The following is a 57,671-nucleotide window of genomic DNA, read 5'->3' as shown; positions in this document are numbered from 1 at the left end:
GAACGCGACGAGGCGGTCGACGGCCACGACGGTCGCTGCCGCCTCGGGTGATGGCTGCGTGATAGGGTGCGCGCGTTGGATTCGAATCGTTCGCTGCCCCCGTTGAAGGATCTCGCCATGCATCGCTCCGCCCCCCTGACCGTCATCGCTTGCTTGTCCGCTACCTCCCTCGCCGCCTGCTCCACGGGTGAAGCCGACGACGGGGGCTCGACGACCTTCAGCTTGGAGACCAACGCCGACACGCAGATGGGCGACGACGAGGTCGGCTCGGAGAGCACCGACGGCCACGCCGACGAGACGGCGGGCACGGAGATGGCCGAGCCCGACCCGACCTGCGAGGACGGGGTCAAGAACCAGGACGAGACCGACATCGACTGCGGCGGCGGGACCTGCAGCCCCTGCGAAGACGGGCTGATCTGTTCGCAAAACAGCGACTGCATCAGCATGAGCTGCGTCGACGGGGTGTGCGTGTCTGCGACCTGCGAGGACGGGGTCCAAAACGGGTCCGAGACCGACGTGGACTGCGGCGGCGTGGTCTGTGATCCCTGCGCCGACGGCCTCGGCTGCGTCGAGGGCACGGACTGCGTCAGCCAGGTGTGCACCGACGGGACCTGCACCCCGCCCGGCTGCGGCGACGGGGTCCAAAACGGATCCGAGACCGACGTGGACTGCGGCGGCCCCGGCTGCGACGGCTGCGCCGAGGGCGAGATGTGCATCGAGGGCGCGGACTGCTTGTCGCAGTTTTGCGATGGGGGCCTGTGCGCGCCCGCGGACTGCCTGAGCGACGAGGACTGCAACGAGTTCGACAGCGACTGCACCGAGGGCACCTGTACGCCGGACAACACCTGCGTGGGCACGCCCGTCAACGAGGGCAGCGTGTGCGACGACGGCGACCTGTGCAGCACTGGCGAGGTGTGCAGCGCCGGGACCTGCGGCAGCGGGGCGCCGGTGGACTGCTCGGCGATGAGCGACGACTGCAACGTCGGGGTCTGCGACCCCATGGACGGCAGCTGCACGACGGAGGTCGCCAACGAGGGCAACCCCTGCGACGACGGCAACGCCTGCACCGTGGCCTCGACCTGCATGGCCGGGGCCTGCTCCGACCCCAACGAGCCCGGCTACGTCTTCCACGAGAACTTCGCCGACAACTCCCAGGGCTGGACCCTGGGCAACGAGTGGCAGATCGGCGCGGCCGCGGCCTCCAACTGCGCCCTGACCTGCCCGGGCGACGACCCGGCCACGGACCACAGCTCGACGGCGGACAACGGGGTCGCGGGCGTGCTCATCGGGGGGTGCACCAACAACACCGTGCACGCGGCCTACTGCCTGACCAGCCCCGCCGTCGACACCTCCGTGTTGCCCGACAGCGCGTGGCTGACCTTCTGGCGCCACCTGCACTCGGACTACCCGCCCTACATGACGAACACCATCGACGTGTTCAACGGCAGCAGCTGGGTCAACCTGTGGACCAGCAGCGGCAGCGTCTGCATCAACGACACCGAGTGGGCCGAGGTCACCTACGACGTCACCGCCCACAAGAACGCGAACTTCCAGGTCCGCTTTTGCCACACGGTCGGCTCGACCGGGGTGTTTACCAGCGGCAGCTGGTCCGTGGACGACGTCACCGTCGGTCCGGCCGTGTGTACGCCCTGATTCCGTCTCGATCTCGCGCAGGTCTGGGCCCGCTCGGGCCCATGGCGTAGCCTGGGGTCACCATGCTCCGTTCGATTCGTCGCCCAGCGCTAGCCGTGCTCTCGCTCGCGCTGGTGTTGGGCTGCAACGACCGGAGCCACGAGGAGAGGCCGAAGATGGACTTGAAGCGTCCCCGGGGTGCGGTGGTGGATCACGACGGGAAGATCGCGGCGCGGATCGCCGCGGCGGAGGCTGGCTCGCTGCCGTTGATCGTCGCGCACCGCGGCGCGTCGAAGGACGCCCCGGAGAACACCTTGGCGGCGTTTCGGCTGGGCTTCGAGCAGGGCGCGGACGCGATCGAGGGCGACTTTTGGCTGAGCGCGGACGGGGTCATCGTGGCCATGCACGACCGGAGCCTCGCGCGGACCACCGCGACGCCGAGCGGCGAGGGCGACGGGCGCGAGGTGACGGCGCTGACCTGGGAGGAGCTGGCCCACTTCGACGTGGGCTCGTGGGACGAGTGGGCGGCGAGGGGCTACGCCGGCGAGCCCATCCCGACCCTGGCGCAGGTGCTCGAGCTGGTCGCGGCCCAGGGCGAGGGGCACCGGGCGATCGTCGAGATCAAGGACGGGCCGCGGATCGTGCCCGCGCTGCTCGAGACCCTCGCGGCGAGCGGGCTCGCCCCGGAGCAGGTGGCGATCATCGCCTTCGACGCGGAGGTCATCGCGGCGCTGACGAAGGCGCGCAGCGAGGGCGGGGCGAACTGGCCGGCGTACTGGTTGTCCTCCTTCGAGGAAGGGAAAGGCGGCGCGCTGGAGCCCTCGGCGGCGCAGGTGGTCGCGGAGGCGCGGCGGGTCGGGGCGGACGGGGTCGACCTGTGGGCGAAGGCGCTGGTGCTGGATCCCGAGCTGGCGCCGGCCGTGCGCGCGGCCGGGCTCGAGCTGCACGTGTGGACGGTGGACGACGAGGCCCTGGCGCGGCAGCTGGTCGCGCTCGGCGTGGACTCGATCACCACCAACATCCCCGCGGCGCTGCGCGCCTCGCTGGCGCCGGGCTCAACCGCGAACTAGCAGGCTGCGCCCCGCGAGGCCGTCGCCGAAGCACTGGCGCAGGCCCAGCGAGTCGAGGTGCACGTAGCCGATGAAGCACCCGCAGCGGGCGGTGGGGCAGGCGGTCGAGCTCGGGGTCAGGAGGGCGTCGAGGTCGTCGGCGTAGAGGTTGCCGAGGACGGCGTCGACGAAGTGGCAGCGCCGGAGCTCGCCCTCGCCGGTCACGAACAGGGCCGTGCTCCCGGCGGCGCAGGCCTGGCCGCGGCTGGGGTGGCGGACGGCGTTGATCTCGAACAGCGGGTCGATGGCGGCGAGGCGCTCGCGCTCGCCGGCTTGGTAGTAGCCCGGGCCGCCGCTCTTGTAGGCGTTGATCCACAGGTAGACGCCGGGGGCGAGGCGTTCGCGGAGGGCATCGATGGCGTCGAAGTGCTCGCGCAGGCCGACCACGCCGACGCTGTAGCGCAGGCCCCGGGCGTCGAGGCCGGCGCAGCGCTCGAGGAAGCGGTCGAGCTCGACCTCGCCCGGGTGGTAGGTGGTCCACAGCTGGAAGCTGGCGCGGCGCGGGGCGGGGAGCTCGGCGAGGGCGTCGAGCCAGCCCTGGCGCCAGGCGAGGTTGGTCTGGGCCGCGACGGCGACCACGTGGTCCAGGCGGGCGAGGGCGACCATGGCCCGGTGGTAGTGGGGTCGAATCAGCGCCTCACCCCAGGGCGTGAACAGGATCGAGAGCCGCCGGTGGGCCTGGCCCGCGCACCAGGCCACGAAGCGCTCGAGGGCGGCCTCGTCGGCCTCGAGCTCGGCTCGGCTCGAGACGTGCTTGGCGAATGGACAATAGGGGCAGTCGTAGTTGCAGCTGGCCAGGGGGCCACGCCAGTTCAGGTGCAGGTCGAAAGCCATCGGAGCTCGTTGGCCAGGGGCGGGATGGGTGTAGCATGGCCCGCGGTGGCCAAGGCTGTCGCAATCGAGGGGCGCTGGTACGCCCCGCTCGTGCGCCCCGTGCTGCCCGCCCTCGCGCCGGCCATGGACCAGATGCGTCGGGCGGAGGTGGGCCTGAGTGACCCCTGGTCCGTGCCGCGTGCGGGGCTTGGCGGGGCGATGGTCGTCCACGTGAGCCGGGGCTTTGGGCGTCGAGCCGGGCGCCGGGCGGAGCGAGTCGCCGTGGCCGCGGTCGAGGTCTACAACCATCGCCTGCACGTCGGCGAGCGCTCGGCCCACGCCCGCGCGCGGTGGCTGGCGCGGGACCTCGAGTGGACCGAGCGGGCCTGGCGGGCGCTGCTCGAGCACGAGGGCCCGGCGCTGACTCGGGTGCTCGATCGCCTGTTCGGTCCCGAAGGTCGCGGGGGGGACTTCGCCATCCCCGAGGCCGTGCTCTTCCTGCGCGGGGCGATCGCGGCGGGGGTGGTGCTCGGCGACGTGGGGGCGCGGGTCCACGCGCAGCTCGACCGCCACGTGACCTGGCTGGGGCTGTCGTGGGAGGCGCAGCGCGGGACCCTGGACCCCGCGGGCTGGGAGGGCGCGCTGGCGGCCGTGGGGCTGGGCGAGGCGCTGCCCGACGCGCCCGAGCCCCTGGCCCGGACCCGCGCCAGCGAGGCCCTCGACGCGCTGCCCGAGTGCGCGGCCGTGGAGCTGCTGCGCGGGGTCCTGGCCCAGGCGCCGCGCGAGCGAGAGATGGAGCGGATCCCGAGGACCTGGGTGCCCATGCGCGTGTCGAGGCCGGGGCAGCCCGCTCGATCGTCGGGCAGCGCGGGCTCGGCCCCGGTGTTGGGCGCGCTCTCGCAGCGCTGGGGGCCGCCCCTCGAGCGCGCCCTCGCCGAGCTCACCGACACGCGCTGCGAGACCTTCGCCGAGGCCTCGAGCTACCTGCAGGCGCAGGGAGGCAAGCGCGCCCGGCCGCTGCTGACCCTGAGCGCGGCGGAGGCCTGCGGGGGCGCGGACGAGGCCCAGCGCGCGCTCGGCCTGGCCGCGGGGGTCGAGTGGCTGCACCAGGGCTCGCTGCTCCTCGACGACATCGTCGACGCCGCCGAGCTCCGCCGGGGTCGCCAGGCCCTGCACGCCGCGACCTCGCCGACCTTCGCCGCGGGCGTGGCGACCTTCGTGTTTGCCCGGGTGGTGCGGGCCAGCCAGGGCATGCACCCGGAGATCCGCAGCGCCCTGGTCAATTCCGCGGCGACCCTGGCCGAGGGCGAGCGCCTCGAGCTCCAGCGCACCGGCGAGGCCGAGCTCCCGCGCACGGACTACTACGCGATCATCGCGGCCAAGACGGCGAGCTTGTTCGCCTGCGCCGTCGAGGTGGGGGCCCGGGCCGTGGGCGCGCCCCGGGGGCAGGTCCGCGCGCTCATCCGCTACGGGCGGGAGCTGGGCCTGGCCTTTCAGATCATCGACGACGTCCTCGACTACGTCGGCGAGGCCCGGGTGTTCGGCAAGCGCCCGGGCACGGATCTGGCGGCGGGCAAGACCACGCTGCCCTTCATCGTGTTGCGCGAGGCCCTGGGCGGGGCCGAGCGCGAGCGCTTGCACCGGGCGCTCGGTCGCAGCGAAGATTTCCAGTGGGTGCTGGGGCAGATGGCGGTCCGCGAGGTCGCGGCGCGCTGTCGGGCGCAGGCCGACCAGCACACCGAGCGGGCCGTCGCGGCCCTCGGCCGGCTGCCGCCGAGCCCGGCGCGGGACGCCCTCGCGGGCGTGGCTCGAGAGCTCGGGGGTCGGCGGCGATGAGCGACGCGCCCGCGCGCGGCCGCTCGGTCGCCAGCGTGCTCCGGCGCCTGGGCCTGTGGGCGTTGACCATGACCCTGGTCCTGGCCCTCTACGTGGTCGGCAAGTTCGGCGGAGCGCTGCGCGAGCCGACCTCGCTGCCGCTGACCGTCATCGACACGGCCATCCCGCTGATCCCGTGGACGGTGTGGCCCTACAGCACCATCACCTGGGCCTGCCTGCTCGCGTGGCTGGCCGTGCCCTCGCGCCGGGACGCGGCCCGGCTGTTGTTCGCCGTGCTCGCGGCCGCGAGCGTGTGCGCGGCGGTGTTCCTGATCTTCCCCACGACCTATCCCCGCGCGGCCCACCCCCTCGCGCTGCTGCCCGACAGCCCGGCGGTGCGCGAGCTGTGGCGCCTGCGCCTGGCCGACAGCCCGACCAACTGCCTGCCCTCGCTGCACGTCGCCCTGGCGTGGACGCTGGCGCTGGTCGGCACCCAGCCCTATACGCGCGCGGAGTGGTCGAGGCGGTCGGGCGCCGTGCCGAGCTGGGCTCCTCCGCTGCTCCGCGGCGTGGCGCTGACCTGGGCCGCGGTCGTGGCCCTGACCACGCTGACCACCAAGCAGCACTACGTCGTCGACGTGCCGACGGGGGCGGCCGTGGGCGTGTTCGCCTGGTGGGCCGCCCGGCGGGCGCTGCCGGGGGAGGCGACGACCTTCGCGTGGGCGCGCAGCGGGGGCCTGGCGCTGACCTGGGACACCCACACCCGGGCCCTGGCCAAGCTCCGCGCCAAGGTCGAGGGCTACCAGTGGAGCCTCGACGAGGTCGAGTGGCCGACGCAGCCGGGCCCGCCCCTGGACCCGACCCTCGTCCGGCTGATCAACGAGCTCATCTACATCGAGGAGATCGCCGGGATGAACTTTGCGCTGCTCGCCGAGGCGGCGCGGGACCAGGCCGATCTGTCGCGGCTCTACGCGCTGTTCGCCGAGGAGGAGCGCCGCCACGCCGAGGGCCTGCGCCGGGTGCTGGCGATCCACGGCGCGCCCTTGCGCCCGCCGGGCCTGGGCAACTCGCTGGTGCTCCAGGAGTTCGACGCCCTCGACCCGCGCTCGGAGGCGGACGTGCTGCTCATCGCCACGGCCAACCCCGTGTTCGAGACCATGCTCGACGCCGGCACCGTGCCCTTCCTGCGCGCCCACCCGGCCCTGGCCAGCGCCTACTTCGACGACTTCATCGCGCGCATCACCCGGGACGAGTCGGCCCACCTCGCGGTCAACTGGATGGTCGTCCGCGAGGCGGGGGAGCGGCTTCGTACGGGGCGGCGCGGCTTTGGGCGCCTGGGCGTGCTGTTCAATCCCAGCATCGCTCGCGGGATGATCGCCGTGCCCTTCATGTCCCTCGACGTCTACTCCCTGGCTCACCGCCTGGGCTACCGCTTCGAGACCCTGCTGCCGGCTTTTGGCAAGCTGTGGCGGCTGCACCGGCGCTACGCCGAGCTGTCCGCGTACCCGCTGTGGTGGGTGTTCCGCGTGTTCACGGCCTGCGGCGCCCTGGCCACGGTGGTCGCGGCTGGGCTCGCGCGCACGGGGCTGATCTTCATTCGTTTTTGGACGGCGCTGACCCGGCTGACGGACGGGGTCGCGCGCTTGGTGTTTGGTCGGCGCTTGCTGGCCAAGCGGGGCTTGCCCGCGGCGCGCTGAGAGTCCCTGAAGGCTCTCTGGCGCCAGGAAACTCGGAGGGCGCTTGTCTGTCCCCCGGTGGCGTGGTTTCCTGAAGCCATGATCCCTTGCCCTGATTGCAAGCGCCACATCCATGAGAGCGACGCGAGCTGCCCCTTTTGCGGGCACTCCCAGAAGACGACCGCGAACCGCTGGGTCGCCTTCGTTGGCGCCATGTTGATGACCACGGCGCTGGGCTCGAGCGGGTGCGGCCGGGAGGAGCCCGCCGGAGACGAGGCCGGCGAGGGCGCCGACACGGAGACGGAGACGGAGACGGAGACGGAGACCAGCGCCGACTCGTCGACCACGGCGGACACGAGCACCGAGACCACGACCACCGCGGACACCGAGGCCGACACCGTCGACACGACCGTCGAAGAGGAGAGCGCGGACGAGTGGGACGACGGCGGGGGGAGCTTCTACGCTGGCCCCGAGGACGAGTGGGAGGACACGAGCGATTGGGACTGGTGCGACCCCTTCGAGCAGGACTGCCCCGAGGGCGAGAAGTGCGTGCCCTTCATCTCCTTTAGCGACACCTACGACGCGAACACCTGCGTGCCCATCCTCGGGGACAACGAGTCGGGGGCGCCCTGCGAGCTGTTCAGCCCCTTCGAGGGCACGGACGACTGCGACGGCAACAGCTTTTGCTGGTACGCGGACTTCGAGGACTCGGCCGGGGAGTGTCGCTCCTTTTGCACCGGCCAGCCGAGCGACCCGATGTGTCCCGTGGACGAGAGCTGCCTGATCACCAACGAGGGCACGGTCAACCTGTGCCTGCAACACTGCGACCCGCTCGTCGCGAGCTGCCCCGACGGGCAGGCCTGCGCGTGGTCGGGCACCGACTTGGTGTGCATGGACGCTGGCGAGACCGCGGTCGGCGACGGCTGCGGCGGGACCGGGATGTGCAGCCCCGGGCAGCTGTGCGTCGAGAACGAGCTGCTCCCGGTCTGCGAGGGCTCGAGCTGCTGCACGGAGTTTTGCAAGCTCGGCGACCCCGACGCGACCTGCACCCTCGAGGGGACGGCGTGTGAGCCCTTCTTCGAGGAGGGGGCGGCCCCCGAAGGCCTCGAAGAGGTGGGGCTGTGCGTGATCCCGCAGCCCTGAGCGGCGCCTCGACCCCGTAGCGCAGGCTCGGCGCGCGCGCTTGTGTGCGCCGCGTCAATGTGGTGTACCTGAAGCATGATCCCGTGCCCCAAGTGCAAGCGCCACATCCACGAGAGCGACGCTAGATGTCCCTTTTGCGGTCACTCCCACGAGACGACCGCGAACCGCTGGGTCGCCCTGGTGGGCGCCATGCTGATGACCACGGCGCTGGGCTCGAGCGGGTGTAGCCGCGACGAGCCCGCGGGCGACGAGGTCGGCGAGGGCTCCGTCGAGACGGATACGGAGACCAGCGCGGACACGACCGCGACGACGGACACGACGACCAGCGCGGACACGGACACGACCACGGACACGACCACGGCGGACACGGACACGGACACGACGACCGACACGGACACGACCACGACCACGGCGGACACGACCACCACGACCACCGAGTCGGAGTCCATCGGGGAGGAGGGGGTCGACGACTGGGGCGGCGAGGGCGAGGCGAGCTTCTACGCGGGCCCCGAGGACGACTGGGAGGACACGGGCGGCTGGGAGTGGTGCGACCCCTTCGCGCAGGACTGCCCCGAGGGGGAGAAGTGCGTGCCCTTCATCAGCTTCGGCGACAACTACGAGGCGAACACCTGCGTGCCCATCATCGGGGACAAGGAGCCGGGCCAGGCGTGCGAGCTGTTCAGCCCCTTCGAGGGGACGGACGACTGCGACGGCGCCAGCTTTTGCTGGTACGCGGACTCCGAGGACCCGGTCGGGGAGTGTCGCTCCTTTTGCACGGGGACCTTGGACGAGCCGGTGTGCCCGGCGGACGAGGGCTGCCTGATCACCAACGAGGGCGTGGTCAACCTGTGCCTGGAGCTCTGCGATCCCTTGGCCGTGGCGTGCCCCGATGACCAGGCCTGCGGGTGGTCGGGAGCGGACCTGGTGTGCATGAACGCCGGCGAGACGGGGATCGGCAGTGGCTGCAGCGAGACCGAGCTGTGCAGCCCGGGGTTGGCGTGCGTCGAGAACCAGCTGTCTCCCATTTGCGAGGGACCGAGCTGCTGCACGGAGTTTTGCAAGCACGACGACCCCGACCCGACCTGCTCCTTCGTGGGGACGGAGTGCGAGCCCTTCTTCGAGGAGGGGACGGCCCCCGCGGGCCTCGAGGACGTGGGGCTGTGCGTGGTCCCGCAGCCCTGAGCGGGCGCCTTCGCCCCAGTCCTCGCCACAAAAACCCGACGCGCGCTTGTTTGTGTCGCGTCGGCGTGGTGTACCCAAAGCATGATCCCGTGCCCTGATTGCAAGCGCCACATCCATGAAAGCGACGCGAGCTGCCCCTTTTGCGGGCGCGCTCAGGCGGCGACCTCGACCCCGTGGGCGGCCCTCCTGAGCGCGGCGCTGGTGACCGCGACCCTGGGCCTGAGCGCGTGCTCGACGGACTCCAATGGCGACGAGGCGGGCACGACGACGGTCGCGGACACGGAGTCCGACACGGACACCGAGACCACCAACACGACCCAGGAAGAGGACGGGCCCAACGATCTCGACAACGGCGGCGGGAGCTTCTACGCCGGCCCCGAGGACGAGACCACGACCGGCGGCGTGCCGCAGTGCGACCCCTTCTTGCAGGACTGCAACGAGGGGGAGAAGTGCGTGCCCTGGGCGAGCTCGGGGGGGAACTTCGACGCCAACAAGTGCGTCACGGTCGTCGGGGAGCAAGCCGCGGGCGAGGCCTGCAACTACGACGGGCCGGTGGCGTCGACGGACGACTGCGACGGGCAGAGCTTTTGCTGGTCGGCCGACGAAGACGGCGTGGGGGTCTGCCGCGCCTTTTGCGAGGGAACGGCCGACAACCCCGAGTGCGCCGCGGAGCACAGCTGCCTGATCGCCAACAACGGGAGCATCAACCTGTGCATCGACACCTGCGACCCGCTCGCGCCGGACTGCCCCGAGGACCAGGTGTGCGCGTGGGCGGGGTCGGGGTTCCTGTGTGTGGACAGCGAGAGCACCGGCTTGCTCGGCGAGCCCTGCGATCAGATCGCGGACTGTGGCCCGGGGCTCATCTGCCTCACGGAGGAGGTCCTGCCGGCGTGCGCGGGCACGGCTTGCTGCGTGGAGTTTTGCAACGTCGACGACCCGCAGCCCGTGTGCACCCTGGAGGGGACGGCGTGCGAGCCCTTCTATCCCCCAGGCGAGGCGCCCGAGGGCTACGAGAACGTCGGCGTCTGCATCTCGCCGTAGGTCACCCCAGAGACTGCGAATGCAGGGCTACTCACCCTGCTCGCGCTCGGCCTCGAAGCGCGCGAGCACCTCGGGGTCGATCTCGGGCGCGCGCGAGCGGTAGGGGAACATGGACATGGCGCCAGCGTAGAGCCCACCGGAGACCACGAAGAGCACGACGATCAAGTTCATGTCGACGTCGAGGTAGTCGGCGACGATGAACACGCCGCTCATCACGAACAGCGCGATGACGGCGACGACGCCGATGAGGATGCTGACGTGGCGCTGCTTGGCGCCGTCGTCCTGCTCCTCGAGGATCAGCCGGACCTCGGGGACGGCCAGATCCTGGAGGGGCTCGTCGCGGTGTGTGGGGCAGTTGCCCGGCTGCGAGTAGGCGGCGGCGCACTCGGGGCACCAGTAGCGCTGGGTCACGATGGGCACGGGCGGAGCCTAACAGTCGCGTGAACTCCGCACGAGCTCCGAGGCGTGGATCGGGGCCGCTTTTCAGCGCTTTCTTGGATTTTTTGAGGGACCAAGACTCAAACACCACGCCGTCGCTCGACGGCGAGTAGGGTGCCCAAGGTCAGCTCGATGATGGTCGAGGCGATCAGCGTCGCGTCGGGCAGCCCGTCGACGGCCATGCTCACGAGGCGCGAGAGGCCGTAGGACAGATAGAGCACGGCCCCGGCGAGGGCGGCGGGCAGGGTCAGGCTGACCCACCGCGCCCCGGCGAGGAGCAGGGCGCCGACGCCGATGAGGCTGCCGGCCATGGCCCGCATGTCGCTGAGCAGGGTCGCCTCGGCGGGGAGCTCGACGCCCATGTTGGCCTGGTAGGTCAGCGGCGCGAGGAAGATGGACAGGCCGACGCCGAGCAAGGCGAGGCCTCCGACGATCAGCGGCCAGGGGCGCGAGCGGGGGTGGCGGGAAGGGGTGTCGAACTGCACGGTGGTTTTCCTTCGAGCGGGCCTTGGCCCATCGAAGGAGAGAGTGAATGGGCTCAGAGGCTCAGAAAACGAGCGATTGGGCTCGGAGGCCGTGCAAGAATGCACGGGTGCAGTGGGATGACCTCCGCTTCGTCCTCGCCGTCGCTCGCACCGGCACGCTGACCGCCGCAGGGCGAGAGCTCGGCGTGGCGCGGACCACCGTGGGTCGTCGGCTCCGCGCGCTCGAGGAGCAGATGGAGGTGCGTTTGTTCGACGAGACCCCCGATGGCCTGGTGCCGACGGCGGCGGGGCAGGACCTCGCGGAGGTGGCCGAGGGGGTCGAGGCGGAGGTCCTCGGGGCGCGCTCGCGGCTCGCCGGTCGGGACCTCGCGCTCCGCGGCAAGCTGCGGGTCTCGACCGTCGACTTCATCTACGAGTGCTTCGCCGACGCCTTCGCGGGCTTCATCTCGACCTACCCCGGCGTCGAGCTGTCGGTGCTGAGCACCGACGAGGCCGTGTCCTTGCGTCGGCGCGAGGCGGACGTGGTCGTGCGCCTGCAGGACGCCCCGCCCGAGTCCCTGGTGGGTCGGCGCCTCGGGCAGCTGGAGTTTGGCATCTACGCCTCGCGGGAGCTGGTCGAGCGCGTTGGGCGGGGCGCCGATCCGGCGGCCTTCCCCTGGCTGCACTTCGACGCCCGCGACGATGGCCGCGGCCTCGAGCCCTGGTACGCCCGCTTCGCCGCGGACGCGCCGGTGGTCATGGGCTTCGACGCTTACGCGGTCATGCGCCACGCCGTGCGCACGGGCCTGGGCGCGCACTTCCTGGCGCGGGTCGACGCCGAGCGCTTCGGCGAGCTCGTCCACCTGGGCCCGGCCAAGGACCCGCCCAGGCGCACGCTGTGGGCGCTCACGCTGCCCGAGCTGCGCACCAACAGCCGAGTCCGCGCCTTCCTGGCGCACCTCGACGGCGCCCTCCGAGCGAGGCTGTGATCAACCCGCGAGCCGCCGCTCGAGCTGGGCGAGCTGGTAGGCGTAGACGCTCAGGCCGTCGCGCTCGAGCCTCGGCAGCAGGTCGCCGAAGGCGTTGGCCTCGACGACGCGGTGCGGCTCCCCGCCCGCCTCGAACAAGAGATCGACGCCGAGGTGGAAGGTGTCGTGCTGGGCCGCCGCCCTCGCGCAGGTGGCCATGGCCGCGTCCCAGGCCCGGGGCGGGAGCGCGGCCTCGAGGGCGTCGAGATCCCCGCGCTGCCCGCCGAGGTGCAAGTTGGTGATCGGGTGTCGGCTGGTGCGGACGACGACGAAGCTGGGCTCGCCGTCGACGGTCAACACCCGCAGGTCGCAGCTGCGTCCGTTGAGGCGCAGCTTGGGGTGGGCGCGCTCGATCTGCGCGCCCTGGCTCAGCAGCCAGCCGAGCAGCTCGTCGACGCGCTCGCGCTGCTCGAGGCGCTGGAGCCTGAGCGAGTTGAAGCGGGCCTCGCCGCTGCGGGCGACGGTGGTCAGGGCCATCTCCGGGGGTCCGCGGCGGCTGCGGCCGCGGTGGATGTGGCTGGGGATGTGGCGGAACAGGGCCAGGCACGAGGCCGAGGAGCCGCTCGAGAGCTTGACGTAGACGCTGGGCCAGCGCCGCTCGACCATGGCCTCGCGCAGGGCGTCGGGGTGGTCGATGGCGGCCAGGGCCTCGCCGCGGATGGCGTCGGTGACCGGGACGCCCCGGTCGGCGTAGCGCTGCGACAGGGCGCGCTTGTCAAAGAGCACGCGCAGGTCGGCGATGGGGTTGAGCACGCGCCAGCGGGGCTGGCTGGCGAGGGCGCCCTCGAGGGCGTCGAGGTAGCGCTCGAAGCCCAGGTGGCGCTGACGCGGGGCGAGGATCTGGCCGTGGCGGTCCTCCATGCGAGCGAGGGTCAGGGGGTCGAGGCTGTCGACGCGGGCCGCCTCGTCGCGCTGGATCGCCGGCCAGCCCAGGCGCAGCAGGGCGCGCTCGACCTCGGTGTCCTCGCCGGCCGAGTCGATGCGCACGAAGGCGTCCTGGCCCACGGGGGCGCCCGCGGCTTCGAGGTGCTCGGCGAGGGCCTCGGCCGGGTCGCCGCCGTGCATGCGCTCGAGCAGCTCGAGCACCGAGAGCAGCTCGTGATGCCCGACGACCACCGGCCGCGGCCAGCCGCGCTCGCGCGCCGCCGCGCAAAAGTCGACCACGCGGCGGTTGAGCGGGTTGCCGATCAGCACCAGGGGCAGGGCGCGCGGGGCCGCCCCGCTCATTCACCCACGGAGGTGTAGTAGTAGAGCTCGCCGTCGCCCCAGTCCTCGGGGCTCTCCTGGCGGCCGATGTGCAGCATGCTGCCCAGGGCCTTCTTCATGGTCGCGTGCAGGTTGTAGGGGATGAAGTTGTCGTCGAGCTTGAGGGACTTGAGGTGCTCGAAGTTCTTGGCGTTGTCGATCAGCGCCTGGGCCCCCTCCGCGCGCATGGTGCCCATGGACATGTCCACGCTCGACAGCTGCTTCAGCAGGGGCGCCTGGGCCAGGGCCGAGGCGATGGCGTCCTGCATCTCGGAGTTTTGCAGGCCGAGGTGGACGAGCTTGGGCATGGCCTTGGTCTTCCACAGGGCGTCGAGGTCGCTGATGTTCGTCGACCCGCCGTAGTTGTCGCGGCCGAGCCACAAGGACACGTGGGTCAGCTCGGGCAGCTTGGCCTTGGCGAAGCCGATCAGGCCGGCGCTGGGTAGCCCGCCGCTCTCGACCTCGAGGCGCTGGAGCTTGTCGTGCTCGAAGCTCTTCATGCTCACGCCGCCGCCGCGGACCCGGAGCGTGCGCAGGTTGGGCGCGCCCTTGACCGCCTTGGCGATGTCGCCGACGTGGACCCAGCTGATCTCGGTGTCGTCGGGGTAGCTGAACTCGCCGATGAACAATTTTTCGAGGTGCTCGAGCTTGGCCTTGGACAGCGAGGTGATCATGTCGCTGTAGTTGGTGTCGTCGAAGGCGGGCAGGCCGAGGATGAGGTCCTCGAGGTAGGTCGCGGCCGGGGACTGGAGCAGGGCGTCGAGGACGGCCTCGGGCTTGGGCCCCTCGTGGTCGTACTCGGGGGCGCCGATCCGCGCGCGCACGACGTAGCCGTGCTTCCACTCGAAGCGGCCGACCTTCTCGAACAGCTTGTCCGCCATCAGCTCTTGCAGGGCCGCGCCGTAGAAGTGCTCGCCGTGCTCCTCGTCGAGCTCCTTGAGCTGCTTTTTCCACTTGCGCTTGCCGGCGCCCTTGGCGGCCTCCCACTGGTCGAAGATGGCGATGCGCTGGCCCCAGGGATCGCCGGCGGCCTGGAGCTTGTCGGCGCGCACGGCCCACTCGGCGGCGGCGTCGGCCTTGGAGCTCTTCTTGCTCGCGGCGGCCGAGCTGGTCGCGACCTCGGCGTAGCCCTTTTTGGTCTTCGACTTGATCTTCTTCTCCGCCTCGGCCTGAGCCTTCTCCTCGGTGGGGTAGCTCTTGGTCGAGGTCGAGCCGTCGGTGCCGACCTTGCCGTAGCGAACGGTGAAACTCGTCCCCTCCACGGTGATCTCCCAGAACTTGTAGGAGCGGGCGTCTTTGAACTCGAAGCGGCGCAGCATCGAGGGGATCAGGCCACAGGATGGGGTCGCCGGGCCAGGAAATCTTTTGGCTTGCGTCAGATTGGCGCTCGGCGGTTCAAAGGGGGGGACATGCAAGGCACGCGAAGGGGAGAGGCGAGTCACAATTCGACTCGAAAGTCGGGCGGCGAATTGGCTCGAGGGCTGGTTCTGCTCGGGGTGACGGTGGGCTTGGGCGGCTGTCCGATCATCGACGACCTCATCGGCGAGACGACGAGCGCCGAGGGGGGCGAGGAGAAGGGCGACGGGGACGACCCCGTCGAGGCGAGCTACGACCAGCCCTGCCCTCCGGCGGCGCCGCTGCCCAGCGACGCGCTGTGTGATCCGGCCCGGCAGGTCGTCGAGCTTCCGCCGGGCTCGACCTGCGGCGGCGCTGCTGAGGAGGCCGCGGGCTGGACGGGCGCGGCGCTGCCGATGACCACGGCCGGCGGCGCGGTGCTGTGCGCCTACACGCCCAAGCCCAGCACCAAGGTCACCAAGGAGGCCGTCGCCAAGCTCGAGGGGGTGCTCAAAAAGCGCCTGGGCCCGAAGGGGACGGTGCGCATGGGGCCGGACTGCCGGGTCAGCCCCGTGGCCAATCCGCCCGCGGCTGCGGGCAGCTACGGCAGCGCCATCGCCCCGGTGCTCGAGGCCAGCTTCGCCCGCGCCATCGGCATGCCCGATCCCAGCAAGGTCGCCAGCGCGGTCCCGGGCGGCACGCCGAAGGTCGCGGTCTACGTCGTCGACACGGCGGGCCGCGACCGCAGCCAGGCCCGCGCCAACCACGGCAAGATCGTCGCGTCGATCGTCGAGGCCGTCGTCGACGGCAGCGACGGCGCGGTCGTGGTCCACACCGTCGCCGGCATGCCGCGCTGGGACGACGGCCAGGGCGTCGTCGCGGACCCCCAGGGCGGGGGCTACTTCGGCTACCAGAGCGACCTCGCCGCGGGCATCCGCGAGGCCGTCGATCGCTGGAAGGCGAGCGAGCGCGGCCAGGGCGTCAAGCTGGTCATCAACCTCTCGGCGGGCTGGGAGCCCGTGGTCGACGGCGCGCCCGGGCAGGGCAGCCCGATCGCCGACCCGCTCAGCCCCGCGGCCGCTTCGGTCCACGAGGCCATCGCCTACGCGCGCTGCCACGGCGGCCTGGTGTTCGCGGCCTCGGGCAACCAGCCCAGCGGCACCTGCGTGGACCAGACCATGGGCCCGGCGATGTTCGCCCAGCTGCCCACGCCGGACTCGGCGATGTGCGCCCAGCTCATGGGCGAGGACTCGCCGGTGCAGGGCCAGGCCATGCTCTACGCCGTCACGCCCCTGGACCTCGGGGGGCAGCCGCTGATGAGCCACCGACCGGGATCCCACGCCTGGCTGGCGGCGACGGGCTTCCAGGGCATCGTCGAGGGCACCCGCAGCCACGGGCCGCAAAACGGCAGCTCCATCGCCACGGCCGTGGCCTCGGGGGCGGTCGCGCTGGCCTGGGCCTCGAAGCCGAGCATGCGCGGTGACGCGGTGGTCGAGGCGGTCTATGCGGCGGGGGGGAGCTCGCCGCATGCGCCCGACATCAGCCCCCCGGCGGTCCCCGGGACTCAGGTTTACGCGGGCGGGCAGAAGGTCGTCGACGTGTGCGAGGGGCTCGAGGCGGTGAGCGGGAGCCCCCTCGGGTGCGCGGCGGCGACCTGGGACAACGCGGCGTGGTGCAGCGACCTGCGCGCGGCCATGGGCCCGGCGGCGGCCGATGGTGCCACTCACGACGCGCCGGCGTCGGCGCCCTTCGAGTGCGAGGCCTGCGGCGAGGCGCTCACGCGCTACCTGCCGCGCTTTCAGCCCCAGCAAGACCCCAGTCAGCTGCCCGAGGCCTGGACCTTCCCGCAGCCCGAGGACACGCCCTGTCCGCCCTGCGACGTCGAGACCACGGGCCCGGGGACGGTCAACGGCGGGAAGGCGCACATTACCTTGAGCGCCGTGTTCACGACGGGCTACACCGTGGATTCGTTGACGATCACCCTCGTCGACGGCGACGGCACTCGGCACCAGCACACCTACTGGGGCTCCCAGTTCACCCCGGGCCTCGAGGACGGGCGCCTGCACGTGCTCGACGACGCAGCCTTCTCCAAGGACGCGGTCTCGGGGTGGATCGACTTCCGCTTCACCGACACGACGACCCAGCGCAGCTTCACGACGGGCAACGAGCTCCGCGTGATCCGCTGACGCGGGCGGCTTGCGTCCGCGCCCGTCGGGGGCGAGCCTCGACGGGATGCGGACGAGGGCGAGGACTGGCTGCGCGCGCGCGCTCGTGTTGGCGGCGTGGGTGTCGGCGCTCGCTTGCGGTGGCGATGGGCGCAGCGAGGCCGAGGCCAAGGCGTCCGAGCTCCCCGCCGCGAGCCCCTCCTCGCCGTCGAAGCTGGCACCCGATCCGATCGAGCTCGCCTTCGTGGGCTGCGACGGCCTGTTCGTCGAGTCGCCCAGCGTCGTGGTCTGCGCGCGGCGGCCGGGGACCCGCGCGAAGATCCTCGCGGGCTCGGGCGTGGTCATGGACGCGTTCCGCCCGGACCTCGACGACGGGCTCGGGCGGATCTGGGAGGTGGAGGAGGGGCCGAGCGTGGTCACCCGGACCTTGCGATCGGCCAGCGGCGCGGTCGCGCGGGTGGAGCTGCGCGAGGTCTCGCTGGCCTACCTCGACGCCATCCTTGGCGACGGCGTCGTGACGGAGCCGCGCGAGGCGGCGCTGCTGAATTGCGCGCGCGCGGTTCGGGAGGTCTACAGGGGGGGCCCGCAGGCCCTCGAGCGGCTGTCTGAACCCGTGCTCGGCGAGCTCGCGGATCACGGAGAGGTCGGCTGTCGAGGGCGCCTGTACGCCATCGCGGCCCACGCTGGCTTGAACGGGGCGACGATGGACCTCGAGGGGGCGGGCGTCGCCCTCGAGGCCCTCGAGGCGCTCGCCGCTGAGCGGGTTCACGGCGCGGAGGTCCGCTTCGATCGGGACTACTACGGCGCTCAGCTCGAGCAGCGCCTGGGCAAGCTCGACGAGCCCGTCGAGGGCTTCACCCGGGCGAGGATCGCAGCAGGGCGGACGTGGATGCACCGGCGCTACGTCTCGGCGCTGGCGATGGAGGCCACGGCGCTCGCCCGTCTGGGTCGCTTCGCCGAGGCGAGGGAGCTGCGGGCGAAGGCGCTCGACGAGCGCAGCCTGTCCACGCTCCCCGAGAACTTGAGGCCGACGGTGTTCAACACCCTCGCGTGGGTGCAGATCCTCGAGCGCGAGGAGGTGCCGAGCGAGCCCGAGCCCCAGGCCCTGTTGCGTCGGGCCAAGAGCGCGGCGCTGACCAACTCGTCCCGCGGGCGAGCGCGCCTGAACGCTGCGGTCGCGGCCGCGCAGTCCGGTCGCTACGACGAGGCTCGGGGCGAGCTCGAGGCGATGACCGAGGCCGAGCGCGGCACGCTGAGCGCCCACGATCTGGTGTTCGTGGAGCTGACCCAGGCGCGCATCAAAGCTGGCGGCGGCGGTGGCTTCGCGGCGGCGCGGGTCCACCTCGAGCGCGCCGAGACCCTCGCCTCTCTCGGGCGGGAGAACGAGGACTCGTTGCGCGTGTTGTTGACCCGGGCCGAGCTCGAGGTCCTGGCCGGGCGTAGCGAGGACGCGCGGGGGAGCTACGCACGGGCGACGGCGGTGAGCGACGCCCTCGCGTCGAGCATCGCCCCCGACGCGGGGCGGAGCCTGTTCGCGTCGAGCCACAGCCGTGCGGTCGCGCAGCACGCCGCGCTCGCGCTCGCCGACGATCAGCGCGAGGAGGCCCTGTGCACGGTCTTGGGCGCGCGCGCGCGCCATCTCCGAGGCCTCGCGGCGGGACGCCGCTCGCTCGACGAAGCGGGCGTGGAGGCGCGGACCCGCGGACGCGCGCGCGCCTTGTTGTTGGAGCACGCCGAGCGACGCGAGCGGCTGGCGACGGAGCTCGCCGACGCGTGGGCCCTCAGCGCCGAGGAGTTCGCGGCCTTCGAGCGCCGAGCCAAGGACGAGGGGGAGGCCCTCGACGCCCTCGAGCGCGAGGTCATGAGCCTGCTCGAGGGCGAGGGCGAGCCGTGGCGCTGCGAGGCGGTCCGCTCGTCTTCGCGGACGGGCTCCGCCGCCTTGCTGACCATGTTTCCGCGGGAGCTGGACGCGCTCGGTCGCCGCCCGGGCTGGCGCTTCTTCTTCGCCCGGGGCGACGCGGTCACGGTCTTCGAGGTGGAGGACGGCGCCGCCGAGGCGATGGCCGACCGCGCCCTGGGGTGGCTCGTCGAGGCGGGTCAGCTCGACGAGCTCGAGGCGATCACGGTGATCCCCACGGGCGTGTTCGTCGACGTCGATTTCCATGCCCGGCCGCTGTCTCCACGCAAAGGTCGCTCGAGCCCTCGCTGGCGCTACGGGCTGGGCCTCGGAGCCAGCGAGGGCTCGCGCCCCGACGCGAGTCGCGGCGCCGTGGTGCTCGCCGGCGACCCTGACGGCCTCGCCGAGGCGCCCCGGGAGATCGCCGCCGTGCGCGAACGCCTGGGCGCCCTCGAGCTCTCGGTCGAGGGCAGCTGGACTCTCGGCGCCGAGGCCACGCCCTTGCTGCTGCACTACAGCGGCCACGGGAGCTACGGCGGGCTGGTCGGCTGGGACAGCGCGCTGCTCGTCGCGCCCGGGCGAGAGGTCGACGCCCGCGGCCTCGTCGCCTACGGCCGGGCGCCGGCCATCGCCGTGCTCGGGGCCTGCGACGCGGGCACGAGCGATCCTCGGGCCATCGACGGGGGCATGAACATGGCGACGGCCTTCCTGCTGGCCGGCGCGCGCATGGTCATCGCCCCCCGCGATCCCGTCGACGACAGCCTCGCCCGGGAGTTCGCCGAGCTGCTCTACGCGCGGCTGCCCGCGGAGGCCCTGGAGGAGGGCCCGGAAGCGGTCGAGGCGGCCCTGAGCGCGGCCCTGAGCGCGATCCAACGCCAGGACCCGCGCTTCGCCAAGTGGCGCGCGTGGGTGCCGTGAGTCGGGGTCTGGGAGGGCGTGGCCAAATGTCGGGGTCGTGGCGCAGAGTTCCGCGTTTGATCCCACGTCCGCGAAGCCAACTGTGAATCGGGGCTGCACGAACGCGGCGTCAGATATCCCGAGCACGCGGCGAAGTGGGAGGCGTGAAGGCCGACCAACTCGAAACCTCGTTGGCGCGGGCGCTCCAGGGCGAGCGCGGAGCCATGGAGCACCTGGTCCGCGAGCTGCTACCCGTCGTCCAGTCCGAGGTCGGCTTCGCGTTCATGCGCAGCGGCCAGGCGCGGGGCCGGAACCCCCGCGAGGCCGTGCGCGACGCGGTCCAGGACGTGTTCGCCATGCTCTTGGCCGACGACGCCAAGGTCTTGCGGGCCTGGGACCCGAGCCGCGGTCACGGCCTGACGGGCTTCGTCCGCCTGGTCGCCCGGCGCAGCGTCTACCGCACCCTGCGTAGCCGTCGGCGCAACCCCTTCGCCGAGGACAGCGAGGCCCCCGAAGACATCGAGCTGCGCGCGTCCATGGCCCAAAGCGCTGGCAACGGCGGGCGCAGCCCCATCGTCGAGCGCCTCGAGCAGCGCTCGCGCCTCGATCGCCTGGTCCTGGCCCTCGACGAGCGCCTCGACGAGCGCGGCCGGGAGCTGTTTCGCATGCTCTACATCGAAGAGCGCGAGGTCCCGGAGGTGTGCGCGGCCATGGGCATGAGCCGGGACGCCATCTACGCCTGGCGCACGCGGCTGCGCAAGATCGTGCGCAGCCTCGACCTCCACGACCCGAGCCCGAGCGAACACTCCAAGGTGGGCGGCCCGTCAGATCCCGAGGCCTCGTCCCCAAAGGAGAGTCGTCATGAACGGTACGCGCGAGCTTGATGGGTGCATCGAGGACAGCCTCGACGAGTTCATCGCGGTCCTCGGGCGGGCCGAGCGGAACCTCGAGCGGGAGCGGGAGTACCTGCGCCCCTTCGACTCCGGCGAGAGAGAGCGCCTGGTCGAGCTCTTGCTCGAGGTCACCCGGGGGGAGCTCGGCTCGCCGCGCGCGCGCCGGACCGAGGGCCGATCTGGGCCCGCGTGGCTGGGTCGGGTGTGGGACCGGCTCACCGGCTCGAGCTCGGGCACGGTGGGCACCCTGGGCTGGGCCGGCCTGTGCGTGGCCTCGGCGGCTGTCGCGGCGACCTTGGTCTACACCCTGAGCCCCGCGCCCGCGGACCCGCTCGTGGCCCAGGCCGAGGTGCCGGCGCTCGCGGCCACACCGGCGTCCATGCCCGACTACAGCCTGGACACCGACGCGGGTCGCCGGAGCGCGCGCTCGGCTGGGCCCGAGCACGGCTTCGAGCCCCTTCGCTACGGCACGCACGACGCCTTCGACTGGCGCCTGCGCCCCTCGCAGGCCCGGGACGCGCCCGTGGCCGTCGAGCTGTTCGCGGCTCCGAGCGCCGCGGCAGGCCAGCGCCGCGCGCTGCCTCAGCCCAGCCGCACGCAGGTCGCCGACTCGGGGGCGGTGCGCCTGCGCGGGACCATCGATGAGCTCGGCCTGGCGGCGGGGGAGTGGACGGTGACCATCGAGCTGAGCGATGCCCCGGAACAGGGACAGGGACAGGGGCAGGGACAGGCGGGCGTTGGGGCCAGCGCGCGTCCAACGAGCGACAGGGGGGTCCGCCTGGTCCGCCACCACCTCGCGCTGGTCATCGACGAGTGAGGGGTCGGGTGCTAGAGCTCGAGGGTGCGCCGGCGACAGTTCACTCGGGGCCTGGGAGGCGCGGGCCTGGCCCTGCTGACGTCCGGCTGCGGGCCTCGCCGGTCCGCGAGCCCCGTGGGCGAGGGGGTCGAGCCGCGAGGCGCGGAAGCTGGCGAGGCCAAGGTCGAAGTCGGACCTTCGCGGCTGCGGGTCGTGACCTACAACGTGCTCGCCGACGAAGTCGCAACCGCAGAGCGGATCCCCGCCGTGTTTCGGGTGCTCCGCGAGGCGCGTGCGGACCTCATCGCCCTCCAGGAGGTCGCGCCATGGTTCTTGCCCTGGGTCGCCGACACGCCGTGGCTGCGCGAGTATTTCGTCGCCGAGATCGACGGCGCCCCAGCCAGGCCCAACGGGCAGTTCATCCTCTCGCGCTTCCCCGTCCCCCACGCCCGCGCGCTGCGGCTCCCGGGGGCCCAGGGCCGCAGCCTGCTCGTCGCCCACGTCGAGCTGGGCGGGGGTGAGCGGTTGGCCGTGGGGACCACGCACATGGAGAGCTTGCTCGAGGACGGGCCGGTCCGCGCCCGGCAGCTCGACGCCATCTTCGCGGCCCTCGAGCGCGAGCGCGACGACCCCCAGGTCGACGCGACGATCTTCTGCGGCGACCTCAACTTTGGCGACGGCGAGCGGCCAGACACGGACCACCTAGATCCCGACTTTGTCGACGCGTGGACGGCCCTGCGCCCCGGTGAGCCCGGGCATACCTGGGACATCGAGCGCAGCGACATGGCGCGGGCGGGCTCCTTTCCTGGTGAGCCCAGCCGACGGCTGGATCGCGTGCTCGTGCGCGGGTCGAGCTGGCGGCCCGCGTCCATCGAGATCATCGGCGACGAGCCCGTGGTGCCGGGGCAGCGCGGGCTGTTTCCCTCGGACCACTTCGGCCTCGTCGCCGAGCTCGAGCGGGTCTAGCGAGTCGGGCTAGTCGAGCGAATCTTCGGGGTCGGGCCCGATGGCCTTGGCCGAGAACACCATGTGCTTGGTCTGCGCGTGGTGGCCGTGTCCACCGCCAAGGGCCGGCCCGCCGCCCGCGGGGGTGTAGGGGGCGCGGGAGAGCTGGCGCGTGGGCTCCTTGGTCGGCGCGGCGTGGGGCAGCTCGAAGCGCTGGGCGGCCTCGGCGAGGAAGCGCTCCTCGAGGATGGTCACCCGGCCGTCGGCGCGGGCGATGGCCCACAGGTCCGCGAGCACGCGGGTCCGCGCGCTCAGGCTGAGGGTCCTGCCGAGCCAGTCCATCTGCGCCCAGGCCTTGGACAGGCGGGCGTCGATGCCCTGGATGCTGGCGAAGGTCGCGTAGGTGTCGTCGACGAGCTCGACGATGGCGTCGCGGCCGTTCGCCGCCGGGGCGCTCGGGCCGGTGCTCCAGGTCCGCAGGCGCTCGCGGATGGTCTCGAGCTCCGCGGCGTCGAGGTTGGCGTCGGGGGCGTGGCCGAGGGTCACGAACACGAACGCGAGGGCCTCGAGCACGGCGGCGAAGTTGGCCGTGGCCTCGGCGCGGAGCAGCTCCGGGGTCGCGGCCGAGTGGGCCTGGATCTTGGCCGCGAGCGCGTCCTGGGCGGCCTTGGAGCTCGGGGCGAGCGGGGGGGCGCCGGCCAGGGCGGCCTCGAAGGCGCGCATGTCCGAGAAGCGATCCTCGGGGCGCTTGGCCAGGACCTGGGCGAGGACGGCCTCGAGCGCCGGCGGGACGCGCAGCTCCGGGGCGACCTCGGCCAGGCGCGGGGCGGCCTCTTGGACCTGCTTGCCGAGGACCTCGATGTAGGTGCCGCCGGTGAACGGCGGCCAGCCGGTGAGCGCCTCGAACAGCACGCAGCCCGCGGCGTAGAGGTCGGCGCGGGCGTCGACCTCGGCGCCCGTGGCTTGCTCGGGGGCCATGTAGGCGGCGGTCCCAAACACCGAGCCGGCCTGGGTCAGCTGCATGCCGTCGTTGAGCTTGGCGATGCCGAAGTCGAGGACCTTGAGGGACACCTCGCCGTCGCCGTTGTCGATCAGGAAGATGTTGCTGGGCTTGAGATCGCGGTGGACGACGCCCGCGCGGTGCGAGGCCGCGAGGGCCCGGACGATCTGCGTGGCGAGGGGCGCGAGCAGGGCCCAGTCGATGCGCTGGCCGTCGCCGATGAGCTCGGACAGGGGGCAGCCGGTGAGCAGCTCCATGACCAGGTAGACGCAGGTCGGCGTCTGGCCAAAGTCGAACACCTCGACGACGTTGGGGTGGCGGATCGCGGCCATGGCCCGGGCCTCCCGGCCGAAGCGCTGGACCTGCCGGGGGCGGTCGCCGAGGCTGAGGTCGAGGACCTTGATGGCCACGGGCTTGCCCAGGCGCTCGTCGAGGCCGCGGTAGACGCAGCCCATGCCGCCGACACCGATGACGCCCTGGACGCGGTAGCGGCCGTCGAGGAGCTCTCCGATGATCTGCGCGGTCGTCGGAGGCAAGGGCGGGGGGCCTGCCTTGCTGCGCTCGTCCTCGCCCGCCACGTCGCTGCCATGGTAGCAGCTCGGCCGCGGGGCCACGCTTCAATGTGCGCGGGGCGAGCGGGGGCCCGATCGGCCTCAGCTGGTTTCAGTTGGCTTCAGTCGGCCTCGAGCTCGAGCTCCAGGTAGAGCGACACCGGGTCGTCGAAGCTCTCGAGCTCGAAGTCCCCCAGGGCCACGAAGCGCTCGCGGGTCTCCGGGGGCAGGGCGGTCCAGGCGGCCCGCGAAATCACGAGGCGGTTTTGCGCGGGCAGCTGGGGCTCGCCGGGACCGGGCCGGGCCCCGAGCCGGTCCTCCTCGCTCACGGCCTCCATGCGGAACAGCCGGTGGACCTCGCTGCCCAGGGCGTCGTTGGCGGCCAGGCGCACCGCGCCAAGGTGGACGTTCAGGCGCAGCGGCGGGTCCGAGAAGCCCGCGCGCAAGCTGTCGCTGGCGGCGATGGCCCGGGCCACGGAGTCGTAGACCGCGAGGAAGCCGTCGCCCGTGCCCTTGAGGACGCGCGGGGCCGAGACCTCGCGCAGGGCCTCCTCGAGCAGGTCGAGGCGCTCGACGAAGTGGGTGTCGCCGAGGTCCTGGACCATGCGCGTGGACTTGACCATGTCGACGAGCAGCATGGCGACGACGACTCGGTCGGTGGCGGAGCCCCGGGAGGGGCGCTTGGCGGGCCGCCCTCGGACCGGGCCGGGGCGCTGGGTCTGGGCCTCGGCCATGGCCCGCTCGGGGGTCGCCGGGCGAGCCGGAGCGGGCGGGGGCTCGGCGGGGGTCTCGAGGGGCGGGAAGAGCTCGAGCACCGCGAGGTAGAGCTCGTCGAAGCCGCTGCGCTCGAGGTTGGCGCACAGCCGGCTGTAGGCGTCCGTCGACGCGACCAGCTCGCGGGCGAGGGAGAAGCCTTCGCCGGCGCTGAGGTGGCGCTCGAGCTTGGCGAGGATAGCGAAGATGGCGTCCTCGAGGTCCTCGTCGATGCGCTCGCCGACCTTGAACATGGCCCGCTGGACGTCGAGCATGGGCCCGAGGTGGCGCGGCCAGGACAGGCCGTGGCCGATGGCCACGTGGCGGAAGGGCCGGAAGTGGCCGCCCCCGGCGAGGCGGGTGATCAGGGTCTGGAGGGCCGGGTGGAGCAGGTAGTAGCGCGAGCGCGGGAGCTGGCGCAGGGAGCCGGCGACGGCGTCGTGGGGCTGGCGAAAGCGCTGGGTCTTGCGCTCGGTGCTGGGGTCGCGGGCGATGACCCCGAGCAGGCCGCAGTCGTAGAGCTCGCGGAAGGGGTGGTAGGCCTCCTCGGCGTTCTTGCCGTGGAGCTCGTAGTACTCCCGGTCCGTCGGCATGCCGTGGAACTCGCACCACAGGTCGACGAGCTCGTCGTGGGTCAGCACGTTGTAGGGCAGGGCGGCCAGCAGGTGGTTGCGCTTGTCCCGGTCGTGGAGGACCTCGAGGAATACGCGCATCTCGTCGAACACGTTGGACACCAGCAGGCTCGCCGAGGTCTCGCGGACGATCTGCTTGAAGGTGCCCTCGTCGAGGGAGCGGCGGTTGCGGCTGATCTCGGACGCGATGATGACCAGGTCCCGGGGGCGGCCCAGGGTGTGGCGGTAGATGTAGTCGAACACCGCCTCGCGCCGGCCCACGGACGAGGCGCGGACCAGGTCGAAGATCACGAAGTCGCGCAGGGGCAGGCCCTCGTAAAAGCGGGTCAGCTTCTCGAGCATGTCCTCGAGGTCGCGCTTGGAGTAGCGCAGCACCGAGGCCGCGCCGAACAGGTTGGTCTTGATGTCCGACTCGTAGCTCGAGAACGCCTCTTCGCGGATGGTTGCGAACACCTTCAGGTGGCGGTTGGTGTTCATCAGGTCCCAGGCCGCCTCGATCATCCCGGCCTGCATGTGCACCCAGGCCCGGCGCGGGAGCTGGCGCAGGGCCTGGTCGAGCTTGTCGACGAACATGAACATGCCGCTGTGCAGGGAGCGGATCTTGTGCTCGAGGAAGCTCTCGGTGTCGTCGATGAGCCGGTTGACCTGGCCAAAGGGCAGGCTGAGCAGCTCCTTGACGACGACCGTGGGCTGGGCCGGGCGGCCCTCGACCATGGCGCGCAGGCGCTTGGGGAAGTGCTGCAGGTCCTCGCGGTCCTGGTCCTCGTCGACGAGCCCGGCGTGGTTCGAGACCGCGGCGACCCGGAACGCGAAGGCCCACAGCCGCTTGCACTGGGCCAGGCTCGACATCAGGTCGATCTGCGCCTGGCGCATGCTCGGCAGGTCGCCCATGAGGTCGAGGTAGGGGCGCCCCTCGGGGATCAAGCGCACCGCCCGGCCCTGGTACTGCTCGCTCAGGGCGAAGCGCTTGTAGGTCAGCAGCAGGGTCTTGCCGAGGCCCTTGGAGCCCGTGACGAAGTGCTTGTTGCCGCTCTCGAGGAACTCGTGGACGACCGCGTTCTTGAAGGTCATCTCGCTCAGGACGCGGATGTCGATCTGGTTGGCGTCGGAGGCCCAGCTCTCGATCTGCGGGCTGCCCTGGGCGGGCTGGCGCTGCACGAGGTCGAGCTTGCTGGCGAGCACGCCGCTGCGCCCGCTGGGGTGGCTGGCGTCGACCTGGTCGGCCGCGCCGGCCAGGGCCGCGAAGGCCTCGAGCAGCTCGCTGGCCGTGGAGAAGCGGTGCTCGATGTCGCGGTGGGTGCCGCGGGCGAACCACGCGTCGAAGCCCGCGGGCACCGGGGCGACGCGCGAGGGGACCACGGTATCGCCGTTGCAGATCTCGTTGATGAGCTCGACGATGGACTCGGCCTGGAAGGGCCGGCGCCCGGTCAGGCACTCGAAGGCGATGACCGCGATGGACCACAGGTCGGCCCGGCGATCGACCTGTCGGGAGTTGTCGATCTGCTCCGGGCTCATGTAGCTGATCGTGCCCAGGCGCATGCCCACGGAGGTCAGCGGCCGGGCCCGGGCGTCGGGCTCGAGGCCGAGCTTGACGATGCCGAAGTCGAGGACCTTGGCCGCGGTCGAGGCCGGCTCGGGCGGGGCCAGGCCGGTGTCGCCGGCGCCCAGGGGCCCAGGGGTGTCGACGAGGAACACGTTGCCGGGCTTGAGGTCGCGGTGGATGATCTGCTGGCGGTGCGCCCGGGTCATGGCCGCGCACACGTCCTCGAGCACGGCCAGGGTCGCGGTGTAGTCGAGCGGGCCCCGCTCGAGGCGGCGGGCCAGGTCCTCGCCGTGGAGCAGCTCCATGGCGATGTAGGGCACGCGCCGCTTGACGTCGACGTCGAAGTCGAGGACCGAGACCACGTGCGGGCCGCGGAGCTTGGCGGCGGCCCGGGCCTCGCGGAAGAAGCGCTCGCGGGCGCTGTTGGTCTCGACCAGCGCCGGGTCCATGAGCTTGATGGCGACGGGCTCTTGGAGGCGCAGATCCATGGCGCGCCAGACCCGTCCCATGCCGCCGCGGCTGAGGAACTCATCGAGTCGCCAGCGCTCGCCGACGACCTCTCCACGCACGAACTCGCCGGCCGGAGGAGAGACGAGGGTATCGACGGGGTTCGTCGACACGCGGGTGTCTTTCGCCATCGGGCGGAGACTATCAGCTGGACGCACGGGCTCCTAGGCGCGGCGCGTCAGCCCACATTGCACCACGGCGGGGCTCGGGTGGAAGCGAAATCGAGCCGGAAGTCCTCGCGTTGGCGCACGCAAATCTAGCCCCCATGGGCCGCCGTGGGCCCCGCTAGGCTGACTTCGAGCATGGAACTCGAAGCGCTGATCGAGGGGCTGTCCCGCCCCGAGGCCCACGTCCTGCTGAGCGCCCGGGGAGCCCCTCCCGAGCGCATCCACACCCACATCTCGGTGGTCTTCCTCGTCGACCGCGAGGTGGTCAAGATCCACAAGCCCGTCGACCTGGGCTTCCTGGACTTCACCACCCTCGCGGCGCGCGAGCGGGACTGTCGCGCGGAGGTGGAGGTCAACCAGCGCCTCGCGCCGGGGGTCTACCGCGGGGTGCTCGCGATCGTGCGCGAAGCGAGCGGCGAGCTGTCCGTGCGCCCGGAGACGGCCCCGGGCGCGGGCCCCTCGCTCGGGCCCGAGGAGGCGATCGTCGAGTGGGCGGTGTGGATGCGCCGGCTGCCGGACTCGGCGACCTTCCGCGCGCTGCTGGGGCGCCGGGCGCTGCGGGCCAGCCAGCTCCAGGCCCTCGCCGAGGTCCTCGCGGCCTTCTACGCCGAGGGGGCGGACCAGGCCGCGGCCCACCCCGAGCTCGCGCGCCTGGGGGACCGCGCGGCCGTCGAGGCCAACGTCGAGCAGAACTTCGAGCAGCTGGGCGCCCTCGTCGAGGCGGCCCACGCCCAGGGGGAGCCGCCGCCCGTCGACGCCGAGCTGCTCGCGCGCCTCGAGCAAGCGACGCGCGCGGTGCTCGGGGAGGTCGGGCCGCGCCTGCATGCCCGCCACGAGGCGGGGGCGATCCGGGATACCCACGGGGATCTGCGTCTAGATCACGTCTACGACCTGCGCTGCACCGGCGAGGGGGAGCAGTGGTTGGTCGAGGACGGCCAGAGCGGGACCCAGATCGGGACCCAGGTCGGGACTGGGCCGGGGGCCGAATTGCTGCTCCTCGACCGCATCGAATTTGGCCCGCGCTTTCGCTGGGCCGACCCCATCTCCGACGTCGCCTTCTTGATGATGGACCTCCAGGCCCGGGGCGAGTGGGTCCTCGCCCGGGGCTTCGCCGAGGCCTTCGCGGACGCGAGCGGGGGAGACACGGCGGAGGCCATGGCCGCGCTGTTGCCCTTTTATCTGGGCTACCGGGCGACGGTCCGGGCGAAGGTCGCCGCGATGGCCGCGGCCGAACCGGAGATCGGCGAGGCTGCGCGGGCGCGAGCGCGGACCAAGGCCCAGGCGCGGCTGCTGCTGGCGCTGACCGAGCTCAGCGACTCGAGCCAGCGCCCCTGCCTGCTGCTCGTGGGCGGGCTCCCGGGTACGGGCAAGTCGGTGCTCGCCCAGGGGCTGAGCGAGCGCGGCGGCTTCCAGTGGATCCGCACCGACACCGTGCGCAAGTCCCTGGCTGGCCTCGCGCCGAGCGAGCGGGGCAGCGCCGAGCTCTACTCCAAGATCTGGACCGAGCGGACCTACGCCGCGTGCCTGGCGGAGGCCGAGGCGACGTGCACGGCGGGCGGCCGGGCGATCGTCGACGCGACCTTCGTCAGCGGCGCTCGGCGGTCCCAGTTCGTCGACGCGGCCGCGCGCTGGGGGGTCGCGGTGCACTTTCTGGTCCTCGACCTCCCGCCCGAGATCGCCCGCGCGCGCATCGAGGCCCGGGCGGGCGAGGGCAGCGACCCTTCGGACGCCGACTTCGCCGTGTACGAGGCGCTGAGCGAGCTGTGGTCCCCGGTCGACGCGAGCGCCTGCCCCTGGGACAGCGTCGACGCAAGCGGGACCCCAGCCCAGACCCTCGACGCCGCCTGTGCCGCGCTGACCCGAGCGGGCTTGCTCTGAGCCAAAGAGCGATCTAACCCAGCGCCGTGGCGGTCCGCGGTCTGGTCTTCGATCTCTACGGCACCCTGGTGACCCGGGGCCAGGGGTGGAGGGCCTACCGCGAGCTCATCTTCGCCTTGCCGCCGTGGAAGTGGCGCTCGACCCGGAGGGCCGCGCTGACCCAGGCCGTGCCGAGCATCGCCGAGTTCCACGCCCAGGCCGGGGTCCGCCGGGGCCCGGGCCCGGCGCACTACGAGCGCTTGGTGGAAGAGGGTCTGGCCCAGGTCGAGCTCTTCCCCGAGACCCTCGAGGTCCTCGAGCAGGCCCGGGATCAGGGCTTGGCGTTGGCGCTGCTCTCGAACCTGGCCGCGCCCTACAAGGCGCCCGTGTTCGAGCTCGGCCTCGCCGAGCGCTTCGACACCCTGGTGTTCTCTTGCGACGAGGGCGTGGCCAAGCCCGACCCGGGGGTGTTCTCGCTGACCGCCGCGCGCCTGGGGCTCGCGCCCGAGGAGCTGGTGATGGTCGGCGACAGCGTGCGCGATGACATCCGCGGCGCGCGGGGGGCGGGCTTCGCCCGGGCCGTGCACATCGACCGGCGCCCGGGCAAGCGAGCCCCCAAGCGCGACCGCATCGGTCATCTGTCCGAGGTCCTCGACGGGCTCAATCGATGATGATGTAGCGTCCGCCAGCTTTGAGCTTCGTGCGTGTCTTCATGGCTGCGTCCTTTCCGAGTGCTCGGGGGCGCCCGGGATTGGGCGTCGCCGTGACTTCAGACTGTGCCCGCCAGTCACGTGAATCAAAGGACGCGTGCTCATGGGTAGATGACTGCCATTCATGGTGGTGTCTTTGCTACCTGGCGCGCCGAGTCTCCGCCCCGCGCGTGGACGCCCGAGGTGGCCAAGGGGGTCGCGTTTCGTCGTCGGGGATCAGCGCGCACAGCGGATACGCGCTGCCTTCTGGGCAGGGGCGCCGTGCCACCGAGCGCCGATGGGCTATGGTCGGAGCGCGCCATGACCACCAAGGACAGCAAGAACTTCTTCGGCACCGAGCTCCGGCTGTGCAGCGCTTCGCCCATGACGGGCTGGTTCCGCGACGGCTGCTGCCACACCGACGCGCGCGACCGCGGCAGCCACACGGTCTGTGTCGAGGTGACCGCCGACTTCCTGACCTTCTCGCGCTCGCGCGGCAACGACTTGAGCACCCCGCGCCCGGAGTTTGGCTTCCCCGGGCTGGAGCCCGGGGATCGCTGGTGTCTGTGCGCGGCTCGATGGCAAGAGGCCTACGAGGCCGGCATGGCGCCCCACGTGATCCTGAGCGCGACCGAGGAGAGCGCCACGAAGATCTGCGATCGCAAGGCGCTGATGAGCCTGGCCCTGGATCTCAACTAGCTCTGCTCGAACAAGGCCGATGCGTGCGTGGCCGTACGCGCCAGCTCGGCCCATCGCTCGAGCACCTCGACGCCCGTCTCGCGGTCGATGCGGGCGCGCTCGAGCTCGGACACAGTGAGCCCGCGAAGCTCCAGGAGCGCGAGCACCATGGTCTTCAGCACATGGCGGCGGCCCTCCGCCAGCCCCTGTTCTCGACCCTTCTCGAGCCCCTCCTCGTGGCCGAGGTGATAGGTGCCGCTTCGGCGCTCGATCTCCATGAGGCGATCGTCGTCGGGGGCGAAGGGAAATTCTTTGATCAGCGTGAGGCGCATGTCTTTGTCTACCGCGGCCAAGATCGTGGTCGCGTCACGCATGCGCCGTTCGGCGGGGAGCCGGGACACGACCTCGAGGCCCCAACGCGCGGCGTCGAGATCACCCCGGCAGGCGTGCAAGGCTGCGCCCAGCACGGCTGCGCTCGGCCTGGCGAGCGCTTTGGCCATGTCGCAGCCCACCGGTACCCGACTCGCGTCGAGCACGATCACCTCGAAGCGGGGCGGCCCGGTCTCGGCCCAGGCTGCCAGCTGTCGGGACACCGCGGCGCTGAAGGACACCACCACGACCCAGGTTTCGCGCGCATGCTCGTCGGCCAGCGCAGCCTGATAGTGGGGGATTCGCCAACGTTTTTGCCCGTTTGTGCGGCTCTGGACCTCGACGGTGAGCACCAGGCCCCCGCCACGGCCCGCGCGCCGTTGGCCGTCCGCGACCAGCACGAGATCGGGCAAGAGCTGTCGCCGCGCCAGATCCACGTCGAAGGCGTCGAGCGCCCCTTGCCGATCGAGGAGCGTCTCGAGACCGGGTGGACGCTCCACTCGAGCGAGCACAAAAGCCATCCATGGGTCGTCTCGAAAGAGCGCGAGGATTCCTTGATGAAGTGCGCCAGGCATCGCTGCCTCTTCGGCCCCGGCGCTCGTGCCTTGCAGCCGTAGTGCGCTCGGGAAGGTCGAGGCGGCCCGTAGCCTGGCCACACGCCCGTCCAAGCGGCCTGCTAGTAGCCGAGCTGAATCAGCAGGAAGCCCGTTTTGGTGTAGACGAGCATCGCGGCCGCGTCGGTGCCGCTGACCCACAGCCCGTCGCCGAGGGCTGGACCCGACGCGTGGCCGAGGCGACCGCGGACCAGCGTGGTTTGGCCGTCCTCGGTCTGGGTCCAGCGCGCGACGTCCCAGGCGGCCATCCACGAGAGATCGGGCGGGAGCGCGTCCGAGGGCGGCGGCATGGGCTGGCCGATGTCCGGCGCCTCGGTCATGGGCGTGGGCGTGGCTCCGATGACCTCCGTGGCTCCCGTGGCGAACTGCACCTCGATCGTGAGCCCGCCAGAGTCGGGGTCGAGGGCGAGCACGGCCCGGTCGTCGCGGCCGTCGCCGTCGAGGTCGAGGGTGTGGCCGCAGTCGATCTCGAGCTCGGCGATGCACTCCGCCTCGTCGCCGCACAGCTCCTCGGCCAAGGTGGCGAGGTGATGCTGACAGGCCTCGGAGCGCGCTCCGGCGTCGGGGCTGGGATCGGGCTCTGGCTGCGGGGACGTCTGGGACTCAGGCTCGGCTTCGGGCTCGGCCGGCGCCGGATCGGCTGGCGACTCGGGAGCGAGGGCGGGCACGGGCGCGCACGCGCAGAGCAGGGCGAGGACACAGAGCGTTCGAGGGTTCATCGCAGTTCGTAGTCCCGGGAGGCCGCGCGCACGGCCGGTGAGTTCAGCCAGGGCGCGATGGCGTCGGCCCACTCGAGGCCGAGGGTCGTGGGGCGCACGGTCGCGCCGTCGTCTTCGAGCAGCCCGTGTGCGCCGAGCTCGGCGAGGGTCGAACCAAAGTCCGCGTCGACGGTGGCGCCGAAGCGCTCGACGTAGGCCTGGCGCTCGAGGCCCGCGACCTGCAAGAGCGACTGGATCAGCCAGCGCCGCCGCTGCTCGTCGCCGTCGAGGACGAAGCCGTGGCGGGCGTGCTCGAAGTCCGCCCGCGTGCGCCCGACCCACTCGCCGACGATGCTGCGGACCCCGGCCGCGCCCACGGCCCAGTCGTCGGAGTAGTGCAGGCTACGGGCGTAGGAGCGCGCGCCCACGCCCAGGCCGATCATGCCGTCGGCCTGGCAGCAGTAGGCCGGGCCCGGGTCCAGGCCGAGGCTCGCGGGCGGGCGCTGGAACATGCGCATGGAGACCTGCTCGTAGCCGGCCTCGAGCAGCCGCGCCCGACCGGCGCGCAGGCAGGCGATGCGCTGGTCGTCCCAGCTGCGCGCGCGCTTGCCCAGGCCCGTCAGCGGGCGCTGGTAGAGGGGGTAGAGGTAGACCTGCTCCGGGGCCCAGCGCATCGCGTGGTCGATGTCGGCGACGAAGTCCGCGGGGGTCTGGCCGGCGATGCCGTAGATGAGGTCGACGTTGAGGATCGGGAAGCTGCGGGCGCGGATGCGGTCGAGGGCGGCCACGGCCAGGGGAGCGGCCTGGGGTCGACCCACGGCGCGCAGGCTGGCCTCGGCGAAGCTCTGGACCCCGATGCTGATCCGCCGGGTCCCGGCGGCCTCGAGCACGGCGAGGCGATCGTCGGTGCAGGTCTCGGGGGAGGTCTCGACGGAGCTCGGCGTGGTCGGCAGGTCGACCCCAAAGCGCTCGCGCAGCCGGACGAGCAGGGCCTCGAGGGCGCCGGCTTCGAGGAAGGTCGGCGTGCCCCCGCCCAGGGCCCAGCGGGCGAAGCCGGTGTCGGCCTGGCCCACGCCCACGGCCTCGGCGACGGCGTCCATCTGCTCGAAGAGCGTGCTCAGCCAGCGAGCGGGCAGCTCCTCAGGCGGGTGCTTTTGCGTGAACAGGTTGCAAAAGCCGCAGCGGACCGCGCAAAAGGGCACGTGCACGTAGACAAAGAGCGCCCGGCGATCTTCCTCGGCCCACAGCGCGCGCAGCTCGACGGGGGGCGCGAGGGGCCGGTAGGCGGTCTTGTGGGGGTAGGCGTAGCCGTAGGCGATGAAGGGCGAGCCGGCGAGGAGCTCGGCCACGCTGCTGGTCACCTGGCGTTCGGTGCTGGCGTAGTCGAGGACTCGGTTTTGCCCGATGGCGGAGCGAGTTGGGGTCGAGGTCACGGTGCGCTCCCTGGATCGGGATGGTGGGGCAAGATGGCTTCGGCGTAGGGGACCTCCCAGACGACGGGGTGGCCCAGGCGGTGCCCGACGTAGCCGTCCTCGCCGTAGGCCGTGCCGTGGTCCGAGCACACGACGGCGAGCAGCGGCGCGCGGGCCTGAAGGGCGGCGAACAGCGAGGCGAGCTGGGCGTCGACGTAGGCCAGGGCGGCGCCCTGGGTCTCGGCGTCGTCCTGGGTGCGTCCGGGGAGGTAGTGGCAGTTGGGCTGGTGCAGGGCCGAGACGTTCAAGAACGCGAACACCCGGCGCGCGCGGGGCAGGGCGGCCAGGCGCTCGCGCAGCCACGCGACCTGGTGCTCCGTCGAGCGCGGGCAGGCTACGCCAAACTCGGGGCACCAGCGGGCCTCGTCGAACAAGGCTGGGAGCACGCGGCCCAGGGGCGTGAGCTGGTTGAAGAAGCCGACCCCGCCAGCGCACAGGCTGCGGTAGCCCGCGCCGCGGAGCCCCGCGACGATGTCCGGGGCGTCGAACACCGCGGTCTTGGGCCCGGTGGTCTCGCTGCCGGGGAAGGCCAGGGCGAACAGCCGCGGGTGCGGGCCGGGCCGGGCCGGGGTCGGGAGGAAGCCGGCGAAGAAGGCCTGGTGGGCGGCGTAGGTGAAGTTGCCGGGGGAGTGGCGGCGCTCCCAGGCTTCGCCTCCGAGCAGGCCCGCGAGGGTCGGCGTCTCGCCGCGCCGTCGCGCCGCCTCGGCCACGTCGTAGCGCAGCGTGTCCAGGGTGATCAGCAGGACGTCGTGGCTACCGATGCACGCCGCGGCGTCGAGGGTGCTCATCAGCCCCAGGTGTAGCGTCGCCGGCCTCGCCTGCCAAGCTCAGTCGACGCTCGGGGCCGCGAGGTGTTGACGGATCGCCCGGACCGCCGCGGGGAAGTCCGGGCAGCGCAGCGTCGGGGGGCGGAGGTCGTCGGGGTAGGGCTCGGCGAGGTCGGCGACCCAGATCGTCGCCAGGCCACAGGCGGCCGCGCCGTCGATGTCTTCCCGGGGCGCGTCGCCGATCATCAGGACCTCGGCGCGGGCCGAATCGGGGATGCCCAGATGGTCGAGGGCGGCGCCGAACAGCCGCGGATCGGGCTTGGCGACGCCGCGCTCCCCCGAGATGAAGGCCGCGTCGAGGTGCGGACGGGCGGGAGCGCTTCGCCGCGACCACCATCGACGGCGATGGGTGATCGGGCGGGCCTCGGTGAGGAGTTCGAGGCCCGCGGCGCGCAGCTTGGCGCGCTGCGTGGGCCCGCCGCCGTTGCTGACCAGGACCCGCGGCAGCCCGGCCTCGGCGAGGGCGTCGAGGGCCGAGCGGACGGCGGGGTCGGGGCGCAGCTCGGCGGGCAGCTCCCGGCGGATCCGCGCTGCCAAGCTGGCGGGGTCGGGGGCTAGGCCGGGGCGGCTCGCGTTCAGGGCCAGGCTCAGCTCGACCAGGTCGCGGCCGCTGTCGCGGTCGAGGCCCATCAGCGCGTCGAGCTCTGCGCTCGCGGATACGCCCGCGCGCCTGCGCAGCCAGGCGGCCAGGGCCGCGTCCCGGTCGACGAGGGTCCCGTCGAGATCGACGAGGACGGCGCGGATCGTCGGGGGCAGGGGCACCGCGCCCAGGGTAGCCGGCGAACTGCCCGGTCGGCGCCTGGTTTTTGCGGGCTGCGAGTTGGCCTATGGTCGCGGCATGGCTTTCGTTCGTGGACCCTGGGACCTCGCAGCTCCGCTCTCGCTCGTGATTGGCGCGACTTTGCTCGCGGGCACGGGGTGTAGTGACGACGCGAGCGACGAGGGGGCGGGGCAGGACGAGGTCGGCGAGACGGAGACGGAGACCGACAGCGAGACGGAGACGGAGACGGAGACGGAGACGGAGACCGACACCGGCGGCGTCGAGCCCGTGGTCGAGTGGCCGCTGCTGGACTGCGACCCCCTGGTCCCCGAGCACTGCGCCATGCCCTTCCCCAACAACGTCTACACCGTCGAGGACGCGGACGCGCCGACGGGGCGGCGGCTGGCCCTGAGCGAGGCCGCGATGCCCGTGGGCGGCGGCCACGTCCCGGACCCGAGCAGCTTCAACCGCAGCGACGGCTTCTCCACCGGCGGCGCCCTCATGGCCTTCCTCCCGGGCGCGACCGTCGAGGGCCTGGCGACCCCGGTGACCATCGGCGAGTCCCTCGAGCCCGACTCGCCCACGGTCGTCATCGACGCCGAGACCGGCGAGCGCATGGCCCACTGGGCCGAGCTCGACATGTCCCACGGCGTGGACGATCAGCGCGCCTTCATGATCCGCGTGGCCAAGCAGCTCGAGCCCGGGCGCCGCTACATCGTGGCGATCCGCGGGGTGCTCGACGACCAGGCCCAGCCCCTCGCCGCGAGCCCGGCCTTCGCCGCCCTGCGCGACGAGACCCCCTCGGAGGAGCCGAGCGTCGAGGCCCGCCGGGGGCTCTACGCCGACATCTTCGCCCGCCTCGAGGACGCCGACATCGCCCGCGCGGACCTGCAGCTGGCCTGGGACTTCAGCACCTCGAGCGTCGAGAACACCACGGGCTGGGCGGTGCACATGCGCGACGAGGGCATGGCCCTGGTCGACGAGGGCATCGACTACGCCATCACCAACGTGACCATGGACCCGGCGCCGGGCCTGGCCATGCGCCTCGAGATCGACATGGAGGTGCCGCTCTACCTCGACGATCCGGGCGCCGGCGGGAGCATGCAGTTCGGCCCCGACGGGCTGCCCGAGGCCGTCGCGACCGCGACCTATCCCGTGCTCGTCGAGCTCATCCAGCTCGAGTGGGACCGGGCCGAGCCCGCGGGCTACTCGCGCCACGTGATCCTCGACCCCCTCCCCGGGACGGCCGAGAAGGAGGTGCTGAGCCTGGTCTCGATCGGGGACCACCAGGTCTCGACCCTCGGTGCCCACGTCATGGCGCGGGAGCTCGGCATCCCGCAGATCGGCCCGGCGAACCGTCCGGAGCTGTTCGGCATCGACGTCGTCGATCAGCCCTACACCGGCTCGGCGATGGTCGAGTACGACTTTGGCCTGCCCCCCGAGCCGATCATCAACGTGCCCATGACCGCGGGCGAGGACCCCCACGGCAAGCTCGCCGAGGTCGAGGCTGCGGCGATGACGGTCGAGCAATTCTTGCGGACAGGCGTCGTCGAGACCTTCTGCGACGGCGCCTGCGATCCAAACTGAGGGGGCAACCAGCGGCTCGGTGCCAGGCACGCGGCTGCACCCCGCGCACCTGGCAATGGTGTATGTCCGGCGCGAGGCCGGGCATGAAGCACGAGTGCTACTGGGACGAGACGCGAGGCTGCGGGCGGGTGCGCTTCGTCGGTGAGATCGGCGAGGGCGAGGTCGCCGAGCTGATGGCCAAGATCGAGTCGGTGTTCGACGGCGGCGACGCGCGCCTGCTCCTGGTCGACAACCGCGCGAGCCCGATGCTGGTCAGCCGCAGCGTGCGGCGAGCCTTCGAGGAGCACGCCGCCGGCTTTCGCTTCGATCGCCTCGCGCTCGTCGGGAGCACCCACCTCAACCGCATGGTCGGCCGCATCGTGCTCGGCCTGATGGGGCGGCTGTCCGAGGCCAACTTCTTCGTGACCGAGGAAGAGGCCCTGGACTGGTTGTTCGCCGATCGAGCCCGCGCGCGCGTGGGCTGACGGGGCTCGCCCACGACGACGCGAAGCTCGACCGTCGCAGGCGTGTTGCCAACGGGCATCGATCTTCTCACGCGAGCCGACGCGGGCGTGCGCAACGGAGGCGAACGATGGGGGAACGCGAGACTCCCCGTTCCCAGCCCGCAACGGGCCCGGAGCGGCTGAAATCGTCATGGCATCGAAGGCAATCGCGTGTAGCCTGAGTGCACGAATGGAGCTGGAGACCAAGTTCGAGAGCGACACGGTCGTCGACGCCCTCGTCGGGGTGAGGGAAGACGGCGAGGCCCTCGAGGTCGACGCCCTCGCGGCGCACAGGCGCCTCCGGGCCCAGCTCTTTCCCCACCTTCGGGAGCTCCCCCCGGCGGTGACCATTGGCCGCTTCACGATCGTCCGCAAGCTCGGCGAGGGCGGCATGGGGGTGGTCTATGCTTGCTACGACGAGCGCCTCGATCGCAAGGTCGCCGTCAAGCTGCTGCGCTCGGGCAAGGGGGGCGAGCGCAGCGTCGCCCGGCTGCGCCGCGAGGCGATGGCGCTGGCCCGGCTCTCGCACCCCAACGTGGTCCAGATCTACGAAGTCGGCGATCTCGAAGACGGGCTCTTCCTGGCGATGGAGTTCGTCGTCGGGGCGACCTTCGGGGACTGGCTGCGCGGCGAGGCCCGGGACTGGCGCGAGGTCCTGCGGGCGCTGATTCAGGCCGGCCGAGGGCTGGCGGCGGCGCACGAGGCGGGCCTGGTCCATCGCGACTTCAAGCCCGACAACGTCATCGTCGGCGAGGACGGGCGTGTGCGCGTGCTCGACTTCGGTCTGGCCCGGGGCGGGCTCACCCGGGAGGCGAGGGCGCTGCACACCGAGGCCGCGAGCGCGGGCGGAGGTGCCCGGGTATCCCTCGACCCGAGCGAGGCGGAAGGCCCGACCCTCGACGCGTCCGAGGCCGACGAGAGGGCGGCCCTCGAGCGGACGGAGAGCGTCCCGGGCAACTTGCTCGCCCGCTCGCTGACCCAGCACGGCACGCTCTTGGGCACGCCGGCTTACATGGCGCCGGAGCAGATCGAGACCCAGCCGTGCACGGCGGCCAGCGATCAGTTCGCGTTTTGCGTGGTCGCCCACGAGGCCCTCTACGGCGCGCGGCCCTTCGTCGCGACCAACCTGCTGGCGCTCAAGCGCAGCATCGACGCGGGGGAGATCGGGCCCGTCTCGGCGGGCAGCCCGGTCCCTCGGCGGGTCCACCAGGCCCTCGCGCGGGGCTTGGCCGCCGCGCCCGAGCAGCGCTGGTCGAGCCTCGCCGAGCTCCTCGACGCGCTCGAGGCCAGCGTCGAGAACCCGCGCCGGCGGGGCGGGGTGATGCTCGGCGCGCTGGCGATCGCGGCCCTCGCGGGCGGCCTGGCCCTCGCGGGGGGCTCGGCCACGCCGGAGCCCTGCGCCGTCGATGCGAGCGCCCTCGCGGGGACCTGGGACGCGCAGCGGCGCGCGGACTTGCAGCGCAGCTTCGAGGCGAGCGGGCTGGGCTTCGCCGGCGCGGGCTTCGAGGTCGTCGCCGGGGCCCTCGACGACTGGTCGACGGGCTGGGTCGACGAGCGGCGCGCGGCTTGCCTGGCGACTCGCGTCGAGGGCACGCAGTCCGAGGACCTGCTCGATCGCCGCGTGGCCTGCCTGGACCGCAAGCGCAGCGAGGCCGAGGCCGTGGTCGAGGTGTTGCGCGGAGCCGACGAGGACCCCAGCCGGGTGTCCCGGGCCGTCGAGCTCCTCGACGGCTTGCCGAGCCTGGAGGCCTGCGCCGATCCGGACTTGCTCGACGAGCCCTTTGCGCTGCCGAAGTCGCCGGAGCGGGCGCTGGCGATCCTCACGGGCTTCGAGGACGTCGCGCGGGCAGAGAGCCTCTCGATATTGGGGGACGTCGCGGGCGCTGCGGCCTTGCGGGAGGAGCTGCGCCAGCGCAGCGCGACGGCGGAGCACCCACCGCTGCGCCTCGAGGTCGAGGCCCTCGCGGCCAAGGAGGCGTTTTGGCGTGACGACTACGGGACTGGCGTGACGATCTTGCTCGCGCTGGTGCGTGAGGCGGAGGGCCTGCGTCTGGATCGCTTCGTTGCTTCTGGCCGAGTGATACTGGCCCGTCAAGCGGCGGGGACGTGGTCCCAGCCAGCCCGTGAGGCCGACCTCGTCGCCGAAGCAGAGGCGGCCCTAGCGCGGGTCGGTGGCGGCGAGCCCAGGCAGAAGGTGCGTCTGATCCAGGCTCGCGTCCGCTTGCTCGAGCAAGCGGGAGAGCACGAGGAGGCGCTCGAGGCCCACGAGCAGGTCATCACCGAGGCCGGAGAGCTGCCGCCCCACGCGGCGGCGCGTGCTCTGCTCGAGCACGCGCGCCTGCTCGCGGCCCTGGGACGGTTCCCCGAGTCCGAGGGCGCCCTGGATAGGGCCGGGGAGTACGTGGCGTCGCTCGGCGAGGGGTCGCCGGCCGCGGCCAACTTGGCCTTCGATCGCGCCATGTTGGCCCTCGAGCGCGGTGACTTCGAGGGTGCTGGCGAGCAGCTCGAGCGGGCCGAGGCGATTCGGCGCGACGCCTTCGGCGATGCGTCGAGGCCGGTCGCCGAGGTCCTGTTCGCGCGCTCGAAGCTGGCCATGGGAGGAGGCGAGCTCGAGCGCGCGCTCGAATGGGTCGAGGCTGCCGCGAGTATCTACGCGGCGCGGCCGGAGCTGGGTCCTGGGCTGCTCGAGGATGTCGAGGAGGCGCGCGGGGTGTTTCGTTTCTTTGCCGGGGACTTCGAAGGCTCGATCGCCGCTTATGAGCACAGCTTGAAGTTGCGCACGTCCAGGTTGGGCTTGGAGCACCCCAGCGTCGCTCAGCTCCACGCCAACATCGGCGAGGCGCGGGCGGCCCTCGGTGACCACGAGGGGGCGCTCGAGGCGTATGGGCGGGCCCTGCCCATTCTCGTGCACGCCGAGGCCATGTTTGGCGACGCCCTGGCCTTGGCGCTCAAGGGGCGCGGTCAGTCACGTCTGGCCCTCGGCGAGACCGTCGAGGCCATCTCCGATCTCGAGCGAGCGCTCGGTGTGGTGTCCGCGGCAGAACCTCACGAGCGCGCCGACATCCAGGCCTCCCTCGCCCAGGCCTTGCGCGATGCAGGGCGAGAGCGCGACCGAGCCCAGGGGCTGGCCGCGCAAGCTGCCGCTGGTTTTCGGAGCCTCGACATGGTCGAGCGCGCCGAGCAGCTCGAACGAACGTTTTAGAGAGCTCGCTTGATTGCTCTCACCACCGACGCTGGCGAGCGATGGACCGTCGGCGTGTACAAACCCCTCAACTAAGGACGAACGATCATGGGCACTGCATGTCCCTTGCGCTGGCACGACGGCAACATTTGGCAGATCAATCTCTGGAACAACTGGAATGCGCTCGTCGACACCTGGCCCCAGCCAGGCACCTACGACTGCACCGTCGAGTCGGACGGCTCGACGAGCTACACCACCTACTACGTCGTCTCGACGAGCAACATCCAGAGCCCGCCGCCTCGAGACCTGATCGCGTGCGGCCAGGCTGGTGATGGCGTGAATGACGAGTTCACGATGGACTTGTCCACGAGCAACAGCCACTACATCCAGGCGCTGTCGCTGATCAGCGACGACCCCGTCTACAAGGTCAAGTGGTCGAAGTCTGGGGACACGGATACGATGATCCACCAGACCAGGGCTCAGCTGACGTGGAGCGCGAGGAGCTCGTCGTGGACCTACCTCGATGACGATGGCCAGCCCCAGCCTCTACCGGAGGACGGCGTCCTCTCCAACACGGTCGCCCCGGGGGTCGCGCCGCAGCTGGAGATCATCAACACGGACTCGAAGGGCGCGGACGTCTCGGTGATCTACCAGGGCCGGGACATCGTGGACTTCGCATACAGCGCGGACCACACCTTCACCTACGACGACCCGCAAGAGAGCGGCTCCATGGACTGGCACGTCGAAATCTGGCGCTCTCAGAGCGACTGGGTGCCGTTCAACGTCTCGGGGAGTTGACCGCCCCGTGCGAGGGTGTCGGCCTGTACGGCCGGCGCGCCTCAGCGGACGTAGACCTGCAGGTAGTTCTCGCCCGCGCCCGACTGGCCGGAGTTCAGATCCAGCGCGTTCGCAAAGCCCAGGTGCGGGAACTCGGTGGCGGCGAACTCCGGCGGGCACACGCCGCAGGGTCCGTGGGGCCCGATGCCCGACTCGGCCGGATCGTCGAAGGGGCAGCCGTCGCCCCAGTTGGCGCTCCACACCGGGCCGAAGGTGGCGGTGTTCGAGGGCGAGCCGAGGTCCTGGCAGTCGGTCAGCGGCCCGTCGTGGTCGCCGAGGTTGAAGTAGAGGTCGGTGTCGCACAGGGGCCCGGTAGCCGAGAGGGTGCTGCCAGGGGCGAGCTCGAAGCTGTTGCCGGCCAGGGCCGGGTCGCACACCGGGGAGCCGAACTCTGCGATCACGGCGCCGTAGGACTTGCTCCCGTCGCCGACGCCCGGGTAGTGGGCCCAGACCCCGGAGGGCTGGTGGACGAAGAGCACGTCGGTGAAGGGCAGGACGTGGTAGGCGAGGGACATGAAGTCCGAGGTCGGGGCGTCGAGGCTGCCGACCTCGCCGACCTCGTTGGCGAGCATCGCCCGGTTGTTCCACGTCCACGTGGCCGTGCCGTCGTCGCTCGCGGTCATGCCGAGGGTCCAGCCGCCGCCGTTGTTGCTGGATCGGCACAGCACCTCGAAGGCCTCCTGGGTGCTGCCCGGGCCCGTGCCGTCGATGTCGATCAGGTAGACGCCGTCCTCGGCGTTCGGGTCGAGGAGCTGGAGGTGGGCGCAGCTCAGCGGCGCCTCGCACATGCCGGCGGGGTTGCAGTTCGGGAAGGCGCAGTCGTCATCCTCGACGCAGGCGCCCTCGACGGCGCAGCCCTGCTCGCAGCTCCCCCCGCAGTCGACGTCGGTCTCGTCGCCCGAGGCGATGCCGTCCGAGCAGCTCGGCGGCGCGCACAAGCTGGTGCACTCGTCGGTGTCGTCGTCGTTGGCGTCGTCGCACTCCTCGCCCTCCTCGACCTCACCGTTGCCGCACACGGGCTCGTCCTCGACCACGCAGACCGAGCCCTCGCACACGAGCCCCGGGTCGCAAGAGCCTCCGGGCGTGCACGGGCAGCCCTCGGTCCCGAGCACGCACGAGGAGTCGTCGGAGTCGGTGCTGGTGTCGGTGTCTTCGGGTTCTTGGCCGCTCTTGTCGACGCTGAAGCAGCCCGGGAGCAGGCACGCGAAGGCGAGGGCCAGGGGCGCAAAGAGGACGCGACGAGACGCGTTGGCGGGGGAGGGGAGGGTAGCCATGCAATCTCCGGCGGCTGGGAGGGCCGCGGCCGGGTCAGCATAACTCGGGGGGTCACTGGGCTGAAGATGTGAACGAGCGCGCACGTTCGCTCCAGGTCACCTGCGCGCGCCCCTCGGCCCTCCCGCGGGCGGGGCGAGGGCGCTCGCTCCCACCGAGCATGTCTTTGGCCTCGGCGTGGCCCGACTGCTGGAGCACGGCTCAGAGGCTGTGAATGAATCCAGCACAGCCCCTGACTATTTTAGCCGTCGTGGACGACGCCACGCCCTCCCTGCCCCACGTCCACGACTCAGGACTGTGAAGTTTTCACAGTCTCTGACCACTTTAGCCGTCGTGGACGACGCCACGCCCTCCCTGCCCCACGTCCACGACTCAGTCTGAGCGCGCGACGCCCTGGGTTCGGGGGCTCGGGTATCGCGCTCGGTCGAAGCGGCAAACGCGGAGGCCAAGCTCGGCTGGAGCGATGTCCGCACATCGCCGACCGCTGCGCTCGCCCTACTTGACGATGACCTGCTCGTAGTCGAGGACGCCCTCGAGGTCGTACATCGCCACGGTCATCTCGTTGCCCGTGATGCTCACGTAGAGGAAGCCCTCGCGGGTGTCATCTTCCCACACGTCGGGGTTCTCGTCGTCGCACAGGAAGTTGGGGTAGTGGTGCTCGAGATCCGAGGTCTTGGCCGACGCGCCCGCGAGGAAGAAGTAGGTGTTGCACACCGGCGTCTTGAAGATCTGGCGGTTGTGGTCGTGGCCGCTGATGTAGGCGTCCATGGTGCCGCACACGTAGTCGTCCATGAACGACTTGACGTCGCCGCCCGAGACGACCGGGACCGCCGGGAAGCCCTCGTAGCACCCCGCGTTTCCGTGGGCGCCGTTGGAGATGTAGGGGTGATGGGCGAAGGAAATCTTCCAGGTCGCGGTCGAGTTCGCCGTGGCGTTGCTGAGCCAATCGGCCTGCTCGTCGTAGTTGCGGTCCCACATCAGCTGGCTCGAGTCGAAGGCGAAGATGTCGACGGTGGTGCTGCCGGCGACTTCGCTGAAGGTGAACCATTCCTTGGGGAAGACCCACTTGGGGTTGGCCAGGGCGTAGTCGAGCTGGGGCTGGCCGCGCCACCACTCGGCGCTGGTCTGGCCGTAGTCGTGGTTCCCGAGGGTGATGTAGAAGGGCATGTCGAGATCCGCGTAGGGCATCTCGAACTTGTCGATGAACTGCGGGTCGTCCGGGGCGTCGACGCCCACGTCGTAGAAGTTGTCGCCGAGCAAGAGCGCGAACTGGCAGCCCCGCTCCTCGCAGATCACCTCGGCCGCGGCCGCGACGGCGTACTGCGCGTCGTTGCCCTCGCCTTGGTCGCCGAAGGCCACGAACGAGACGGTGCCCGCCTCTTCGCCCGTGTCGGTCTCGGACTCGGTCTCGGACTCGGTCTCGGTGGCGGACTCGGTCTCGCCGGTGGACTCGGTGTCGGTGGACTCGGTTCCGCTGGTGGACTCGGTGTCGCCGCTGCTCTCGGCGCTCTCGTCCTCGCCGACGACCTCGTCGCCCGCGGTGTCGGTCGGGCCCGCCTCATCCCCCTGGGTGTCCCCGTTGGTGTCGGTCGGGGATCCGTCGTCGGCGCAGCCGGAGGCGAGGCAGACCAGCGCGAGGGACATCACCGGGAGCAGAGCAAGACGATGCATGCCCGGAAGATACACCGCTCACTGCCAGAGCGCGACGACTCGGTCGACGGTCCAAAAGGTGGCCAGCGCGCCGACCGCGTACGCTGCGCCGACACGCAGACGTGGCGCGAGGGTGTCGAATCGCTCGCGCTCGCGAAGCCCTCGCCACATGAGCCACAGCGCGCCGAGGACCGCGAGCTGGCCGAGCTCGACCCCCAGGTTGAAGCTCAACAGCGGCACGGCGAGCTGACCCGCGGGGAAGCCAATTTCGCGTAAGGCCCCCGAAAAGCCGAAGCCGTGCAACAGCCCGAAGCTCGAGGACACCAGCACCGGCCAGCGGTGGCTGAGCGAGGGCGCCCGATCGTCCCGCTCTCCCGCGACCTCCACGGCGACGAGGACGATCGACAGTGCGATCACCGCTTCGACGGGGCCCTGCTGCGGACGCACGAGATCCATCGCCGAGAGGGCCAGGGTGACGCTGTGGGCGAGGGTGAATCCCGTGACGGTCCACAGCAGCTGGCGGCCAAAGCCGACGAGGAGCAACAGCCCGAACACGAACAGGAGGTGGTCGATGCCGCCCAGGATGTGGACCACCCCGAGGGACAGGTACTCCCAGACCACGCCCCCGCCGTCGCCGCGGACCGTCATCTGCGGCGCGCTCGCGCGAAGCACCGCCGACTCGACGCGATCGGGGCCGTGCTCGATGCGCACCACCACGTCCACCGGTTGGCCCGCCAGGCCCTCGACCCCGAGGGTGCCGCGCAGGCCGTCGGCGCAGGTGAGCGTCGGTGCCGCGTACTCGCAGCCCTCGGGGAACACGGGGCGCACGGCCAGGATCTCCCGGCGGCCTGCGTCGAAGGGCGGGGCGAAGTTGACCTGGTAGCTCCCGGCGGTCGCGCCCTCGCCCTCGACGGCGGTGATCGTCAAGACCGCCGGGCGATACTCGTGGGCCGCGGCCGCGCGCGGGAGCAGGGCCAGGATCAGCATCAGCAGCAGGGCGACGGCCCACAGCCGCGCGAGCGCGCTCGGAGGGCTCACGGCCGCGGCTCCACTTCGACGGCGTAGCGCGCTCGCAGACCGTCGAGGGCGGCGTCGAAGGCGACGCTGCGGCGGGTGGCCTCCCAGTCCGCCTGGACCCGGTCCCGGACCGCGTCGAAGGGCTTGGGCTCGCCCCGGGCCTCGATCGCGTCGATGCGCACCACGTACCAGGACTCGCCGCCGTCGAGGACGGTCCAGGTCTTGGCCTCCATGCCGAGCAGGGCCTCGGTGAAGTCGGTGCCGTACTGCTCGGAGACCCGCCCCGGCGTGAAGTGTTTGCTGCGCAGCACCCGATCGCCGAGGGTCTTGGGGTCCACGCCCGCGGCGAGGTCGCGGCGTACGTCCTGGGCGGCGGCCTTCGAGTCGGGCCCGTCCTCGGCCTCGACCCGGACGGCGGTGAAGTCGTAGCGGGGGGCCGCCGCGTAGCGGGCCGTGTTGTCGGCGTAGAAGGCCTCGAGCTCCTCGAGGGTGGGCGCCTCCGCGCTGGCCTGCCCGAGCACGAACTCCATCTTCTGGAGCAGGCGCCGCCGGACCATGGGATCGCTGTGTACGAGGCCCATGGCGAAGGCCTCGCGGACCATCAGCTCGCGCTCGACCGCGCCGTCGACCAGGCGCTGGTGCTCGTCGTCGGTGGGCGCTCGCCCGTAGCGCTCGGTGAACTCCCGATCGAGGCGTTGATGTTCGCTGGCGTCGATGACGATCGGCCCCGCGGGAGCGCCCGCGCCCCCTGCCTCGGCCGAGGCGTCTGGGCCTTCGCTGCCCCAAAACGCTTGCACGACAAAGACCAGCACCGCGAGGGCCCCGAAGTGGAGCAGCGGTTCTTGGAGCAGCGAGCGGCGGGGCTTGGGATCGTTCATGCGCGGGCGGGGGGCGGTGCTTCGAGTCCTTCGAGGACTGGCGTGACGATGCGGCGGAGCACCTGCTCGGCCTGGGCGCCGAGCCCGGCCGCGTGCAGCTCGTCGAGTTGTGCCCGCAGCTGACCTGGGCCCCCTCGCGCGGTCCACCACGCGACCACGGCCAGCCCGAGGGCGGCGTGGCCTGCCTCGTCCTCGGCGATCCGCAGCCACGTCTCCCGCGTTCGCCCGGTGCTGTGTCGAGCCGCGGCCAGGGCCTCGCCGACGGCGAGGGACTCGCCGATCGCTCCAGAGACCAGGGCCTCGCGCAGGAGCAGCGCGTCGTCGAGGGGCTCGAGCTCGGGCAAGGGCGGGAGCGCCGAGGGGTCGACGCCCGCGAGCTCGCAGCACAGCTCGGCGTGGACCTGCTCTTGCTCGGCGGCGCGGAGGTGGGCCGCCACGAGGGCTCGCGGCGCGCCCCGGCGAGCGAGGGCGCGGGCCATGCGGAGGAAGGACGCTACCGAGAACCACTCCAGCTGCGCCCGCGCCAGCCACTCCTCGTGGGCGGCGGGGGGCACGAGGGCGCCAGCGTGGGTCAGGGGGGGGCGGCCCAGGCAGTGATCGAGCCAGTCGTAGCAGCACGTCTCGCTCTCGCCGGCGTTGCGGCGGGCGAGGGTGGCCTGGCGGTCGAGCTCGGCCCGCATGTCGATGCTCCGGGAGAAGCCCTTGAAGCGCGGGTCGCCCACGGGCATGTCCACGGTGGGGTTGGCCACCAGGCGCTTGGGGCAGCGCAGATCCTCCTCGGCGCCCTCGACCCAAAACAGCTTCGCGTCGGTGATCTCGGGGCACCAGGTCCCGCTGGGGCAGCGCTCGCGCTCCTCGTTGGCGTGGACGTCCGGGTCGTGCTCGTTTGGCTGGTCGTGGTCGTGGCCGTGATCGTGGCCGCGCTTGTGGTCCGGGGGGATGCGACCGATGTGCCCCGCGGCGTGACCGTCGTCGTGCTTGGGCGCGTCGCAGGCCACGGCCAGCCCGGCCAATCCTGCCGGTACGGCGAGCGCTCGGAGCCGACTCCACACCGCTCGGCGCACCGCCTCGAGTTCAGGCACGGGCAGGAGGATAGAACAGGCCCGTGCCCACCTCAAGCGGGTTCGGGCGTCAGCAGCTGCAGTTGATCTCCTCGGTCGCGACCTCCGTGCCGTGGATGTCGTAGAGCTGCGCGCGCACGCAGGCGTTGTGGGTCGAGACGTCGTCGGGCACCGAAAAGCGCTCGAAGTCGAAGCCGACGGTCCAAAACGGCTCGTCGTCGTTGAAGTGGGCGGGTTCCACGGCGACGCCGTTGAAGCTCTCCCCGGCGGTGTCGCGCTCGAGGTGGTAGTTGGACGAGTAGCTCGATCCGTGCTCGCCGGCGTGGGGGCAGTCGGCGTCTTCGGTCGCCCAGTCGTAGGGGCTCGAGGACCCGCGGTGGCTCCACTGCCAGTTCCAGCGCTCGAAGTCGAACCAGGTCGGGGAGCTGGGGTTGCTGCCCTCGGTGTTGGAGAAGTAGCGATCGCCCGAGGGGTCGAGGTCGCCGTCTTGGTCCAGGGGCGTGAGTATGGTCCACCACCACCAGCAGCTGCGCTCGTAGAGGTCGACGTCCACGCCGGCCATGTCGACCTCGCCGTGGGGGAACTCGATCTCGACGTCGACCTCGAGCTCCCCCGTCGCCGGCGAGCGGACGACGAGCTCGGTGATCTCGCCCGCGCTGGTGTCGTTGTAGGGGAGCGCGTGCAGGGGGTGGATGGCGTCGCCGGAGTAGGTCCAAAAGTACTTGATGGTGCTGCTCTCGAGCACCTCGAAGTGCAGGTGGCGGTAGTCTCCGCTGAGTCGCGCGGCGCAGGCCTCGGCGACGCTCGGGTCGTAGCCGTTGACGTCCGCGAACTCGTGGATGCGGTCGCCGACGTTGGAGTATCCCGACCAGCCGATCTGCTGGCCCTGGACGACGTGCTCGTTCATGGCGACCTCGACGCCCGCGAGGTGGCGGTAGTAGGTGGTGTAGCAGCCGTAGTCGTGGTCGTTGGTGTAGTTGGGATCGTCGGGGTGGATGTCGTCGAAACAGTGGCGGACGGCGACGGAGGGGTCGTCCGTGCCGCTGGTGTCGTACTTCAGGCGCTTGACCGTCCCGTCGGCGATGGCGAACACGGGCTCGCCGCACTCTGCGCTGAAGTCGATGCCGCGGTGCCAGTCGACGGGCTGATAGCTCAGCTCGCGCGGGCCGAAGGTGTCGTTGACCGTCCACAGGTCCGAGTAGGTCGAGGTGTCGCCCACGGCGATGGCGGGGCATTCGAACAGCGATCCGAGGGTGTCGTAGCTGCCGCCGCACAGCGGCCAGATGTTGTCGAAGGCGTCCATCTCCCAGGTGTTCCGGGGGCGGTCCGGGGGCGCGTCGAGATCGCCGCTCCAGCTGCTTTCGAGCGGCGTAGCGAGGGCGGTGGCGCTCGCGAAGGTGAGGGTGGTGATCGTGAGCGCGGACATGACTGTGCCCGCGAGTCTGTGGATAGCTGCCATGACTCCTCCGTGACTCTCGATGGATCGAGGTCAAAAGTGTTGCGATACAAATATCGTGTAACACAAGGTGTCGCCTGGCGTGTGAATGTTTATTAAATAGTTGTTCGCAGCTGCCTTAATGGTCACTTTTGATCGTGGCTTCGATTGAATGCGCGCGCTTCGTGGCGTTTTCGCTAGAGGTCGGCGCGCAATTGACCCACTCTGGCGCTGGTGTACGGCCATTCTCGCGATGAAGTGAGCCCGAGTGCCGCTTGGGGGAGTGGAGGGTCCTTTAGTGGGTGGAACCCCAGTCGCATACTAATGAGTGTATTTAATCGTATGAGAGGGAGGCGACGCGAAGCGCTCGCCTGGGCACACCCGCTGCGGTCAATGACGAAACGCGGGAAAGCGGACTCGGACGCAGGTTCGTCCGGGCTCGCTCTCGACCGTGATCGCGCCGCCGTGGGTGTCCACGATGCGTCGGACGAGGGCCAGGCCCAAGCCGGTGCCGCCCTCGTCTCGGGCCGTGGTGAAGAAGCGCTCGAAGATGCGCGCGCGGTTGGCCGCCGAGATGCCCGGGCCGTCGTCGATGACCTCGAAGCCGCTCGGGAGCGCGCGGACGCGGACGTGGACCTCGGGCCCGCCGTGGGCGTAGGCGTTGTCGATGAGGTTGTCGAGGGCGGTGTCGAGCTGGCTGCGGTTGCCGGCGACGACGCTGCTTTGGGGCGCGTCGCTGGCGGGGTGCTCGAGGCTCAGCTCGACGTCGGGCCAGCGCCGCGGGAGGGCGCCGAGCAGCTCGCGCAGGTCGACGGGGGCGCCGTCGTGGAGCTGCTCGGCGCGGGCGAGGGCGAGCAGGCCGTCGACCAATCGCTCGAGGCGCTCGAGCTCCTCGAGGGCGTTCTCGAGGAAGCGTCGGCGTCGCTCCGGCGCCATGCCCTCGTCGTCGCGGAGCAGCTCCGCCGTCCCGCGCAAGGTCGCGATGGGCGTGCGGAACTCGTGGGCGACGTTGCCGGCGAAGGCGTTGATGTACTCGACCCGCGAGTGCAGCTGCTCGGCCATGGCCGCGGTCGCCGTGGCCAGCTCGCGGACCTCGTCGACGTGGGAGCCCGCGCTGCGCAGGAGCTTGGCGCCCTCGCTGCCGCTGCCGCCGCTGAGCCGGCGCGCGGCCTCGGCCAGGGTCTCGAGGCTGCGCGTGCCCAGGCGCCCGGCGAGCACGGCGAGGGCGAGGGTCAGGGCGAGGGCGAGGAGCAGGCCCCAGGAGAGCCGCGGGGACATGTGATAGAGGGCCTGGAGCTCCTCCCGGGGCGTCCGGGACAAGAGCACGGCCCCCGCGACCTGGCCGTCGACGAACACGGGCTTGGCCACGAACAGGCGGACCCGCGCGCGGCGGCTGGGGCTCGACAGGGGCTGGCGATGGCTGGGGGCGGGGCGCGGGCGCGTGGCGAAGCCCGTGACCCCGGCCAGGGCGCTGCGGACCTCGGGATCCGCGGACAGGTCCTCGCCGTGGATCGGCTCGTCGGCGCTCGTCGCCACGACCCGGCCGTCGAGGTCGACGACGCGCACGCCAGCGAGGGTCTTGGCTCGGGTCTCGCGCAGCAGGGCGTCGAGCTCGGCGGGGTCGAAGCCGGGCTCCGCCGCGGCCGCGAGCTGCTCGGCGACGAACAGGCTGAGCACCTCGCCCTGGTTCCCGAGGTCGGCCCGGGTCTGGCGGCGCAGATCCATGGCCAGGGCGCCCGTGCCGACGAGGGCGAGCAGCGGGAGCAGCAGGACCAGCAAGTGCGAGCCGAGCAGCCAGGTCCGCAGGGACAGGCCGGGCAGGAGGTTGGCGCGGCGCGGGGCCTCGTCGCCCGCAGCCTCCTCGGGCTCGTCCGTGGTCTTGGTCTCGCTCATCCCGTCCACTCGCGCAGGCGGTAGCCGACGCCGTGGACCGTCTCGATGGGGTCGACCTCGTGGACCCGGAACTTGGCCCGGATGCGCCGCACGTGGGAGTCGAGGGTGCGGCCCGAGACGTGGCGGGCGTCGGGGTAGGCCTGGCGCCCGAGCTCGTCGCGGGAGTAGACGCGGCCGGGTCGGCGGATCAGCACCTCGAGCAGGCGAAACTCCGTGGCCGTCAGCGCGACCTCGCGGCCGGCCCAGAAGCTCCGGTGGGCCTCGGGCAGCAGGCGCAGGGGCCCGGCGCGGAGCTCTTCACCCAGATCCGTGCTGGCCTCGGCGTCTGCGCTGGCGGCCGGCGACTGGGTCCCAGAATGGCTGGCGCTGGCGGGGTCGAGGCGGCGCTGTCGGCCGACGCGGCGCAGCAGCACCTTGACCCGGGTGGCGAGCTCGCGGGTCGAGAAGGGCTTGGTCACGTAGTCGTCGCCGCCGAGCTCGAGGCCGAGGATGCGGTCGATCTCGTCGCTGCGCGCCGACAGGAACAGCACGGGGGTGTCGGCGTCGCGCAGGCGCAGGCGCCGGACGAGGTCGAAGCCGTCGATCTCGGGCATGGACACGTCGACGACGAGCAGGTCGAAGTCGGCGCTGCTCGATCCCGTCGCCTCGAGCAGGTCCAGGGCCTCGGCGCCGTTGCGAGCCTGGGTGACCGCGTAGCCCTCGCGCTCGAGGGCGTAGCCGACGACCTCGCGGAGCTTGGGGTCGTCGTCGACGAGGAGCAGCCGGGGCTGGCGGGCGGTGGCGGTCACGGGCAGAGCCGGCGTGGGGGACAGAGCCGGCGGGGTGCGCAGGGCCGGCGTGGGTCGGAGGGCGCGCGCGGAGATCACGACACCCCCCGCGCGGAGCCCATGGACGATAGCTCCGCGAGCGCGGCCACGCGAGCCTCGAGTTCGCCGAGGCGCTCGCGCACGGGGGCCACGTCGCCGGCGAGCACGTGCAGGCCGATCTGCACCCGCAGCTGCATCAGGCTGTCGAGGATGGCCTCGAGCTCCGCCTGGCTGTGGCTGCGCGCGTGTCGGAGCTCGCCCAGGGCCTGGCTCAGGCCGGGGCTGGCCGGGGCGCCGAGGGTGCTGCCGTGGGCCTCGGTCTGGGCGATCAGCCGGTCCGCCCGAGCCAGGCGTAGGTCGGCGCGGTGCAGGGCGCGGGCGAGGCCGGCGAGGGGCTGGCCGCCGAGGCCCACGAGGGCGGGGGCGCTCTCGGGCTCGGCCCGGGCCTCGGCGAGGGCCTCGGCGAGGGTGGCGAGGCAAGCGTCGATGCGCGCGGCGTTGGGGCCGAGGGCTCGGGCCGCCGGCGCGCTCGGTCGGGCGTGGGTCGAGCTCGACTGGGGCTGCGGCTGCGGCTGCCCATGGTGGCGGGCGCGGACGAGGTCCCGCTCGAGCTCCTCGAGGGCGCCGCTGCCCACTCGCGCTGCGGGTGGCTGCTTGCCGACGAGGCCGAGCAGCAGGGGCCAGCAGGGCAGGGCCGCGCACGCCGTGCCGAAGCCGTGGCCGCGCCGACCCAGGTGCGCGGCCACGACGGCTCCGACGCCGACGTAGGCCAGGCTCAGGACGGCCCAGGTGCTCGGCGGCGCGGCGGCGACCAGGCTCGCGGGCGTCACTGGGGCAGCTCCTTGGGCTCGAGGCTGGGGTCGTGGTCGTAGTCGAGGCCGTAGCTGGCGGGGCTCTCGGAGTCGATGTCGGAGTCGATGTCGATGTCCATATCGGCGCCGCGCAGGCCCGTTGGGATGGGCTGCTCTCGTTGCGCCTTCTGACGCCGGCCGAGCACGCCGCCCGCCTCGACCTCCCAGCCCCGGTAGTCCCCCTTGACCGAGCGCTGGGTGCTGGCGAGGCTCGAGAACACGTCGGCCTCGACCGCGCGCAGGAAGGTCACCTCGGCCTGGGGCCGGGCGATGAAGGGCCGCAGCAGCCAGCCGGTCTGGGCCAGGAGCACGGCGAGCACGGCGACGCTGGTCAAGGTCGCGAGGCCGCGGTTGCGCCCGCCCTCGGGCAGGGCGCGGGTCAGGGTCCACAGCCCGGGCAGCCCGACGGCGCCGAGGCAGGCGACCATGGCGAGGATGGCTGAGTGGTAGTTGGGGCCCATGGACAGGTAGAGCCACAGCACGGGGGCGAGGGCCGCCGCGAGCACGGCGGTGCGCGCCGTGGCCAGGAGCGCCGCGAGGGCCAGCCGGGACCAGCTCACCCGGAGCTCGCAGGCGGCGTAGAACGAGCGGATCGCCGGGAGCCCGACGAGCACGGGGACGAGCAGCAGGGCCGGGGCCTTGACCGCCGCGTAGACGTACTGGAGCTCGCCGCGGTAGGAGCCGAGGACCATGCCGAAGGCCCCCGCGCCGAGGCCGACGAGGGCCAGCAGGCGCGGCGCGAGCAGGGCGAGGCGCTCGCTCTCGCGGCGCGGGGTCGCGTTGTCCTGGACGAGCAGCTGTTCGGGGGCGCGGAGCAGGGCGCCGGTGAGGCTCAGGAGGGTCGTCGTCGGGTTCGCCATCTCAGACCTCCACCACCCACTGGGCCACGTTCACGCCCACGCGCAGGGCGATGACCCACGCCAGCGCGATCCACCCGTTGACCAGGAGCTGAAAGCGCGGGAGCAGGGTCGTCGACGAGGCCTCGACCTTGCTGTGGCGCTCGAGCGCCGCGAGCTCGGCCCGGCGCAGCTCGGTCCACGCCGTCGCCGTGGTGAACAGGCCGACGGCGGCCAGCGAGGCGACCAGCAAGAGCAGCCACAGCTCCGTGGTCGCCGAGAAGAACAGCACGACCAGGGACAGGGCCCCGGCGATGCGGCCCCCGTGGACGAGGGCGCGGCCGAGGGCGGAGGCGAGGGCCTCGGGCTCGGCCGCGAGGCGAAAGTACTGGTGCAGGGCGATGAGCGCGGGGGCGGTCAGGGCCAGGGCCGAGAGATCGACGAGCAGCACGCTGGGGACCAGGCGGGCGGCCGCGGCCCCGCTGGAGCTGCCCAGGGCCGCCGTCGCGCCCAGGGCCACGAGGCCGCCGATCGCTCCGAGCAGGTCGCGGGTGCGCAGCGGCTCGGGCTCGCGGGCGGGCACGGGCTCGAGGGCGATGGGCGCACGCCCGGGGAGGGGATCGGGCGGGGGCGGTCCGTGTTCGGGGCCGAGGTCGAAGAGGGCGTCGGGCGGGAGGTCGTCGGCGAGCGTGTTCATCTCTCGTGCAGCCCTAGCAACGCGGGTTGCACGGGGCCGGGCGAACCGGCCGCGGACTCCGGGCGAATTTGTGCAGCTTTTGTGCGCCCGCCAAAAGGTCGGGCCTCGGGAATGGCCCCGAGCGCTCGAGCGTCGAGGGCTCTCGGCTATGCCCCGAAGGCGCTGCTCAGGGCTCGCCGGACGGCGTGGGCGCTGGCGAAGCGCTCCTCGGGCTGCTTGGCGAGGAGCCCCGCGAGCACCCCGTCGAGGTCGCTCAGCAGCGCCGGCGGGAGGTGCTGGGCGTGCTCGCTGAGGCTCGGGATGGGCGAGTAGAGGTGGGCTCGCCACAGATCGCTGATCTCCTCGTACTCGTAGGGCCGGCGCCCGCTGAGCAGCTCGTAGATCAGGATGCCGACGGCGTAGAGATCGGTGCGGGTGTCGACGGCCAGGCCCTGGATCTGCTCGGGCGCCATGTACTCGGGCGTGCCGAAGATGACCCCGGTCTGGGTCAGGCGCTGGACCTCCTGGGCCCCGAGCACGTCGTCGAGCATCTTGACCAGGCCAAAGTCGATGACCTTGACCTGCTCGGTGTTTCCAACCCGAGCGAGGAGCACGTTCTCGGGCTTGAGGTCGCGGTGGATGAAGCCGAACTGGTGGGCGTGGTGCAGGGCGCTGAGCAGCTGGGAGATGACGCCAAAGGCGCGCTGGGGCTCGAGGACGTCGACGCGCTCGAGCTCCGTGGCCAGGTCGTGGCCGTCGACGTACTCCATGGCGAACACCATCGCGCCGTCCTCGCTCACGCCCACGGCGTAGAGCCCCGCGATGTTCGGGTGGGACAGGGTGCCCTGGGCCGCGGCCTCGCGCTCGAAGCGGGCGACGACCTCGGGGGAGCGGCTGACCTCGGCGTGCAGGCGCTTGATGGCCACGGGCATGCCCCGCGGATCGTGCGCCCGGTAGACCTCGCCCATGCCGCCCTCGCCCAGGCGCGCGTCGACGGTGAAGTGCTCGAGGACGGTCTGGCCAATCACCGGCCCACGCTGCCGAGATGGGGACGCGCCGTCAAGCGGTGTGCCCCCGCGTGACCGAAAATCGACATGGGGAATCGTTTTATCCCTGCGACCCGGGCGACGCTCGGTGGTGTCGAAGGCCACCGCGAGCGTCGGCACGGGATCGTGAACTCGGATAGAATCGCGCCATGGATTTGCGTATCCCGACCCGGCGTTGGGCCGTGTTCTCTTCTCTGGTGCTCGGCTTGGGCGTGGCTGGTTGTGGCGATGACGGTCGCCCGGCCGAGGAAAACGCCGACGAGGTCGACGAGGGCATCGGCCCCGACGACGCCGACGGGACCATGGACGAGGAGAGCTCGAGCGAGGACGGGACGACCACCCTCGACACCGACACGAGCAGCGACGAGGGTGCCTGCGCCGAAGAGGAGATCGAGTGCGGCGACACCTGCTGCGAGTCCGGGCAGGTGTGCTTCGAGGGGGCCTGCGCCGACGACTGCGGCGGCGAGCCGGCCTGCGGCCAGGACCAGATCTGCTGCGAGGGCGGCGACGTCTGCTACCTCGGCGAGTGCGTGACCCCGCAGGGGACCTGCTCGGAGTTCTCGTGCGCGACCCAGGAGGACGAGTCGGACTGCGGCGAGGGCTACGTCTGCGACCCGACTGGGCCAGTGCGTGCCCACCAGGCCGACCCCAACTGCATGTACGTGCCGCCGCAGGCCGAGTTCCTGCCGACCCCGGAGTTCACCTGGGGCGAGCGCAAGGTCGTCGCGTGCACCGAAGATGTCGAGTGCCAGACCGCCGAGCTGTGCGTCGACGGGACCTGCACCCCGACCTGGACCCACCTGCCCCCGGCCGACGCGCCGGCGCACGTGCACGTGTCTTCGATCCCGGTCGTGGCGGACCTCGACGCCGACTGCGTGCCCGAGATCGTGTTCAACACCTACCAGTACGGCGTGGCCACGAGCGAGGGCGTCATCCGGGCGATCCGCGGCGACGACGGCAGCCAGGTGTGGTCGATGACCGACCCGACCTACTACTCGGACTCGACCGCCAACCCGGCCGTCGGCGACATCGACGAGGACGGCCTGCCCGAGGTCGTGGTCCAGGGCGAAGGCAAGTACGTCGTCGCCATCGACGACGACGGCACGGGGCTGTGGACCTCGGATCCCTTCGTCGGCGGCGAGAACAGCGGGGCCGTGTCCATCGCCAACATGGACAACCAGGGCGCCCCGGAGATCGTGTTCGGCGCGGCGGTCTACGCCAACGATGGGACCTTGCTGTGGGAGGGCGGGGCCGGCAACGGCCGCGACGGCCAGGGGCCCATCTCCTGCGTCGCGGACCTCGACGGCGACTTTAGGCCCGAGCTGATCGGCGGCAACACGGCCTACAAGACGACGGGCTCGGTCCTGGGCGGAGACTTCGACGGCTCGATCTGGTGGCAGGCCGAGGTCGGGGACGGGCGCTGCGGCGTGGCCGACTTCGACGACGACGGCATGGCCGAGGTCATCCTCGTGCGCGGGGGCAACATCTACGCCTTGAACGGTCAGGATGGTTCGCTGCTGGCGACCTTCCCGATCCCCGGGTCCAACGACCGCGGCGGCGCCCCGAACATCGCCGACTTCAACGGCGACGGTCAGCCGGACATCGGCACCGCCGGCTCGACCCGCTACGTCGTGGTGACCTTCGACGGCGTCGAGTTCACGCAGCTGTGGCAAGCGGTGACCGAGGACGACTCGTCCCGCGTCACGGGCTCGTCGGTGTTCGACTTCGACGGCGATGGCCGCTCGGAGGTGGTCTACAACGACGAGAAGTACATCCGCATCTACCCCGGCGTGGAGCCGGACTGCCAGCTCGACCCGCCCGGGCCGCTGTGCGACGGCATCATGGACGACTCCGAGGTGCTGTTCCGCGACCTCAACTCCTCGCGCACGCGCACCGAGTACCCGGTCATCGCCGACGTCGACGGCGACTTCAAGGCCGAGATGGTGTTCTCGACCAACGCCGACATCAGCTGGGGGCTCGACGCGGGCATCGAGGTGTGGGGCGACGCCCTCGACAACTGGGTCAGCACCCGGCCGATCTGGAATCAGCACAGCTACCACATCACCAACGTGGTCGTGGACGGGACCGTGCCCCTGGTCGAGCTCGACTCCTGGGACTTCCCCGAGGGCGACCCCTACAACAGCTACCGCAACAACGTGCAGGGGGCCTCGGACTTTTGCGCCCCTGACCTGCAGCTCTTCGACCTCCAGGCCGACCTCATCGTGTGCCCCGAGCTCGTGCTCAGCGTCGACGTGGTCAACCTCGGCTGCCTCGGCGTCGGGCCGGGCGTGAAGGTGTCCTTCTTCGAGGAGACCCTCGGCTTCCTCGGGACCGTCGAGACCCAGGGCGCGCTCCCGGCCGGGGCCAAGGAGACGGTCTCGCTGCCGCCGGTGCCGGGCATCGAGCCTGCGACCATCTGGGCGACGGTCGACGAGGACGAGATGGGCGTGGGCGCGCTCAACGAGTGCGACGAGGACAACCAGTCCGAGCCGGTCGTCGTCTGCATCCCGATCGGCTAGGCCCCCACAGGCG

At 71.9% G+C, this 57,671-nt stretch carries 46 protein-coding genes (1 of these 46 running past the window's edge); 21 read left to right on the top strand and 25 right to left on the bottom strand.

The annotated features are described in order from the left end of the window. On the bottom strand, positions 1–27 hold the start of the coding sequence (locus PPSIR1_RS50795) for a hypothetical protein (RefSeq protein ID WP_269744721.1). It extends 99 nt beyond the left edge of the window; 27 of the gene's 126 nt are visible here — the first part of the coding sequence; the start codon lies at positions 25–27; the stop codon falls past the left edge of the window. 90 nt (positions 28–117) lie between these two features. Here PPSIR1_RS50795 and PPSIR1_RS43385 point away from each other — a divergent pair, with 90 nt between their 5' ends. Both PPSIR1_RS43385 and PPSIR1_RS21150 read left to right on the top strand, forming a co-directional pair. Next, a complete protein-coding gene (locus tag PPSIR1_RS43385) occupies positions 118–1,653 on the top strand; it encodes a hypothetical protein (RefSeq protein ID WP_157595782.1) in 1,536 nt (511 codons plus the stop codon). A 155-nt stretch (positions 1,654–1,808) separates the two neighbouring features. Beyond that, positions 1,809–2,702 carry a glycerophosphodiester phosphodiesterase family protein gene (locus PPSIR1_RS21150; RefSeq protein WP_157595781.1) on the top strand — a complete coding sequence of 298 codons (894 nt, stop codon included), beginning with the start codon at positions 1,809–1,811 and terminating at the stop codon, positions 2,700–2,702. On the opposite strand, the gene PPSIR1_RS21145 is transcribed toward PPSIR1_RS21150, so the two are convergent. Next, positions 2,688–3,575: an STM4011 family radical SAM protein gene (locus tag PPSIR1_RS21145; protein WP_006973189.1), complete on the bottom strand. Its 888-nt coding sequence runs from the start codon at positions 3,573–3,575 to the stop codon at positions 2,688–2,690. The genes PPSIR1_RS21150 and PPSIR1_RS21145 overlap by 15 nt on opposite strands. 45 nt (positions 3,576–3,620) lie before the next feature. Here PPSIR1_RS21145 and PPSIR1_RS43380 point away from each other — a divergent pair, with 45 nt between their 5' ends. The 5 genes from PPSIR1_RS43380 (at position 3,621) to PPSIR1_RS21120 (ending at position 10,411) form a co-directional block, all read left to right on the top strand. Then, positions 3,621–5,390 (top strand): polyprenyl synthetase family protein, encoded by a 1,770-nt coding sequence (locus tag PPSIR1_RS43380; RefSeq protein WP_006973188.1) that lies wholly within the window; start codon positions 3,621–3,623, stop codon positions 5,388–5,390. Continuing rightward, entirely contained in the window at positions 5,387–7,066 is a 1,680-nt protein-coding gene (locus PPSIR1_RS21135; protein WP_006973187.1) for a phosphatase PAP2 family protein, read from the top strand. Before PPSIR1_RS43380 ends, PPSIR1_RS21135 begins: the two co-directional genes overlap by 4 nt. Positions 7,067–7,144: 78 nt before the next feature. Further along, the gene (locus PPSIR1_RS21130) at positions 7,145–8,188 is read left to right on the top strand and encodes a hypothetical protein (protein WP_006973186.1); all 1,044 of its coding nucleotides are present in this window, start codon (positions 7,145–7,147) and stop codon (positions 8,186–8,188) included. 75 nt (positions 8,189–8,263) lie between these two features. Beyond that, positions 8,264–9,370: a hypothetical protein gene (locus PPSIR1_RS49455; protein ID WP_006973185.1), complete on the top strand. Its 1,107-nt coding sequence runs from the start codon at positions 8,264–8,266 to the stop codon at positions 9,368–9,370. An 81-nt stretch (positions 9,371–9,451) separates the two neighbouring features. Further along, positions 9,452–10,411, top strand: a complete 960-nt coding sequence (locus PPSIR1_RS21120) for a hypothetical protein (protein WP_006973184.1) — start codon at positions 9,452–9,454, stop codon at positions 10,409–10,411. A 27-nt stretch (positions 10,412–10,438) separates the two neighbouring features. On the opposite strand, the gene PPSIR1_RS21115 is transcribed toward PPSIR1_RS21120, so the two are convergent. After that, a complete protein-coding gene (locus PPSIR1_RS21115) occupies positions 10,439–10,831 on the bottom strand; it encodes a hypothetical protein (RefSeq protein ID WP_006973183.1) in 393 nt (130 codons plus the stop codon). A 98-nt stretch (positions 10,832–10,929) separates the two neighbouring features. Continuing rightward, the gene (locus PPSIR1_RS21110) at positions 10,930–11,334 is read right to left on the bottom strand and encodes a DUF4345 domain-containing protein (protein ID WP_006973182.1); all 405 of its coding nucleotides are present in this window, start codon (positions 11,332–11,334) and stop codon (positions 10,930–10,932) included. A 107-nt stretch (positions 11,335–11,441) separates the two neighbouring features. Here PPSIR1_RS21110 and PPSIR1_RS21105 point away from each other — a divergent pair, with 107 nt between their 5' ends. Then, on the top strand, positions 11,442–12,302 hold the full coding sequence (locus PPSIR1_RS21105; RefSeq protein WP_006973181.1) for a LysR family transcriptional regulator: 861 nt from the start codon (positions 11,442–11,444) through the stop codon (positions 12,300–12,302). Here the strand turns inward: PPSIR1_RS21105 and PPSIR1_RS21100 are convergent, their stop codons facing one another. Further along, positions 12,303–13,568 (bottom strand): STM4014 family protein, encoded by a 1,266-nt coding sequence (locus PPSIR1_RS21100; RefSeq protein ID WP_006973180.1) that lies wholly within the window; start codon positions 13,566–13,568, stop codon positions 12,303–12,305. Then, positions 13,565–14,905, bottom strand: coding sequence for a WGR domain-containing protein (locus tag PPSIR1_RS21095; protein WP_006973179.1), 1,341 nt, complete (start codon positions 14,903–14,905; stop codon positions 13,565–13,567). Before PPSIR1_RS21095 ends, PPSIR1_RS21100 begins: the two co-directional genes overlap by 4 nt. Positions 14,906–15,082: 177 nt before the next feature. Between PPSIR1_RS21095 and PPSIR1_RS21090 the strand changes: the two genes are divergently transcribed. From PPSIR1_RS21090 to PPSIR1_RS21070, 5 genes are all read left to right on the top strand, one after another. Then, complete coding sequence (locus PPSIR1_RS21090) at positions 15,083–17,107, top strand: S8/S53 family peptidase (RefSeq protein ID WP_006973178.1); 2,025 nt, start codon at positions 15,083–15,085, stop codon at positions 17,105–17,107. Positions 17,108–17,207: 100 nt separating this feature from the next. Continuing rightward, complete coding sequence (locus tag PPSIR1_RS21085) at positions 17,208–19,901, top strand: CHAT domain-containing protein (RefSeq protein WP_045116446.1); 2,694 nt, start codon at positions 17,208–17,210, stop codon at positions 19,899–19,901. Positions 19,902–20,044: 143 nt separating this feature from the next. Then, complete coding sequence (locus PPSIR1_RS21080; RefSeq protein ID WP_006973176.1) at positions 20,045–20,764, top strand: RNA polymerase sigma factor; 720 nt, start codon at positions 20,045–20,047, stop codon at positions 20,762–20,764. Then, complete coding sequence (locus PPSIR1_RS21075) at positions 20,742–21,590, top strand: hypothetical protein (protein WP_006973175.1); 849 nt, start codon at positions 20,742–20,744, stop codon at positions 21,588–21,590. The genes PPSIR1_RS21080 and PPSIR1_RS21075 overlap by 23 nt, the downstream gene beginning before the upstream one ends. 24 nt (positions 21,591–21,614) lie before the next feature. Then, positions 21,615–22,535, top strand: coding sequence for an endonuclease/exonuclease/phosphatase family protein (locus PPSIR1_RS21070; RefSeq protein WP_086001555.1), 921 nt, complete (start codon positions 21,615–21,617; stop codon positions 22,533–22,535). A gap of 9 nt (positions 22,536–22,544) precedes the next feature. Here the strand turns inward: PPSIR1_RS21070 and PPSIR1_RS50790 are convergent, their stop codons facing one another. After that, positions 22,545–24,092 carry a protein kinase domain-containing protein gene (locus PPSIR1_RS50790; RefSeq protein ID WP_157595780.1) on the bottom strand — a complete coding sequence of 516 codons (1,548 nt, stop codon included), beginning with the start codon at positions 24,090–24,092 and terminating at the stop codon, positions 22,545–22,547. A gap of 95 nt (positions 24,093–24,187) precedes the next feature. After that, the gene (locus PPSIR1_RS21060) at positions 24,188–27,631 is read right to left on the bottom strand and encodes a P-loop ATPase, Sll1717 family (RefSeq protein WP_006973172.1); all 3,444 of its coding nucleotides are present in this window, start codon (positions 27,629–27,631) and stop codon (positions 24,188–24,190) included. 171 nt (positions 27,632–27,802) lie between these two features. Here PPSIR1_RS21060 and PPSIR1_RS21055 point away from each other — a divergent pair, with 171 nt between their 5' ends. From PPSIR1_RS21055 to PPSIR1_RS21045, 3 genes are all read left to right on the top strand, one after another. Next, on the top strand, positions 27,803–29,545 hold the full coding sequence (locus tag PPSIR1_RS21055; protein ID WP_006973171.1) for a bifunctional aminoglycoside phosphotransferase/ATP-binding protein: 1,743 nt from the start codon (positions 27,803–27,805) through the stop codon (positions 29,543–29,545). Between the two features lie 26 nt (positions 29,546–29,571). Further along, positions 29,572–30,195, top strand: coding sequence for an HAD family hydrolase (locus tag PPSIR1_RS21050; protein ID WP_006973170.1), 624 nt, complete (start codon positions 29,572–29,574; stop codon positions 30,193–30,195). A gap of 339 nt (positions 30,196–30,534) precedes the next feature. Next, entirely contained in the window at positions 30,535–30,912 is a 378-nt protein-coding gene (locus PPSIR1_RS21045) for a DUF2237 family protein (protein ID WP_006973169.1), read from the top strand. Here the strand turns inward: PPSIR1_RS21045 and PPSIR1_RS21040 are convergent. From PPSIR1_RS21040 to PPSIR1_RS43365, 5 genes are all read right to left on the bottom strand, one after another. Then, positions 30,909–31,781 (bottom strand): hypothetical protein, encoded by an 873-nt coding sequence (locus tag PPSIR1_RS21040; RefSeq protein WP_086001554.1) that lies wholly within the window; start codon positions 31,779–31,781, stop codon positions 30,909–30,911. The two genes, PPSIR1_RS21045 and PPSIR1_RS21040, sit on opposite strands and share 4 nt — an antisense overlap. 155 nt (positions 31,782–31,936) lie before the next feature. Continuing rightward, positions 31,937–32,593, bottom strand: coding sequence for a hypothetical protein (locus tag PPSIR1_RS21030; RefSeq protein WP_157595779.1), 657 nt, complete (start codon positions 32,591–32,593; stop codon positions 31,937–31,939). Beyond that, positions 32,590–34,005, bottom strand: coding sequence for an STM4012 family radical SAM protein (locus PPSIR1_RS21025; RefSeq protein ID WP_006973165.1), 1,416 nt, complete (start codon positions 34,003–34,005; stop codon positions 32,590–32,592). Before PPSIR1_RS21025 ends, PPSIR1_RS21030 begins: the two co-directional genes overlap by 4 nt. After that, complete coding sequence (locus PPSIR1_RS21020) at positions 34,002–34,832, bottom strand: STM4013/SEN3800 family hydrolase (RefSeq protein ID WP_006973164.1); 831 nt, start codon at positions 34,830–34,832, stop codon at positions 34,002–34,004. The genes PPSIR1_RS21025 and PPSIR1_RS21020 overlap by 4 nt, the downstream gene beginning before the upstream one ends. A gap of 39 nt (positions 34,833–34,871) precedes the next feature. Next, on the bottom strand, positions 34,872–35,633 hold the full coding sequence (locus PPSIR1_RS43365) for an HAD family hydrolase (protein WP_006973163.1): 762 nt from the start codon (positions 35,631–35,633) through the stop codon (positions 34,872–34,874). A gap of 124 nt (positions 35,634–35,757) precedes the next feature. Here PPSIR1_RS43365 and PPSIR1_RS21010 point away from each other — a divergent pair, with 124 nt between their 5' ends. The 4 genes from PPSIR1_RS21010 (at position 35,758) to PPSIR1_RS20995 (ending at position 41,679) form a co-directional block, all read left to right on the top strand. Next, the gene (locus tag PPSIR1_RS21010) at positions 35,758–37,218 is read left to right on the top strand and encodes a hypothetical protein (RefSeq protein ID WP_157595778.1); all 1,461 of its coding nucleotides are present in this window, start codon (positions 35,758–35,760) and stop codon (positions 37,216–37,218) included. A gap of 83 nt (positions 37,219–37,301) precedes the next feature. Beyond that, entirely contained in the window at positions 37,302–37,682 is a 381-nt protein-coding gene (locus PPSIR1_RS21005; protein WP_006973161.1) for a SpoIIAA family protein, read from the top strand. A 208-nt stretch (positions 37,683–37,890) separates the two neighbouring features. After that, positions 37,891–40,902, top strand: coding sequence for a protein kinase domain-containing protein (locus tag PPSIR1_RS21000; RefSeq protein WP_006973160.1), 3,012 nt, complete (start codon positions 37,891–37,893; stop codon positions 40,900–40,902). Between the two features lie 87 nt (positions 40,903–40,989). Then, complete coding sequence (locus tag PPSIR1_RS20995) at positions 40,990–41,679, top strand: hypothetical protein (protein WP_157595777.1); 690 nt, start codon at positions 40,990–40,992, stop codon at positions 41,677–41,679. A gap of 41 nt (positions 41,680–41,720) precedes the next feature. Here the strand turns inward: PPSIR1_RS20995 and PPSIR1_RS20990 are convergent, their stop codons facing one another. From PPSIR1_RS20990 to PPSIR1_RS20935, 12 genes are all read right to left on the bottom strand, one after another. Continuing rightward, positions 41,721–42,992, bottom strand: a complete 1,272-nt coding sequence (locus tag PPSIR1_RS20990) for a fibrinogen-like YCDxxxxGGGW domain-containing protein (RefSeq protein WP_006973158.1) — start codon at positions 42,990–42,992, stop codon at positions 41,721–41,723. 493 nt (positions 42,993–43,485) lie between these two features. Next, on the bottom strand, positions 43,486–44,661 hold the full coding sequence (locus PPSIR1_RS20985; protein WP_157595776.1) for a metallophosphoesterase: 1,176 nt from the start codon (positions 44,659–44,661) through the stop codon (positions 43,486–43,488). Between the two features lie 18 nt (positions 44,662–44,679). Continuing rightward, positions 44,680–45,678, bottom strand: coding sequence for a HupE/UreJ family protein (locus PPSIR1_RS20980; protein WP_006973156.1), 999 nt, complete (start codon positions 45,676–45,678; stop codon positions 44,680–44,682). Further along, positions 45,675–46,535 carry a peptidyl-prolyl cis-trans isomerase gene (locus PPSIR1_RS20975; RefSeq protein ID WP_006973155.1) on the bottom strand — a complete coding sequence of 287 codons (861 nt, stop codon included), beginning with the start codon at positions 46,533–46,535 and terminating at the stop codon, positions 45,675–45,677. The genes PPSIR1_RS20980 and PPSIR1_RS20975 overlap by 4 nt, the downstream gene beginning before the upstream one ends. After that, on the bottom strand, positions 46,532–47,617 hold the full coding sequence (locus PPSIR1_RS43360; RefSeq protein ID WP_157595775.1) for a hypothetical protein: 1,086 nt from the start codon (positions 47,615–47,617) through the stop codon (positions 46,532–46,534). The genes PPSIR1_RS20975 and PPSIR1_RS43360 overlap by 4 nt, the downstream gene beginning before the upstream one ends. A gap of 49 nt (positions 47,618–47,666) precedes the next feature. Continuing rightward, complete coding sequence (locus PPSIR1_RS20965; protein ID WP_006973153.1) at positions 47,667–49,022, bottom strand: M23 family metallopeptidase; 1,356 nt, start codon at positions 49,020–49,022, stop codon at positions 47,667–47,669. Between the two features lie 399 nt (positions 49,023–49,421). Continuing rightward, positions 49,422–50,924, bottom strand: coding sequence for a sensor histidine kinase (locus PPSIR1_RS20960; protein WP_157595774.1), 1,503 nt, complete (start codon positions 50,922–50,924; stop codon positions 49,422–49,424). After that, complete coding sequence (locus tag PPSIR1_RS20955; RefSeq protein ID WP_006973151.1) at positions 50,921–51,790, bottom strand: response regulator transcription factor; 870 nt, start codon at positions 51,788–51,790, stop codon at positions 50,921–50,923. Before PPSIR1_RS20955 ends, PPSIR1_RS20960 begins: the two co-directional genes overlap by 4 nt. After that, positions 51,787–52,560, bottom strand: a complete 774-nt coding sequence (locus PPSIR1_RS20950) for a hypothetical protein (protein WP_006973150.1) — start codon at positions 52,558–52,560, stop codon at positions 51,787–51,789. Before PPSIR1_RS20950 ends, PPSIR1_RS20955 begins: the two co-directional genes overlap by 4 nt. Next, entirely contained in the window at positions 52,557–53,441 is an 885-nt protein-coding gene (locus tag PPSIR1_RS20945) for a hypothetical protein (protein ID WP_006973149.1), read from the bottom strand. The genes PPSIR1_RS20950 and PPSIR1_RS20945 overlap by 4 nt, the downstream gene beginning before the upstream one ends. 1 nt (position 53,442) lies before the next feature. Beyond that, complete coding sequence (locus PPSIR1_RS20940) at positions 53,443–54,114, bottom strand: hypothetical protein (RefSeq protein ID WP_006973148.1); 672 nt, start codon at positions 54,112–54,114, stop codon at positions 53,443–53,445. 146 nt (positions 54,115–54,260) lie between these two features. Further along, complete coding sequence (locus PPSIR1_RS20935) at positions 54,261–55,121, bottom strand: serine/threonine-protein kinase (RefSeq protein WP_006973147.1); 861 nt, start codon at positions 55,119–55,121, stop codon at positions 54,261–54,263. Positions 55,122–55,288: 167 nt separating this feature from the next. On the opposite strand from PPSIR1_RS20935, the gene PPSIR1_RS20930 reads away from it, so the two are divergent. After that, complete coding sequence (locus PPSIR1_RS20930; RefSeq protein WP_157595773.1) at positions 55,289–57,658, top strand: FG-GAP-like repeat-containing protein; 2,370 nt, start codon at positions 55,289–55,291, stop codon at positions 57,656–57,658. Positions 57,659–57,671 lie beyond the last annotated feature (13 nt).

This window comes from Plesiocystis pacifica SIR-1 (assembly GCF_000170895.1).
GTDB lineage: Bacteria > Myxococcota_A > Polyangia > Nannocystales > Nannocystaceae > Plesiocystis > Plesiocystis pacifica.
This window is presented reverse-complemented; position numbering and strand designations above follow the sequence as displayed.

Excerpts from the sequence above, each read along its gene's own strand:
- PPSIR1_RS20945 (WP_006973149.1), bottom strand. The coding sequence starts at position 53,441 with ATGGCGAACCCGACGACGACCCTCCTGAGCCTCACCGGCGCCCTGCTC.
- PPSIR1_RS20965 (WP_006973153.1), bottom strand. The coding sequence starts at position 49,022 with ATGTCCGCGCTCACGATCACCACCCTCACCTTCGCGAGCGCCACCGCC.
- PPSIR1_RS20990 (WP_006973158.1), bottom strand. The coding sequence starts at position 42,992 with ATGGCTACCCTCCCCTCCCCCGCCAACGCGTCTCGTCGCGTCCTCTTT.
- PPSIR1_RS21145 (WP_006973189.1), bottom strand. The coding sequence starts at position 3,575 with ATGGCTTTCGACCTGCACCTGAACTGGCGTGGCCCCCTGGCCAGCTGC.
- PPSIR1_RS20975 (WP_006973155.1), bottom strand. The coding sequence starts at position 46,535 with ATGAACGATCCCAAGCCCCGCCGCTCGCTGCTCCAAGAACCGCTGCTC.
- PPSIR1_RS21100 (WP_006973180.1), bottom strand. The coding sequence starts at position 13,568 with ATGAGCGGGGCGGCCCCGCGCGCCCTGCCCCTGGTGCTGATCGGCAAC.
- PPSIR1_RS21060 (WP_006973172.1), bottom strand. The coding sequence starts at position 27,631 with ATGGCGAAAGACACCCGCGTGTCGACGAACCCCGTCGATACCCTCGTC.
- PPSIR1_RS20940 (WP_006973148.1), bottom strand. The coding sequence starts at position 54,114 with ATGAACACGCTCGCCGACGACCTCCCGCCCGACGCCCTCTTCGACCTC.
- PPSIR1_RS21130 (WP_006973186.1), top strand. The coding sequence starts at position 7,145 with ATGATCCCTTGCCCTGATTGCAAGCGCCACATCCATGAGAGCGACGCG.
- PPSIR1_RS21075 (WP_006973175.1), top strand. The coding sequence starts at position 20,742 with ATGAACGGTACGCGCGAGCTTGATGGGTGCATCGAGGACAGCCTCGAC.
- PPSIR1_RS21120 (WP_006973184.1), top strand. The coding sequence starts at position 9,452 with ATGATCCCGTGCCCTGATTGCAAGCGCCACATCCATGAAAGCGACGCG.
- PPSIR1_RS21005 (WP_006973161.1), top strand. The coding sequence starts at position 37,302 with ATGAAGCACGAGTGCTACTGGGACGAGACGCGAGGCTGCGGGCGGGTG.
- PPSIR1_RS20960 (WP_157595774.1), bottom strand. The coding sequence starts at position 50,924 with ATGAGCGAGACCAAGACCACGGACGAGCCCGAGGAGGCTGCGGGCGAC.
- PPSIR1_RS20930 (WP_157595773.1), top strand. The coding sequence starts at position 55,289 with ATGGATTTGCGTATCCCGACCCGGCGTTGGGCCGTGTTCTCTTCTCTG.
- PPSIR1_RS21040 (WP_086001554.1), bottom strand. The coding sequence starts at position 31,781 with ATGGCTTTTGTGCTCGCTCGAGTGGAGCGTCCACCCGGTCTCGAGACG.
- PPSIR1_RS21000 (WP_006973160.1), top strand. The coding sequence starts at position 37,891 with ATGGAGCTGGAGACCAAGTTCGAGAGCGACACGGTCGTCGACGCCCTC.
- PPSIR1_RS21020 (WP_006973164.1), bottom strand. The coding sequence starts at position 34,832 with ATGAGCACCCTCGACGCCGCGGCGTGCATCGGTAGCCACGACGTCCTG.
- PPSIR1_RS21030 (WP_157595779.1), bottom strand. The coding sequence starts at position 32,593 with ATGAACCCTCGAACGCTCTGTGTCCTCGCCCTGCTCTGCGCGTGCGCG.
- PPSIR1_RS49455 (WP_006973185.1), top strand. The coding sequence starts at position 8,264 with ATGATCCCGTGCCCCAAGTGCAAGCGCCACATCCACGAGAGCGACGCT.
- PPSIR1_RS21045 (WP_006973169.1), top strand. The coding sequence starts at position 30,535 with ATGACCACCAAGGACAGCAAGAACTTCTTCGGCACCGAGCTCCGGCTG.
- PPSIR1_RS21095 (WP_006973179.1), bottom strand. The coding sequence starts at position 14,905 with ATGCTGCGCCGCTTCGAGTTCAAAGACGCCCGCTCCTACAAGTTCTGG.
- PPSIR1_RS20985 (WP_157595776.1), bottom strand. The coding sequence starts at position 44,661 with ATGCATCGTCTTGCTCTGCTCCCGGTGATGTCCCTCGCGCTGGTCTGC.
- PPSIR1_RS21150 (WP_157595781.1), top strand. The coding sequence starts at position 1,809 with ATGGACTTGAAGCGTCCCCGGGGTGCGGTGGTGGATCACGACGGGAAG.
- PPSIR1_RS21135 (WP_006973187.1), top strand. The coding sequence starts at position 5,387 with ATGAGCGACGCGCCCGCGCGCGGCCGCTCGGTCGCCAGCGTGCTCCGG.
- PPSIR1_RS20995 (WP_157595777.1), top strand. The coding sequence starts at position 40,990 with ATGGGCACTGCATGTCCCTTGCGCTGGCACGACGGCAACATTTGGCAG.
- PPSIR1_RS43385 (WP_157595782.1), top strand. The coding sequence starts at position 118 with ATGCATCGCTCCGCCCCCCTGACCGTCATCGCTTGCTTGTCCGCTACC.
- PPSIR1_RS21055 (WP_006973171.1), top strand. The coding sequence starts at position 27,803 with ATGGAACTCGAAGCGCTGATCGAGGGGCTGTCCCGCCCCGAGGCCCAC.